The organism is Affinundibacterium macrobrachii (assembly GCF_014652415.1).
GTDB lineage: Bacteria > Pseudomonadota > Gammaproteobacteria > Burkholderiales > Burkholderiaceae_D > Undibacterium > Undibacterium macrobrachii.
In genome coordinates, this window is sequence record NZ_BMYT01000001.1 from 1,038,085 (window position 1) to 1,095,755 (window position 57,671).

At 44.0% G+C, this 57,671-nt stretch carries 54 protein-coding genes (1 of these 54 running past the window's edge); 31 read left to right on the forward strand and 23 right to left on the reverse strand.

Annotation, left to right across the window (positions count from 1 at the left end):
* Nucleotides 1-615: 615 nt before the first annotated feature.
* The 3 genes from xseA to IE103_RS04655 all read left to right on the forward strand — a co-directional run bounded on the left by xseA (nt 616) and on the right by IE103_RS04655 (nt 3,763).
* A complete protein-coding gene (gene xseA, locus IE103_RS04645; RefSeq protein ID WP_189344787.1) occupies nt 616-2,007 on the forward strand; it encodes an exodeoxyribonuclease VII large subunit in 1,392 nt (463 codons plus the stop codon).
* A 131-nt stretch (nt 2,008-2,138) separates the two neighbouring features.
* Nucleotides 2,139-2,717, forward strand: a complete 579-nt coding sequence (gene sodB / locus IE103_RS04650) for a superoxide dismutase [Fe] (protein WP_189344788.1) — start codon at nt 2,139-2,141, stop codon at nt 2,715-2,717.
* 122 nt (nt 2,718-2,839) lie between these two features.
* Complete coding sequence (locus IE103_RS04655; RefSeq protein ID WP_189344789.1) at nt 2,840-3,763, forward strand: M28 family peptidase; 924 nt, start codon at nt 2,840-2,842, stop codon at nt 3,761-3,763.
* Nucleotides 3,764-3,866: 103 nt separating this feature from the next.
* On the opposite strand, the gene IE103_RS04660 is transcribed toward IE103_RS04655, so the two are convergent.
* The 3 genes from IE103_RS04660 to IE103_RS04670 form a co-directional block, all read right to left on the reverse strand.
* Complete coding sequence (locus IE103_RS04660; protein ID WP_189344790.1) at nt 3,867-5,039, reverse strand: ABC transporter permease; 1,173 nt, start codon at nt 5,037-5,039, stop codon at nt 3,867-3,869.
* Nucleotides 5,036-5,998: an ABC transporter ATP-binding protein gene (locus IE103_RS04665; RefSeq protein ID WP_229827071.1), complete on the reverse strand. Its 963-nt coding sequence runs from the start codon at nt 5,996-5,998 to the stop codon at nt 5,036-5,038. The genes IE103_RS04660 and IE103_RS04665 overlap by 4 nt, the downstream gene beginning before the upstream one ends.
* Before the next feature lie 196 nt (nt 5,999-6,194).
* A complete protein-coding gene (locus IE103_RS04670) occupies nt 6,195-7,142 on the reverse strand; it encodes a DUF808 domain-containing protein (protein ID WP_189344791.1) in 948 nt (315 codons plus the stop codon).
* Nucleotides 7,143-7,503: 361 nt separating this feature from the next.
* On the opposite strand from IE103_RS04670, the gene IE103_RS04675 reads away from it, so the two are divergent.
* A complete protein-coding gene (locus IE103_RS04675) occupies nt 7,504-10,215 on the forward strand; it encodes a S9 family peptidase (protein WP_189344792.1) in 2,712 nt (903 codons plus the stop codon).
* Between the two features lie 96 nt (nt 10,216-10,311).
* On the opposite strand, the gene IE103_RS04680 is transcribed toward IE103_RS04675, so the two are convergent.
* On the reverse strand, nt 10,312-11,631 hold the full coding sequence (locus tag IE103_RS04680; protein ID WP_189344793.1) for a DUF2799 domain-containing protein: 1,320 nt from the start codon (nt 11,629-11,631) through the stop codon (nt 10,312-10,314).
* Between the two features lie 244 nt (nt 11,632-11,875).
* Here IE103_RS04680 and IE103_RS04685 point away from each other — a divergent pair, with 244 nt between their 5' ends.
* A complete protein-coding gene (locus tag IE103_RS04685; RefSeq protein WP_229827072.1) occupies nt 11,876-13,696 on the forward strand; it encodes an ABC transporter transmembrane domain-containing protein in 1,821 nt (606 codons plus the stop codon).
* A 159-nt stretch (nt 13,697-13,855) separates the two neighbouring features.
* Here the strand turns inward: IE103_RS04685 and IE103_RS04690 are convergent, their stop codons facing one another.
* The gene (locus IE103_RS04690) at nt 13,856-15,496 is read right to left on the reverse strand and encodes an amidohydrolase (protein ID WP_229827073.1); all 1,641 of its coding nucleotides are present in this window, start codon (nt 15,494-15,496) and stop codon (nt 13,856-13,858) included.
* A gap of 364 nt (nt 15,497-15,860) precedes the next feature.
* Between IE103_RS04690 and IE103_RS04695 the strand changes: the two genes are divergently transcribed.
* The gene (locus tag IE103_RS04695; RefSeq protein ID WP_189344795.1) at nt 15,861-17,441 is read left to right on the forward strand and encodes a transglycosylase SLT domain-containing protein; all 1,581 of its coding nucleotides are present in this window, start codon (nt 15,861-15,863) and stop codon (nt 17,439-17,441) included.
* A 115-nt stretch (nt 17,442-17,556) separates the two neighbouring features.
* Here IE103_RS04695 and IE103_RS04700 read toward each other — a convergent pair whose 3' ends face one another.
* The 5 genes from IE103_RS04700 to IE103_RS04720 form a co-directional block, all read right to left on the reverse strand.
* Complete coding sequence (locus IE103_RS04700) at nt 17,557-18,804, reverse strand: hypothetical protein (RefSeq protein WP_189344796.1); 1,248 nt, start codon at nt 18,802-18,804, stop codon at nt 17,557-17,559.
* 207 nt (nt 18,805-19,011) lie between these two features.
* Complete coding sequence (locus tag IE103_RS04705) at nt 19,012-19,443, reverse strand: ExbD/TolR family protein (protein WP_189344797.1); 432 nt, start codon at nt 19,441-19,443, stop codon at nt 19,012-19,014.
* 12 nt (nt 19,444-19,455) lie between these two features.
* Complete coding sequence (locus tag IE103_RS04710) at nt 19,456-19,887, reverse strand: ExbD/TolR family protein (RefSeq protein WP_189344798.1); 432 nt, start codon at nt 19,885-19,887, stop codon at nt 19,456-19,458.
* Between the two features lie 114 nt (nt 19,888-20,001).
* Nucleotides 20,002-20,889, reverse strand: coding sequence for a MotA/TolQ/ExbB proton channel family protein (locus tag IE103_RS04715; RefSeq protein WP_189344799.1), 888 nt, complete (start codon nt 20,887-20,889; stop codon nt 20,002-20,004).
* 92 nt (nt 20,890-20,981) lie between these two features.
* Entirely contained in the window at nt 20,982-21,650 is a 669-nt protein-coding gene (locus IE103_RS04720) for an energy transducer TonB (RefSeq protein ID WP_189344800.1), read from the reverse strand.
* 1,070 nt (nt 21,651-22,720) lie between these two features.
* Between IE103_RS04720 and fabI the strand changes: the two genes are divergently transcribed.
* The 5 genes from fabI (at nt 22,721) to IE103_RS04745 (ending at nt 28,503) form a co-directional block, all read left to right on the forward strand.
* Nucleotides 22,721-23,503: an enoyl-ACP reductase FabI gene (gene fabI / locus IE103_RS04725; protein ID WP_189344801.1), complete on the forward strand. Its 783-nt coding sequence runs from the start codon at nt 22,721-22,723 to the stop codon at nt 23,501-23,503.
* 723 nt (nt 23,504-24,226) lie between these two features.
* Nucleotides 24,227-25,654: a DEAD/DEAH box helicase gene (locus tag IE103_RS04730; protein ID WP_189344802.1), complete on the forward strand. Its 1,428-nt coding sequence runs from the start codon at nt 24,227-24,229 to the stop codon at nt 25,652-25,654.
* 225 nt (nt 25,655-25,879) lie between these two features.
* Complete coding sequence (selD, locus tag IE103_RS04735; RefSeq protein ID WP_189344803.1) at nt 25,880-26,941, forward strand: selenide, water dikinase SelD; 1,062 nt, start codon at nt 25,880-25,882, stop codon at nt 26,939-26,941.
* A gap of 60 nt (nt 26,942-27,001) precedes the next feature.
* Entirely contained in the window at nt 27,002-27,937 is a 936-nt protein-coding gene (gene tal, locus IE103_RS04740) for a transaldolase (RefSeq protein WP_189344804.1), read from the forward strand.
* Between the two features lie 131 nt (nt 27,938-28,068).
* On the forward strand, nt 28,069-28,503 hold the full coding sequence (locus tag IE103_RS04745) for a hypothetical protein (RefSeq protein ID WP_189344805.1): 435 nt from the start codon (nt 28,069-28,071) through the stop codon (nt 28,501-28,503).
* A 74-nt stretch (nt 28,504-28,577) separates the two neighbouring features.
* On the opposite strand, the gene IE103_RS04750 is transcribed toward IE103_RS04745, so the two are convergent.
* Both IE103_RS04750 and IE103_RS04755 read right to left on the reverse strand, forming a co-directional pair.
* The gene (locus IE103_RS04750) at nt 28,578-29,060 is read right to left on the reverse strand and encodes a WbuC family cupin fold metalloprotein (RefSeq protein ID WP_189344806.1); all 483 of its coding nucleotides are present in this window, start codon (nt 29,058-29,060) and stop codon (nt 28,578-28,580) included.
* Nucleotides 29,061-29,108: 48 nt separating this feature from the next.
* Nucleotides 29,109-29,474 carry a nucleotide pyrophosphohydrolase gene (locus IE103_RS04755; protein ID WP_189344807.1) on the reverse strand — a complete coding sequence of 122 codons (366 nt, stop codon included), beginning with the start codon at nt 29,472-29,474 and terminating at the stop codon, nt 29,109-29,111.
* A gap of 335 nt (nt 29,475-29,809) precedes the next feature.
* Here IE103_RS04755 and IE103_RS04760 point away from each other — a divergent pair, with 335 nt between their 5' ends.
* Entirely contained in the window at nt 29,810-30,631 is an 822-nt protein-coding gene (locus tag IE103_RS04760; protein WP_189344808.1) for a phasin family protein, read from the forward strand.
* 94 nt (nt 30,632-30,725) lie between these two features.
* On the opposite strand, the gene IE103_RS04765 is transcribed toward IE103_RS04760, so the two are convergent.
* From IE103_RS04765 to IE103_RS04785, 5 genes are all read right to left on the reverse strand, one after another.
* Entirely contained in the window at nt 30,726-32,981 is a 2,256-nt protein-coding gene (locus tag IE103_RS04765) for a molybdopterin cofactor-binding domain-containing protein (RefSeq protein WP_189344809.1), read from the reverse strand.
* Complete coding sequence (locus tag IE103_RS04770; protein ID WP_189344810.1) at nt 32,978-33,457, reverse strand: (2Fe-2S)-binding protein; 480 nt, start codon at nt 33,455-33,457, stop codon at nt 32,978-32,980. The genes IE103_RS04765 and IE103_RS04770 overlap by 4 nt, the downstream gene beginning before the upstream one ends.
* 116 nt (nt 33,458-33,573) lie before the next feature.
* Nucleotides 33,574-34,296: a hypothetical protein gene (locus IE103_RS04775; RefSeq protein WP_189344811.1), complete on the reverse strand. Its 723-nt coding sequence runs from the start codon at nt 34,294-34,296 to the stop codon at nt 33,574-33,576.
* Between the two features lie 98 nt (nt 34,297-34,394).
* The gene (locus IE103_RS04780; RefSeq protein WP_189344812.1) at nt 34,395-35,162 is read right to left on the reverse strand and encodes a class I SAM-dependent methyltransferase; all 768 of its coding nucleotides are present in this window, start codon (nt 35,160-35,162) and stop codon (nt 34,395-34,397) included.
* 257 nt (nt 35,163-35,419) lie between these two features.
* Nucleotides 35,420-36,322 carry an HDOD domain-containing protein gene (locus IE103_RS04785; protein WP_308426968.1) on the reverse strand — a complete coding sequence of 301 codons (903 nt, stop codon included), beginning with the start codon at nt 36,320-36,322 and terminating at the stop codon, nt 35,420-35,422.
* Between the two features lie 192 nt (nt 36,323-36,514).
* On the opposite strand from IE103_RS04785, the gene IE103_RS04790 reads away from it, so the two are divergent.
* The 11 genes from IE103_RS04790 (at nt 36,515) to IE103_RS04840 (ending at nt 45,325) form a co-directional block, all read left to right on the forward strand.
* Complete coding sequence (locus IE103_RS04790) at nt 36,515-36,886, forward strand: hypothetical protein (RefSeq protein ID WP_189344814.1); 372 nt, start codon at nt 36,515-36,517, stop codon at nt 36,884-36,886.
* Between the two features lie 63 nt (nt 36,887-36,949).
* Nucleotides 36,950-37,684: a flagellar brake protein gene (locus IE103_RS04795; protein ID WP_189344815.1), complete on the forward strand. Its 735-nt coding sequence runs from the start codon at nt 36,950-36,952 to the stop codon at nt 37,682-37,684.
* A 3-nt stretch (nt 37,685-37,687) separates the two neighbouring features.
* Nucleotides 37,688-38,311, forward strand: coding sequence for an alpha-ketoglutarate-dependent dioxygenase AlkB family protein (locus tag IE103_RS04800; RefSeq protein WP_189344816.1), 624 nt, complete (start codon nt 37,688-37,690; stop codon nt 38,309-38,311).
* A 208-nt stretch (nt 38,312-38,519) separates the two neighbouring features.
* On the forward strand, nt 38,520-38,876 hold the full coding sequence (locus IE103_RS04805) for a LiaI-LiaF-like domain-containing protein (protein ID WP_189344817.1): 357 nt from the start codon (nt 38,520-38,522) through the stop codon (nt 38,874-38,876).
* Between the two features lie 62 nt (nt 38,877-38,938).
* Nucleotides 38,939-39,646, forward strand: coding sequence for a LiaI-LiaF-like domain-containing protein (locus IE103_RS04810; RefSeq protein WP_189344818.1), 708 nt, complete (start codon nt 38,939-38,941; stop codon nt 39,644-39,646).
* Between the two features lie 228 nt (nt 39,647-39,874).
* Nucleotides 39,875-40,930, forward strand: a complete 1,056-nt coding sequence (locus tag IE103_RS04815) for a sensor histidine kinase (RefSeq protein WP_189344819.1) — start codon at nt 39,875-39,877, stop codon at nt 40,928-40,930.
* Nucleotides 40,931-40,970: 40 nt separating this feature from the next.
* Nucleotides 40,971-41,702, forward strand: a complete 732-nt coding sequence (locus IE103_RS04820; protein ID WP_189344820.1) for a LytR/AlgR family response regulator transcription factor — start codon at nt 40,971-40,973, stop codon at nt 41,700-41,702.
* A 79-nt stretch (nt 41,703-41,781) separates the two neighbouring features.
* Nucleotides 41,782-42,597 (forward strand): ParB N-terminal domain-containing protein, encoded by an 816-nt coding sequence (locus tag IE103_RS04825; RefSeq protein WP_189344821.1) that lies wholly within the window; start codon nt 41,782-41,784, stop codon nt 42,595-42,597.
* Nucleotides 42,598-42,767: 170 nt separating this feature from the next.
* Nucleotides 42,768-43,514 (forward strand): peptidylprolyl isomerase, encoded by a 747-nt coding sequence (locus IE103_RS04830; protein ID WP_189344822.1) that lies wholly within the window; start codon nt 42,768-42,770, stop codon nt 43,512-43,514.
* Between the two features lie 262 nt (nt 43,515-43,776).
* The gene (locus IE103_RS04835; RefSeq protein ID WP_189344823.1) at nt 43,777-44,286 is read left to right on the forward strand and encodes a DUF1993 domain-containing protein; all 510 of its coding nucleotides are present in this window, start codon (nt 43,777-43,779) and stop codon (nt 44,284-44,286) included.
* A gap of 220 nt (nt 44,287-44,506) precedes the next feature.
* Entirely contained in the window at nt 44,507-45,325 is an 819-nt protein-coding gene (locus tag IE103_RS04840) for a DUF2726 domain-containing protein (RefSeq protein WP_189344824.1), read from the forward strand.
* 113 nt (nt 45,326-45,438) lie between these two features.
* Here the strand turns inward: IE103_RS04840 and ribA are convergent, their stop codons facing one another.
* Entirely contained in the window at nt 45,439-46,071 is a 633-nt protein-coding gene (gene ribA, locus IE103_RS04845) for a GTP cyclohydrolase II (protein WP_229827074.1), read from the reverse strand.
* A gap of 398 nt (nt 46,072-46,469) precedes the next feature.
* Between ribA and IE103_RS04850 the strand changes: the two genes are divergently transcribed.
* Together IE103_RS04850 and IE103_RS04855 are read left to right on the forward strand one after the other, a co-directional pair.
* Nucleotides 46,470-46,805: a PadR family transcriptional regulator gene (locus IE103_RS04850; protein ID WP_189344825.1), complete on the forward strand. Its 336-nt coding sequence runs from the start codon at nt 46,470-46,472 to the stop codon at nt 46,803-46,805.
* A 1-nt stretch (nt 46,806) separates the two neighbouring features.
* A complete protein-coding gene (locus IE103_RS04855) occupies nt 46,807-47,754 on the forward strand; it encodes a hypothetical protein (RefSeq protein ID WP_189344826.1) in 948 nt (315 codons plus the stop codon).
* Between the two features lie 72 nt (nt 47,755-47,826).
* Here the strand turns inward: IE103_RS04855 and ilvD are convergent, their stop codons facing one another.
* Both ilvD and IE103_RS04865 read right to left on the reverse strand, forming a co-directional pair.
* The gene (ilvD, locus tag IE103_RS04860) at nt 47,827-49,710 is read right to left on the reverse strand and encodes a dihydroxy-acid dehydratase (RefSeq protein WP_189344827.1); all 1,884 of its coding nucleotides are present in this window, start codon (nt 49,708-49,710) and stop codon (nt 47,827-47,829) included.
* A gap of 311 nt (nt 49,711-50,021) precedes the next feature.
* Complete coding sequence (locus tag IE103_RS04865; protein ID WP_189344828.1) at nt 50,022-50,477, reverse strand: hypothetical protein; 456 nt, start codon at nt 50,475-50,477, stop codon at nt 50,022-50,024.
* A gap of 371 nt (nt 50,478-50,848) precedes the next feature.
* Between IE103_RS04865 and IE103_RS04870 the strand changes: the two genes are divergently transcribed.
* Genes IE103_RS04870 through IE103_RS04880 form a run of 3 tightly spaced genes read left to right on the forward strand, consistent with a single transcriptional unit; the run spans nt 50,849 to nt 53,127 of the window.
* Nucleotides 50,849-51,769, forward strand: a complete 921-nt coding sequence (locus IE103_RS04870) for a DMT family transporter (RefSeq protein ID WP_189344829.1) — start codon at nt 50,849-50,851, stop codon at nt 51,767-51,769.
* Between the two features lie 54 nt (nt 51,770-51,823).
* Complete coding sequence (locus IE103_RS04875; RefSeq protein WP_189344830.1) at nt 51,824-52,228, forward strand: OsmC family protein; 405 nt, start codon at nt 51,824-51,826, stop codon at nt 52,226-52,228.
* Entirely contained in the window at nt 52,228-53,127 is a 900-nt protein-coding gene (locus tag IE103_RS04880; protein ID WP_229827075.1) for a pirin family protein, read from the forward strand. The genes IE103_RS04875 and IE103_RS04880 overlap by 1 nt, the downstream gene beginning before the upstream one ends.
* A gap of 47 nt (nt 53,128-53,174) precedes the next feature.
* On the opposite strand, the gene rnhA is transcribed toward IE103_RS04880, so the two are convergent.
* Both rnhA and IE103_RS04890 read right to left on the reverse strand, forming a co-directional pair.
* Nucleotides 53,175-53,609, reverse strand: a complete 435-nt coding sequence (gene rnhA, locus IE103_RS04885; RefSeq protein ID WP_189344831.1) for a ribonuclease HI — start codon at nt 53,607-53,609, stop codon at nt 53,175-53,177.
* Nucleotides 53,602-54,378 carry a class I SAM-dependent methyltransferase gene (locus IE103_RS04890; RefSeq protein WP_229827076.1) on the reverse strand — a complete coding sequence of 259 codons (777 nt, stop codon included), beginning with the start codon at nt 54,376-54,378 and terminating at the stop codon, nt 53,602-53,604. Before IE103_RS04890 ends, rnhA begins: the two co-directional genes overlap by 8 nt.
* Nucleotides 54,379-54,411: 33 nt before the next feature.
* Here IE103_RS04890 and gloB point away from each other — a divergent pair, with 33 nt between their 5' ends.
* The 3 genes from gloB (at nt 54,412) to IE103_RS04905 (ending at nt 57,116) form a co-directional block, all read left to right on the forward strand.
* Entirely contained in the window at nt 54,412-55,212 is an 801-nt protein-coding gene (gene gloB, locus IE103_RS04895) for a hydroxyacylglutathione hydrolase (protein WP_189344832.1), read from the forward strand.
* Nucleotides 55,213-55,261: 49 nt separating this feature from the next.
* Nucleotides 55,262-56,416, forward strand: coding sequence for an elongation factor P maturation arginine rhamnosyltransferase EarP (gene earP / locus IE103_RS04900; RefSeq protein ID WP_189344833.1), 1,155 nt, complete (start codon nt 55,262-55,264; stop codon nt 56,414-56,416).
* Nucleotides 56,417-56,540: 124 nt separating this feature from the next.
* Entirely contained in the window at nt 56,541-57,116 is a 576-nt protein-coding gene (locus IE103_RS04905) for an elongation factor P (RefSeq protein ID WP_189344834.1), read from the forward strand.
* Nucleotides 57,117-57,288: 172 nt separating this feature from the next.
* On the opposite strand, the gene IE103_RS04910 is transcribed toward IE103_RS04905, so the two are convergent.
* On the reverse strand, nt 57,289-57,671 hold the 3' end of the coding sequence (locus tag IE103_RS04910; protein ID WP_189344835.1) for a CobD/CbiB family protein. The gene runs 571 nt beyond the window's last position; the window shows 383 of its 954 coding nt (coding positions 572-954); its start codon lies beyond the right edge, outside the window; its stop codon occupies nt 57,289-57,291.

The window sequence follows — 57,671 nt, forward strand, 5'->3', positions numbered from 1 at the left end:
CTGCTAAATAGTTGAACAAATAATTGTTCTTAACAAGCATCGAAGTTCTACACACAAACTGTGGAAAACTTTGTGAACAAGCACTTCACATCAAGCTAAATCGTTGATTTATATAATTTAAATATCTCTGCAAAAATTTTGAGCAAACAGTATTCAAAAGAAACTATCCGCAATTTAATGATATTTTTAGCTATTTATTTTGAATATTTAGCCCATTTTCAGTGGATAAAGCAGAAGTTCTACACACAAAATGTGGATATCTTTGTGAACAAGCCGGGCACATGATACTAAGTCACTGATTTTATGGAACTTTATTACCCTGCCGCAAAAAAAGGCAGTGAGACATTCTGTTGCCACATAGAATTCTTTGTAAAAGACAAGAATTTTCCTGTGGATAACTTTGTGCATAAGCACAAAAAATTTTCTTATGCGAATCAAAAGTTCTTGATGAATTCTAGAAATAAAACATTTGAAGCTTAAAGTTAAAGTAATTAATCATTTTAAATTCAAAGACTTACAAGCATCATCTAAAATTTTTTTGACAGTAAAGATCGCACATGACATGCTTGCGCCTTCTTTTTCAAATCTGTGGACAGCTTTCTCAGCATAAGGCTTATGGCATCAACATTTTCATCGCAAAACCCGCAAAAATCCGAGTCTGTTATTACAGTTTCGGCCTTAAACCAAGCAGTTGCGCAACTATTGGAGCGAAACTTCGCATTGACGTGGGTTTCCGGCGAAATTTCTAACTTTACCCGCGCTGCTTCAGGCCATTGGTATTTCACATTGAAGGACAGTGCTGCGCAAGTACGGGCGGTGATGTTTCGTGGCAGAGCACAATATGCCAATTTCATGCCACGTGAAGGCGATAAAGTAGAAGTCAGAGCCTTGGCTGGTCTATACGCGCCGCGCGGTGACTATCAAATTAACGTTGAAGCCATCAGGCGTGCTGGCGTTGGCAATTTGTACGAGGCATTTTTACAACTCAAAGCGAAGTTGGCTGCCGAAGGTTTATTCGACCAAGAACAAAAAAAGACAATCCCCAATTTTGTACGACGGATCGGTATCGTTACCAGCCCCAATGCTGCTGCATTACGCGATGTGTTGACCGCCCTGCAAAGACGAGTACCTCATATTGAAGTCGTTATTTATCCCTGTCCGGTGCAAGGTGAAGGTGCAGCTGCAAAGATTGCTCAAATGATTGCGCTAGCTGAAGCCGAGAATCGATGTGAGCTTTTAATCGTATGTCGGGGCGGAGGTAGCATTGAAGATTTATGGGCCTTCAACGAAGAGATTTTGGCACGCACAATCGCTCATTGCACACTGCCTGTCATTTGTGGCGTCGGTCATGAAACCGACTTTACCATTGCTGATTTTGTCGCCGATTTACGTGCCCCAACGCCAACTGCGGCGGCGGAAATGGCAGCACGACCACGTGCCGATTGGCTAGCGATCTTGGCGCAATGGCAATCCGACATGCAGCGACAAATGCGTCGTCAACTTGATTATCATGCGCAAAATCTAGACTGGTTGAGTCAACGCTTACAAAGCCCAAGTGCAACATTGGCATCAAAACGTCAACAAATTCAGCATTGTGCGCAAAGCTTGCGGTTTGCCGTGTTCAAGCCCATTCAAACGGCACAAAATCGATTATTACACTTGGAAAAAAGGTTGGCGCAGCAACGGCCGAATACACAAGCATTTCAGAACAGGCTTAGCTACCAACAAATGCAAATGCGCACCACGATGCGTCATCGACTGCAAAGGCAGCAGGCTCAATTAAGCAGCCTACAAGACAAACTAGAAATGCTCAATCCGCAGCGCACCTTGGAACGTGGTTATGTCATTTTGCAGCAAGCCGATGGTCAAGTCATTCGTAATGCGCAGCAAATTCAAGCTGGCGATTTCCTAAGTCTACGCACCGCAGCGGATAGCAGCGAACTTCAAATTGCTGCTATCAATACAAAAAAGAAACCCGCAACAAAAAAACCGAAATCAAAGGAGTAGCTGCAAGCAATCAGACAAAAGCTTACAATGCTGCTTTTGGAGCTTGCTGCTTCTAGAATAAAAAGCGGACCTTGCACTAATTTTTTACATTATTTTTTTGCATCATTTCGACTAATCAAAAAGGAACTGCCATGGAACATACTTTGCCAGCTTTACCATATGCCATCGACGCTTTGGCTCCACACATTTCTCAAGAAACTCTGGAATACCATTATGGTAAGCACCATCAAACTTATGTGACCAATTTGAACAATCTGATCAAAGGTACTGAGTTTGAAAATTCCACATTAGAAGAAATCGTAAAAAAGTCTTCTGGCGGCGTATTCAATAACGCAGCACAAATTTGGAACCATACTTTCTATTGGAATGGCTTAAAACCAAATGGTGGCGGCACTCCAAGTGGCGCATTAGCGGATGCAATCAACGCGAAATGGGGTTCATTTGATGCGTTTAAAGAAGCGTTCACAAAATCTTGCGTTGGTAACTTTGGTTCTAGCTGGACTTGGTTGGTCAAGAAAGCCGACGGCACTTTGGATATCGTCAACACATCCAATGCAGCAACGCCATTAACAACCACAGACAAGCCTTTGATTACTTGCGATTTGTGGGAACATGCTTACTACATCGATTACCGCAATGCACGTCCAAAATATTTGGAAGCATTCTGGGCATTAGCAAACTGGGATTTTGCGGCAGCAAATTTCGCCTAATTGTTTTAGATTGTAGATTGAATCAAGCCTGCGAGTTGAACAAACTCGCAGGCTTTTTCTATGGGTCAGGAACTTAAATACACTTTATCTGACTAAGTTATTTTTATACATTCATTCTAGTTATGCATACATTTACATCTGTTCGCGTTGCTCTAAGTCTGCTTGCCCTACTCGCTAGCAATGCCAGCATGGCACAATCAAAGCAATCTCAAGTCATGCAAGATGTGCAGTATCTCGCAAGTGAGAGGATGCAAGGGCGCGAAATCGGTAGCGCTGGCAATGCCTTGGCGCGCGAATACATACTTAAACGCATCTCAGAGCTAGGTTTAATACCTTGCGGCGAAACTTATGTACACGAATTCAAAGTGAGCGGTTTAAAGCAAGCGGCACAAGGACGCAATATTTTGGCGTGTCAGTACACGAAAGAAAATCCTGCTGCCAAATATCTGGTGGTATCCGCCCACTATGACCATATTGGCGTCAACAATAACAAGATCTACTTTGGTGCAGACGATAATGCCTCAGGCGTGGCGGGCGTACTAGCCGTTGCTGAAAGCTTGAAAGACAGCGCAACCCGACATCATATTGTCTATGCATTTTTTGATGGTGAAGAACGCGGCTTATTGGGAGCGCATGCCTTCGTCAAACAAGGGCCAATTCCGCGCCAAAACATTGCGGCCAATCTCAATTTCGACATGATCGCGCGTGGTGATAAGAAAGAATTATTTATTAGTGGCACTTACCACAATCCAAGTTTCAAACCATTATTAGAAAATCTGAATACCAGCAGCGACATCAAGGTACTGTTTGATCATGATCGCCCTGAACAAGGCAGCAATGACTGGACCTCACAATCTGATCATTACGCGTTTTTTAAAGCAGGTATTCCGCATCTCTACTTCGGTGTTGAAGATCATGCGGATTACCACAAACCAACCGACACTTTCGAGAAAATCAATCCACAATTTTTTCATGCATGCATCGCTTTTTTACAAAATGCAGTGAAACGAATTGATCAAGAATTTCTACGTAAAGACAAAGCTTAATTAATAAAATTTGCCACAAACAATTCAAAAAAAAATGGCTGCAGTTCAATCTGCAGCCATTTTTTTATCCAGCAATAAAGCAATAATTTTTTAATGTGTCATATTAATGGTGCTTCACCGGAAACAAGAAAGTCTCCAATAATTGCTTCCAACTCGGTTCTTTTCCGTACATGCGAATACCCAAAGTAAACACGCGCGTCGCCGCTGACTTAAACCACCACAAACAAGCAAGCAACAAACCAACTGATAAACCCCACTGCCACATTGGAACATCCGTATGTGCCATACGCAAAGGCATCGCCGCAAATGAAGTTAAAGGGAAGACACTCAACACTTGCATCATCATTCCCTCCGCATTGTCAATCCCACTGTAGGCCAAGCCAACTGGCAAGGCAGGCAAGAACATCATAATGCTGCGACTTGAGTGATTTGGATCATCAATCGTCGCAGCAAATGCAGCCATGAAACTGTTCACCAATAACAAGCCCAAAACCACAAACAAGAGCGTACTGAACAACTGAAACACGCTTACAGGAAGGCTGATATCTGGCTTACCTGCTATCACGGCAGCACCTTGAATAAAGGCGAAAAAAATCAAACCATAAGTGAGCATCGTCTTTAGACAAAACAAAGAGATACCAAGAATTTTTCCTTGTATCCACTGCGATGGCGTGATCAGAGTCAGTAATTGTTCAGTGACACGATTTTGTTTCTCACTAGTGATTCCTGTGAATAAATAACCAAAGCCAGAAAAAATTCCCATCATCAAAAGAAATAACACGGCACTACTTAAAATCGCACGTCCTTTCTCATCTTTATCATCCTTTTCTGGTTTCAACATCACTGTTTTTATTTCTGGTAACTGAGTAATTTGTTGTCGCTGTTCTGTACTTAACGGCAATTGTGCGATTTGTCGCTCTTGCTGCCAGCTCTGTAAATTCGATTTCAACTTCGCTTGCCAACTTGCTTTTTCTTTTAAGGTTAATTTGACTTGCGCATCTTCAATCTCAATCACCGCATGCCAAGTTTCTCCAACATTCTTTAACACTTCGTCACGCGTAGTCGGACTAACTTCACTGAATTGAAACCCTTCGAGTTTCGGCAAAGGACTGACACCGATCACCGCTACTTGATAATCTTTATCCAGTAGACCTTTGACATGCGGCCACACAAAAGAAAAGCCCATGCCGACTAACAATAAGGCGATAGAAATAATTTCTTGCTTCCATTTGAAATAGCGTTTGAATTCAAACACCGCAATATTCCAAGTATTCATATTGTAGTTTCCTCACTCGTCGTCGCTGATGCCACTTGTTGTCCATTATGATTTTGCACTGCGGTTAAATACAGATCATGCAAACTAGGTTGAATACGACCAAAATCATCTAACTCACCAAGCGCCATCACCTGCTGTAGTAACTGGTTCACACTCGCGCCTTCATGCAATTGCACCACGAATTGTGTCGCTGATTTGACTTCGACTTTCTTCACAGCTGGGCATACCGCAATCGCATCGCTGGCGACTGCCGATGCAAAACTCAGTTGATAAAATTTTTCTGGACTTAACTGTGCAATTACTTCACTCAAGCTACCCAAGGCAACTTGCTGACCTTTATTCAGCAATAGCATCGCGTCAGCTAGGCGCTCTACCAAAGCCATTTGATGTGCACTTAACAAAATCGTCGTTCCGCTTTGCTTGAGTTCATTTAGGATACTTAGAACATGCTCTTGATTAATCGGATCTAAACCAGAAAATGGTTCATCCAAAATCAGTAATTGTGGACGATGGATCAAGCAACTAATCAACTGTACCTTTTGCTGATTACCCTTGGATAATTTACTCAGATTATCTTTCACCTTATCCATCAAGTCGAAACGCGGTAACCAGGTCGCCAATTGTTCTTGAATCTGTTCTTTACTTAATCCGCGCAATTTGCCGATGTAGCTTAAATTTTCTGTTACCGTTTTATCGGGATATAAGCCACGATCTTCTGGTAGGTAACCGAAACTGGTTTCTGGGATTTTTGGGATTTGTTGGCCATTCGAAAAAATTCGAATCTCGCCCACGTCAGCCATCGTTAGACCAACCAGCATCCGGATTAAGGAAGATTTACCTGCGCCATTTGGACCGAGTAAAGCAAATATTTGTCCAGGCTCTACTTTAAAGCTCAAAGAATGCACGGCTTTGACTGTGCTATAAGTTTTCTCTACCTGATTCAGCTCGATACCTATCATTTTATCTCCTGTTAAAACGTCAAGTTAGGCGCCTTCATTCGAAAATTCACAATAAACGTACTGTATTTGATTTAACTACCAATACAAACGCACATGCGACAAACGACGAGAAACATTTAATGAAATACGATTATTCCGCAATAAAAAAGGCGGTAGGTGCCAACACCTTCCGCCTTCTAGGTTGGTTCTAAGCGTATTAGGTTTTCTTTTTAAATACGCGTTGAAAACCTGTGACACCCAACAACACAAATGCACCAGCAATCATACCAAACACGGCATCAATCAAACTCGGTACAATGGCTTGCAATACAGCGCCAACCCAAGCAATCGTGCCAGCACTTTGTGCAACTTGCATAGAGAACTCACTCACAGCATGCACACCATGTGACAGAATACCGCCACCAACCAAAAACATCGCTGCTGTACCAATCACGGTTAAGGCCTTCATCAAGCGTGGCGCGAAAGCGACCAAACCATTACCAAGTTGACGTTGAACGCGGCGCAACCAAGATGGATCTTGATTGCGTTGCAGGTAGAATCCCATATCATCCAATTTGACAATCAAAGCAACAAAGCCATATACACCGACAGTCATAATTAAACTAACGCCAACCAAAACAGCCACGCGAGTAGCAAACAAAGAAGCCGCAACGGTACCCAGAGTGATGATGATGATTTCACCGCTAAGAACAAAATCAGTGCGAATCGCGCCTTTGATCTTATCTTTTTCGAACTTCACCATATCAACTTCTTCGTGGCTGATTGCATCAATCAACTCACGATGATGGGCTTCGTCCTCCGCCTCATTGTGTAAAAATTTGTGTGCTAATTTTTCGACACCTTCAAAACATAAGTAGGCACCGCCAATCATTAGCAAGGGGGTGATTGACCAAGGGGCTAATGCGCTTAACAGCAAAGCGAGTGGAACCAGAATCACCTTATTCATCAATGATCCCTTTGCCACCGCCCACACCACCGGTAACTCGCGATCTGCGCGTACGCCACTGACCTGCTCTGCATTGAGCGCAAGGTCATCACCGAGTACGCCTGCGGTTTTCTTCGCTGCAACTTTGGTCATCAATGCGACGTCATCTAGAACGGTCGCGATATCGTCGAGTAAGGTTAAAAGGCTAGCACCTGGCATAAACGCTTTCTGTAATTAAGATAGTAAAAACCACGTTTGACCGTTGATAATTCAAACATCAAGGTCGTTCGCAAAATGAATTCAAAATTCTACTGTACGCAGCAATAATGTTCTAGCAATTCTGTTTGGTGAAATGCATTTAGAATAACCACAAAAAATTCTTGACCATTTCCACCACATGCCAATCAACTATTCAGGATTGAGCATTCTGTTCCACATCTATAGAGATATTGATTGGAACTTAGTCCCACGAATAAAGTCTATTCGTTCTAGAGTTGATGCATTTTGTCTGTGGCAAAATGCATCAACTAATCAATATCAAAACAACACAACAAAAGTTTCACACCCAAGAGAGGATTCTATGAAGAAAAAAGTGATCGCGCTCAGCCTAAGTCTCATTTATAGCAGCTTGATAAGTCTAAGCACGCCGATGATTGCCCACGCGGATACCAAAATTGCGGAAACAAAAATCACCAAAGTCAAAGCGTCTGAACTTAGTTTAGAACAACTGTATCGCAGCAAGTCTTACATGGGAAAAACAGCGAATCAATTGAAATTCAGTGATGACGCACGATTCCTAGCTTACGTCTGGAATCCCTATGGTGAAGAAGGTTCTGATTTGTATTTGCACGATGCGAGCACTGGCAAAACAACACGAATCACCTCTCCTTCCGTCATGAAAAATTATGATGCGCCTGAAGATTGGGATCGCTTTGAGAAAAAATTGCTGCAAAAAGAAAAAGAAATAAATGAGCGGCAAGCAAAAGCCGAAGCTCAAGCCGCTTATTTGCGCGGCGAGAAAGTCGATTTATTGCAATGGGAGCGCGCTGCCATCGAAGAAATAAAACGTGAGTTAGCAGACAAAAAGGCACGTGACGCAGCTAAGAAAGCAGAAAAAGACGCCGAAGCAGCGAAAGAAAAACTCGCAGTTGCCGCAATGAAAGCCAACAAAGCTAGCGATGCAAATTCAGATAAAAAAGAGTCGAACGAAGTTAAGCAAGACAATAAGCAGGAAAATAAGACAGTCAAACTCGACGAAGCAAAAAAAACCGAAGTCGATAAAGAACTGTGGGAATTGCGCGATGAATTAAAGAAAAAGCTAGCGAAAGAAAAACTCAAAAATACTGATCTATATCCAGGTGTAGAAAACTTAATCTGGGCCAACAAAGCGCAGGAACTCATTTTTCAATATCGCGGCGACCTATTCCGTTTGCAAGCACAGTCTGGCCAAATAGAGCGCCTCACCAAGACAGATAAAGTAGAACGCATCGTTGCCTATACCGCAGATGACAATGGTTACCTGTACATGGACGAACGACGCATCTATGAAGCGCACTTCAATCAGGGCAAACTGCGTCAGCTCAATCCTGAATTAATTCACGCCGATGACGCTGAAAAAAAATACAGTCTCAACAGCACAATTTTAAGCGAAGACAAACAGTGGATGGCGATCATAGCTAATGCTTCGATCGGGGAACCAGGTAGAACACCACCTAGCCGTCAAGTTGAAATTATGAATTACAACGATCGATTCGCAACTGCAAAAAAAGTGAATCGCGAAGTATCCGACGACAAGCGCAACGTACCAGCGAGCGCACTCTACATTCGTAAGGTCAGCGATGAGTCGATGCGTCAACCCAGCCCCGTATTCACAAACGATGGTGGTGATGTTTGGTTTGAAATGAGCCGTGTCGCATTTTCAAAAGACGGCAGTCAATACACCTTTTCAACTTGGGAAAGAGAAAAAGAATTATTACGTATCTATCACGGCAGCACCGCAGACAATACAAAACCGAAAGTCGTATTCGAACGCCGTGGCAACGTCGGTCATGAAGTAGTTGATGTCGTTTCTCCGCAATTTACGCCAGATGGTAAGCAGTTGATCGCCGTATTGGATGAGCTCGGCTTCCGTCAACCTTTTGTCATTGACACCAATAACGGTAGCGCCACACCCATTTTAAAAGGTAATTTTGAAGCACATCGAATCTTAAGTTTTACTGCGGATAGCAAAGAAATGTTTGTGCTGGCGAACCGCGACGATTTCGCAGCAATGAATGTGTTCAGAGTCAATTTAGCGACGGGTGAAATGACGGCACTTGGCGAGCAAGGTGATTTTCACCGTACCACAACTGTGGCAGAAAATGCGCAACGTCTAGCCAGCGTCGCTGGTCAATGGTCTAAACGTCCAGAGTTAAAGTTGTTTGATCTGACGAGCAACAAGGCAAGCATTAAAACCTTAACCGACAGTCATGATCCGCAGTGGAACGCCGTACATCTGCTGCAACCGGAACGCTTTAACTTTACCAATCGTCACGGTGACAAAATAGAAGCCTACGTATTCAAACCGCAAAATTGGAGTAGTAGCGACAACCGTCCAGCAATCGTCTACACCTATGGCGGACCACTCGGTGATCGTCACATCATTGAAACCGATAGCTTCCAACCGACGGCCTATTTATTTGGCATGTATATGGCAGCCAAACATGGTTATGTTACGGTCGCGGTTGATCCACGTGGGCACTCCAACTATGGTCGTCGATTTAGTGGTGCGAATTGGGAACAAGTTGGTAAACCGCAAACCGAAGATCTCGAAGATTTGGCGAAATACATGCAAAAGAAATTGGGCGTAGATGGCAAACGTATAGGCTTAAACGGCTGGAGTTTTGGTGGTTTTCAAACTCAATACACGATGTACACGAGCCCAGATGTTTTCGCTGCTGGCATCGCAGGCGCGGGTCCAACTGAGTGGGAAAACTACAATAGTTGGTACAGTGGTCGCACCATCGGTAAAGTTGATCGTAGCAAACCCAACTTGCGTCGCTACTCTTTATTGCCACTCACTGTCGGCTTGAAAAAACCATTGATGCTGGTACATGGCATGCTAGATCCGAATGTCTTGTATCAAGACACAGTCAATGTTTATCGTGCGCTACTGGAAAATGGTAAAGAGAGTCTAGTTGATTTGTTCCTCGATCCAGATGGTGAACACGGTATGGGCGGCGCCGTCAAACCGAAAGCATGGCATAAGAAGTATGAAAGCTTTTTCCTACAACATTTAGGTAAAGCCAAATAATGACTCAGATCGACATGCGTTGAATCAGCATTCAATGCTTTCATCACAAGAAAAGGGACGCAAAATTTGCGTCCCTTTTTTTCTTGAATACTCGGATCAAATGCTACGTTGTAATTGATCCAAACGTTCCTCATGGCGGAAACGCCAAGATTCTAAGTCATCTAAACTACGATTGAGATCTCGAATCGAACGTCGAATATCGTGACGTTCTTGGTCTCTCCGCTTCTCACGATTGCTTGCTTCTTTCACCGCATTTTGATCTTTACTATTCTTAATGATGTCTTGGTCTTTGCGAGAATCTTTATCAAGCTGACGAATTCGATAATCTGCATCATTACGTCGATCAAGTGCGTAACGAATATCGCGCTCTACGCGCTCTTTTTCACGCCAAGTGATTTCATATTTTTGTCCATTCCCATAAGCGTGCTTAACTCTGGCCTGTAGTGTCATATGACAAACACTTACTTCGAAATACTGTGATTGGCGACCAAAAGAAAACGCATTCTCAGGACTACAATAACGCATATTTTCAGCGTTCCATGCCTGCAGATAAAGATCCCTGCTCTGTTCAATCACAAACACTTTGTCTTTACGAGCGTTGGCAATGCGCTCGTCAATTCTTTGTGGTTTGCCGAAACCGTCATCCTTGCCAGCGTCACGCCAATACGCTTGCAAACGACTTTCCCACATCGCTTGGTATGCGTCCTCGACAAATCTAACATCCCGCCTTTTTGCATCAACACGACGCATATATCGATCCCAAGCATTAGTTGCATCTTCCCATGCGGTGCGCTTCCAATACTCAACAATTTCAGTATCCCAAGCAAGTTGGTATGCATCGCGGCGGATCAATACTTGCCGCTCTTCTGCCGCTTTTACATGCTGTTGCAGCATCTTATCGCTCACGCCTTGACGTGCATCTTCATAGCCTAAGCGCGTCCAATAAGCTTGATTGCCACGTGCCCATCCGCTCTGAAATGCCGTGGAGCTAAATGGAATATCACCCGCATTTGCTAGTCGTTGCGCTTCGATTGATGCTGGTAATCCCGCAACCCCGTCTTGATCACCAAGAGCGCTCCAATAATCGGCATTACCTTGGCGCCAACCACTATGATAAGCATCTGGGTTCAGTGGGGTTTTATTTTCTGTCACAGGCTCAGATTGAATTTGCGTTTGATAATACGTCGCGGGTCTAGGAAAGCGTCCATCCGCTTCCCCCAATTTTTGCCAAAATTGTGTGTTACCACTCACCCAGCCTGATTGATAAAAACTGGCTGACTCCGCCTTAATTTTGTCGCCATCAACGCCAGCACAAAACGAACGACGTTCTTCGAAATTTGCAGGCAATCCTTTCAAGCCGTCTTTATTGCCAATCAAGTTCCAGTCCCCTTGCTTACAATCCTTGATTTGTCGCATGGTCGATTGACAAGCACTTAAACTAAGACCAAGCAAGACGATAATGAAAATATTTTTCAGGTGCGAATTCAGGTGTGGAATTTGGGAAATGAACGACATGATGTGTAGAAATGTAATGAAAGTAAAACCAATAACGCCGCAACTGCATCTATGTTGACAACAATGTTAAGAATTGTAAAACGATCGTTTCACGCATTATTTGAAAAGCTGCCACAATATGCTGATATCTTCGAAAGCAATGATCATGTCAACTCCCTTACCTAGTACAAGTTCAGATTCAAGCAAAAAAAGCAGTATCGCCACACTACGTGGTCTACTTCCTTTTCTTCGCCCTTATCGCCAACAATTCATATTGGCAGCAATCGCGCTAGTAATTGCTGCAGGGGCGACACTCACAATTCCTTATGCCTTCCGTCAAATGATCGACTTGGGCTTTAGCAAAATAGGCGATGGTGGAACGCAAGGCATTGAACATGTCAACCTGACTTTTTTGGCGCTATTCGGTGTTGCCGTAATATTAGGGATTGCTACAGCAGCCCGGTTTTATATGGTGTCGTGGATAGGCGAACGGGTCACCGCCGATATTCGCAATGCTGTTTATGCCCATGTCGTCACACAAAGTCCAGAGTTTTTTGAGACTACGCAAACTGGCGAGGTCTTATCTCGTTTAACAACCGACACCACCTTGATTCAAGCGGTAGTAGGAACAAGTATCAGCTTAGCGCTGCGTAATCTTTTACTGTTTGTGGGTGGTTTGGTGATGCTATTCATCACCAGCCCAATGCTGTCATCGATCATCATCGTGATGTTGATCTTAGTGATTGCACCTATCATCTTATTTGGGCGGCGGGTTCGACAACTATCGCGAGACTCACAAGACCGTATAGCTGATGCCTCTGCCGTGGCTGGTGAAATTCTAAATGCGATGCCAACGGTGCAAGCCTATACACATGAGCACATTGAGGCGAAACGTTTTGCGGATTCAGTTGAACACGCGTTTGCCACAGCAATGCGACGCATTCGGGCTCGCTCCTTACTCACAATGATCGCCATCTTATTGATCTTTGGCGCGATCGTATTCGTTCTTTGGCTAGGTGCGCATTCGGTCATGCAAGGTGAAATGAGCGGCGGCAAATTAGGTCAATTTATTTTGTATGCATCCATAGTTGCGGGCGCCATTGGTGCCTTATCCGAAGTGATGGGAGAAGCACAACGCGCAGCAGGCGCAACAGAGCGACTACTTGAATTAATGTCGGTGCAATCACCGATTACCAATCCATCACTACCAATTGGATTGCCAAGTACAACACACTCACAAAACCATCATGGTGCTGCGGTCGATTTTGAACAAGTCACTTTTCATTATCCATCTCGACCTGAATCTGCAGCACTGGCTGACATTCATTTATCCATCAAAGCGGGGGAAACTATCGCTCTGGTTGGTGCATCAGGCGCAGGCAAAACCACGCTGTTTCAACTTCTATTACGTTTCTACGATCCACAACAAGGACGCATCTGCATCGATGGCGTCAATATTCAGGACTTAGATTTACATCAATTACGCGATGCGATTGGTATCGTGCCGCAAGATACCGTGATTTTCTCAGCAAATGCCTTGGAGAATATACGCTATGGTCGCGTCAATGCCAGTGACGAAGAAGTAATGCAAGCGGCCAAAATGGCTGCCGCCCACGAATTTATTGAACGCCTGCCAGAGGGCTATCATTCTTTTTTAGGTGAGCGTGGAGTCCGTTTATCTGGCGGTCAAAAACAGCGCATTGCAATCGCTCGCGCCATCTTAAAAAATCCTCGACTCATGCTATTGGATGAAGCGACCAGCGCGCTCGATGCAGAATCCGAACGCCTAGTTCAACAAGCCTTAGAAACCGCGATGCTAGGGCGAACCACCTTAATCATTGCACATCGCTTAGCGACCGTAAAACGTGCCGATAAGATCATCGTGTTAGAGCATGGTCAAATCGTCGAAACTGGAAATCATTCGGAGTTGATCGCACATGGTGGCGTCTATGCACACCTTGCTTCGCTACAATTTCACTTAAATTGAACCCAACTTTTCTGAGCACATAACTCTAAGCTAGAAGAAGCCACGAGCGCGCCATGGGTGATCAATCAATGTGCGACTATTGATCTATTCACCCACCGAAAAAAAACGCACTGCAAAAAAATTTCTACAGTGCGTTTTCAATCAAGAATTCAGCCGTACTTATTTTGCATAGACTTGCTTACCTGCCTGCCAAGTTTGTAGCACGATGGTCTTATAAATATCTTTACTTGGAATCGTAAAAATATCTTGGTCGATCACAATAAAATCAGCCCACTTCCCTTTTTCCAAACTACCGAGTGTTTTTTCTTGATGTCCAGCATAAGCCGCATCAAGCGTAAAGCAACGGAAAGCCTCTTGTACCGTCATCGCTTGCTCTGGGTACCAACCATTGACCGGCATTTGCTGATGATCTTGGCGTGTCACCGCAGCATAAATTCCCCAAAATGGATTCGGGCTTTCGATAGGAAAATCAGAGCCACAAGGAATTTTCGAACCTTGTTTCAAGAAAGTGCGCCATGCATACGCACCTTTGATTCTATCTTTACCTACGCGGTCTTCAGCCATGTTCATATCTGATGTGGCATGTGTAGGTTGCATCGATGGGATCAATTTTGCTTTTGCCACACGAGGGATATCGCTAAGCTCTAACACTTGAGCATGCTCAATGCGATGTCGCAAAGTCTCTGCTCCATACTGTTTAGGAAGTGTAGCCAAGGCCTCAATCACTTGGCGGTTACCTGCATCGCCGATCGCGTGCACATTCACTTGATAACCTTTCTCAGCTGCCTTACGCACCATGGCTTGCATTTGCTGATCCTGCACAAATAAAAGTCCTTTGGTATGTGGCGCATCGCTGTATGGCGCCAACAAAGCGGCACCACGACTACCTAATGCGCCATCCGAATATAACTTCACTGCACGCAATGCATAACGATCGTCTGCCAAACTTCTAACTGGACCAGCAGCAGAAACAGTATCAAAAAATTGATCGACGCCACCAATCATGCCGTACACACGGGTCGTAAGTTTTCCTTGTGCAGCGTACTCGCGAAATAGCTTATCCGACTGCGCATCAACGCCAGCATCATGCACCGTCGTTAACCCAACGCTACGCAATTGCTTTAAAGCGGCATCCAAGGCAATTCTTAACTCGGTATCATTTTGCGGAGGAATCACTTTTTCAAGAATATCCATTGCGGAATCAACTAAAATTCCAGAAGCATCTCCATTCGCATCCCGCTCAATTTTTCCGCCAGCTGGATCAGGCGTCGCTTTGGTAATACCAGCTAACGCAAGCGCCTTTGAGTTTGCCCAACCGGCGTGACCATCAACTCGACGCAACCACACTGGCCTATCCACCACAACTGAATCAAGTTCTTTGGCGGTTGGGAAACGATCAAGTTTCCAAATAGCTTGATTCCACTCACCGCCTAAAATCCATTGTTGCTGCGTTGCGCGTTTCGCATATTGAGCAATCGCGCTTAATGCTTCAGTTAAATTATTTGTGGCACGTAGACTCAATTGGCTTTCAGCGACACCTAAATTAAATACATGTCCATGCGCATCAATCAAACCAGGTAAAACAGTCTTGCCAGCCAGATCAACTAGCTTCGCCGAAGGCATTTTCTTTTGCAAACTCGACTGCGTACCAGTGGCCACCACCTTACCTGCATCATCCACCAACATCGCGTCAAACTTTTGCAATTGCTGCTTATGGTTGAATGTATAGCCATTTGCTTTTACGAATAAAGTATCAGCGCAAGCGTTCCAACTACAAGCACCAAGCACTAGCATAGTCATGAAATTCATTTTTAAATTATTTATTCTGTTCATTTTTGTCTTTCAAATGTTATTCATCGTTTTTGATACAGGATTGTCCGCGCTTGTATAGCAATACACTAGGCAATACACTAGGCAACACACTGAACAATACACAGAGCAATAAAACGGCGACAAGTTCAACATCGATAAAATAAGTTGTGCCAGCAATCAATATTTACCCACCAGAAACTACTTAATCGTCTGCCATCTAATCTATAGGGATATCAAGAACTTTCATCGATTTCTCAGCATTTTTCAGCTATTTTGCTTGACCTCCAATTCCCGCCTTGCGTACACTTCGCTGTTACTCATCTCACAGTCGATTGTATCGATTCTCGTCTCCATGAAACGATTTATTTACTGTCTCTACTGCTCCAGCTTTGCATTACTGTGCCAATTTCCAACATCATCTGCAGCGAGCACAGATGGCTTACTCAAACTCTCAAAAAAATTAACAGAACAAAAAGTTGAGTCGCCAATTGATGCAGACAACAGTATCGATGAAGAAAAATCGAATGGCAATGAAATCCTGAATTTTACCGAATCAGATTTATGGAACAGGATTCGGCATGGTTATGCGATTCCTAATTTAGACAATCACTTAGTTACCTACCAAACTAATTGGTACAGCTCACGCATCGATTATTTGCTACGAATTATCCAACGTGGCTCGCGCTATTTATATCATGTGGTTGATGCTTTAGATAAGCGTGGCATGCCCACTGATTTAGCGCTACTCCCGTTTATTGAATCTGCATTCAATCCGAATGCGATCTCGACCGCCAAGGCTTCTGGCATGTGGCAATTTATGCCAGCAACCGGACGTGACTTTAATTTGCGCCAGAACATTTTTAAAGATGACCGTCGCGGCGTGTTAGATTCGACCGAAGCTGCACTCGACTATCTACAACGTCTATACAATATGTTTGGCGATTGGCAGCTAGCCTTAGCAGCTTACAACTGGGGGGAGGGTTCAGTACAACGAGCAATCAAACGCCAACAGGCAATGGGCCTACCGATCGATTTCGATAGCCTATCGGCTTTAATGCCGAATGAGACAAAAAACTATGTACCCAAACTGCAGGCTGTAAAAAACATTATCGGACATCCAGAACAATTCAATATCGTTCTGCCTAGACTAGATAATGAACCGTATTTTACTAGCGTAAAAAACGAAAAAGACATCGATGTTCACTTAGCTGCAAAATTAGCCGAACTACCCTTAAGTGAATTCAAAGCCTTAAACCCGCAATTTAATCGACCGGTTATCACAGGCGGCGGCAACACCAGCATTCTTCTTCCTATTGAAAATGCCAGTGTGTATGAAAACAATTTTATGTCTTGGAAAGGCGCGTACTCTTCTTGGACCACGCTTAGCGTGAACAAATCTGAACGCGTAGAATCACTGGCAAACCGTTTCGGCTACAAACCCGATGTAGTAAGAGAGGTCAACGCAATTCCTGCAAAAATGGTTGTGAAAGCAGGCTCGACGATTCTAGTTCCAAAAACTGCGAAATCACCTGAAACCGATATTCCACAAGAGATTGCAGAAGATGCACAACTTCGGATCGAACGCGTAGTTCCCAATACACGCAAGCTAGTGATCAAAGTAGGGAAAAAAGATAGCTTAGCAAGTATTGCGAAACGACACAAACTAAGCATCACTGATATTAAGACGTGGAACGACCTCAATCGAGATCAAATCAAACCTGGACAAAAACTTGTATTACATTTAGCTAATCAGAGTTCCAAACAAAGTTCTAAACAACGCGCCAATAAACTCAACGCAAAGTCAGACACAAAACTAGCTAATAACAAAATCAAGGTTCAGAACAAGCGATCCAAAGTAAAAAAATCTGGTGTGACAACAAGCTCTAACAAGACCGTTCTTGCTGCAAGCAAAAAAGCAAAGAAGCAAAGCTAATTATGTCGCTTCTAGCTTCATTGGCATAAATTGCCGTGAATTGATATCAGTGAAGCTCTACTTGAAATAAAAAAGGCAGCTCAAAAGCTGCCTTTTTCACATCAAGCAAAATCAATTATTTTGATTGGCTCGCATAAATAACCCAGAAACGTGCCAACTCAGCAGTACCATCTTTGCCCTTAACATTTTTTAAAGTCTTGACACCTGCGGACTTTTTGCCTGCTAGCAATTGAGCAACACCCAAATGTAACTCCGCATCGTCAACATACTTCAAGTTGCCTTTTTTAATACCCTGTTCCATCAAGCTAATACCTTTATCGTACTCTCCTGCTGTCGCCAAAGAGAAACCTAAGTTCACCAAAGCAGTGCCATCAGCACTCTTCTCGGCTGCTGATTCTGCAGCAGCTAAACCTGCTTTAGCTTCCGCTACACGCTTTGCTGCCAAATCTTTCAAACGTCCATGACGCGCTGCTTCTGCGCCAGTGCCCAAAGCACCTGCTTTGTAGCCCTGATCAATAATTTTTTGCGCTTCACCAGCATTGCCGTCTTGAATCGCCATTTGTGCCATTTCCATGTAATCACTTGTTTTGGAAATCTGACCAACAGCCAATTTCAAACGATACAAATCCATCGACAAACGTGAAGAGAACTCTGGCTTACGTTCTACACTATTGAGCAAATTAACCCAGTACTCTTTTTTGCCGTAGTGCATAACCAATTTTTCTAAAGTGGCCAAGTATGCAGCTTTGTCAGATTTTTGCACGGCGTACGCGTATGCTTCTAAAGTCGATTGGCTTGGAACACGACCCGCTTTTTCAGCAGCTTGAATCTCAGCACGCGTATCTTTCAATGCACCTGCATTATCACCACTCATGGATTTGGATTGAATCAAATATTGGCGCGCGGAGCTATCTGTACCACCTTCGCTAAAATAGCGCTCATACATCTTAGCTGCTTTGGCAAAGCTATTCGCTTTGAAATAAGCGTTCGCTAAGACTTGAATCAATTGCAGTTGTTCTTTTGCTGGCAACTTATTCGCAGCCACAATGACCTCTGCTGACCGAATTACGGCATCATTATCACCTGCTGCAGAAGCAACTGATAAGCGCATACGCTCAATCGTAAAATTCTCGTTGACAGTTTTATTTCCGACGCGATCAGCTTCTTGCAACTTACCTAAAGCATCGCGATATTTTCTTGCTTTGTACAATTCATTCGCTTGCTGAACAATTTTACCGACTTCTGCGCGCATCGCTTCTTGAGCATAAGCAGTATTGCCAGCAATACCAGTTAATTCAGGAACAGTCGCACAGCCTATAGCGGCGATCAAAATAGCTAGTTGTGATAAGCGTAGGTGCTTCATATTTGATCTCTCAATCAATAAAATTAATAAATTTCAAACCTAGTTAAACGCTTCATACGACAAGTGAATCACAATGAAGGCTTATTCAACTCTGAATGATCAAAACTCAGAATAAGCATAACTCAGAATACAAAAAAAGGCAGGGAAATCCCTGCCCTCTTTCATGTAACAATCGTGTGAACTGAAAAAACCAATTCAATACAACAGTTAATTTTTCAAGAACTGCTCGTTACCAATCATACCCAATTTCGTGATGCCACGAGTTTGAGCTGCCGCCATCACTGCCGCGACGGACTTGTATGATACTAAACGATTTGGTTGCAAATGAACTTCTGGTTGAGGATTCATCGCAGCAGCTTCAGACAATTTTGCTTCTAATTGCGTACGATTCACAACTTCACCATTCCAAGTCATTGTTCCATCGAAATCCACGTCAATCTTCATTACCACCGGAGGTACCGGGGGGGGTGCAGTTGGCGTGTTATTTGGCATATTCAAATTCACCGCGTGATTTGCAATTGGAAGCGTCGTAATAAACATAATGATCAACACCAACATAACGTCAATCATTGGTGTCATATTCATTTCCATCATCGGTTCTGGATCACCACCAGAACCAGAGCTAATATTCATGCCCATGTGATTCTCCTGTTAGCCTTTTGGTGGTGGTTCGAGAACGAAACCAACTTTTGAAATACCCGCACGTTGCACTGTCAAAATCGTTTTACCGATTGACTCGTAGCGCGCATTTTGATCGCCACGAATATGTACTTCAGGCTGCGGAACTTTCACAGATTCTTTTGACATCAATTCAAACAGAGCTTCATCAGAGGCTACTGGAGTACGAACACCACCCCAGTAAATGTCACCATCTTTACTCACTGTAATAATGACGTTTTTTGCATCAGGATGATAATCTTCGTTCTTTTCAGCCGGCAATTGAACTTTTGTCAAGTCTAAAACTACTGGTGAGGTAATGATAAAGATAATCAACAATACCAGCATAATATCCACGAGTGGTGTGGTATTAATGGTGCTGTTGACTTGGTCTTCACCGCCGCCACCGCCGATTTGCATTCCCATAATATTTTCTCTTTAGTGAATTCAGTTCGCTGACTTCGAATAAATTCAGAATTGAATTTATTCGAAGCGAAAGAATTATCGTAATAAAAACTACTTACTTCTTTATTACTCAGATTATTTATTTGAGTTAGCTTTGCTCATTGCACCAGACAAAACTACAGAGTGCAAGTCAGCGCCGAATGCATTGATGTCTTCCATCGCTGCTTTGTTACGACGCAACAAGTAGTTGTAACCCAATACCGCTGGAACCGCAACACCCAAACCAATCGCAGTCATGATCAAAGCTGAACCAACTGGGCCCGCAACTTTATCGATAGAAGAGTTACCTGTAGAACCGATCGCTACCAAAGCGTGGTAAATACCCATAACTGTACCGAACAAACCGATAAATGGTGCCGTAGAACCTACAGTAGCCAAGAATGTCAAACCTTCACCCAAACGGCTTTGTACTTTTTCAACAGAACGTTGGATAGACATAGTTACCCAAGAATTCAAATCGATTTGTTCTAACAAAGCACCTTCGTGGTGTTCGCTAGCGCTGATACCAGATTCAGCGATAAAGCGGTATGGGCTACCTTCTTTCAAAGTAGACAAACCAGCAGCAACGTTTGCTGCTTTCCAGAACTTACGAGCTTCTTTAGCTTGTGTGTTCAATTTCGCCAAATCGATAATTTTTGTGATCAAAATGTACCAAGTGAACATGGACATGATCAACATGATTGCCAATGTAGCCTGATCAACTAAAGTACCTTCTTTGATCAAATGGGACAAGCTATATTGATCAACAACTTCTGGTTTTGGCTCTGCAGCTGGAACAGATGCATCTGCTGCTGGCGCTTCAGCCGCTGCTGGAGCTGCTTCTGCGGAAGCCGCAGTTGCTTCAGTTGCTGATGCAGCAGAAGCAGTAGTTTCTTGTGCAAATGCTGGTGCGGTTGTCATTGTTGCTGTCAATGCGAACAAAATTGCCGCCAGGAATGTGCTTACTTTAGCGCGGGTTTTCATGTAGATACTTCCTTTAAAAAAAATTTAATACTTACGTTGGTTGTGAGTAAAACGATACTTTTTTATGACTCTTGTTACATGTTGGCTCTGTTTTAATCAAGCTTCCAAACGTATTCAACTTGAGTCGTGGTAGCCTGCGGCTTGCCGTCCACTGTTCCAGGTTTATTTTTGCACGACCCAGACAACAATTGGGCACGCACTGCATTATCTAGCCCCCTGAATCCACTAGATTTTGCGATTACTACATCAGTGACAAGACCATCTGCACCAATAGTAACTGTCAAACGTGTAACACCTGTTTCTTCATTGCGCAATGATGCACGAGGATATTCAGGTGTACAACCAGCTTGTTGGAAGTCAACACGACCAGGAATAATCACTGGACCTGCTGGTGCTTTTGGCGCTTCCGCTACAGGAGCAGGCGCTTTAGTCAATACGTTACTGTCAGGCTTTACGTTCGATACCGTAGAAATCGCATTTGGCGATGGTGCCTGCTGTGCAACCTGAACCTCTGGAGGAGGAATAAATGGTGGCGGTGGCGTCGTCAATTTTGGCGGCGGTGGCGGTGGCGTATCTGGCGGTGGTGGTGGCGGTGGCGGTGTTTCTTTCACCACAGCTTCCATTGGCTTCTGAATAAACGCAGCTACCTTACTACCTAAGCCGTTCATCAATGCCCAGCCTAATATAATGTGAAAAACAATTACCAAACCCAAACCAAAAAATTTCTTTCCCGGTTCCTGTTGGCGTCCTGAAAAATCCATACCTACTCCTCCAATACCACAACAATTTCAATTAGGTTCAAACGCGCGAAACTTTAGTTTTAAATTAATTTAACCGAGAATCTTGAAATTCAAGAATTAACATCAATCTACACAACAATCAGCAATTCGCTTATCAATTAACAACATTGACTCACCGTTTGCGCCCCCATACTTATTTACCTGTGTTAATTAAGCACTTATTAACACATATAAGCAAGTATTACTATTTACTTACAAATCGTTTAGTCACCTTCAGACGACTGCACTAGCCTAGCAATCATCAAATTCAAATCGTATCTCTCGATACACTGAAAATTGAAGCGGTTGCTTTGTTTCATTTATCGACGAGAAGTTCCCTCGATAACATTCAACAAAACATTGTTTTTTTAAAATCTTTGCGAAAAACAGCGCTTATTTTGACACAACTAAAGCAATCAATGGAAGTTGCTTCTATGCTGCTTTGCAACATTAAATTAACTTCAAATCAATCTCTTCTGTCTATGACAACATCTATTTAAACACAATCAGAAATCATATTCACTAAAAAGTGAATTCATTCTTATTTACAAAAATCCGCCAATATATTTACCATCTTTTCTTGCGGCAACGATTCTAAAGGGAAATTACCTAAAAGTGTCAAGTAAAACTAAAAAGCAATTAAAACTAAAGCAGTTCTACAACAAATTGCGTTGATGCAAAAAAATGCTTGACCTATTACGAGATTACCCTATTAGCTACTTTAACGTCTGTCGATGCGTAAGGCATCAATATTAGTTATTCGACCAATCAAGTTAATATTTGCGGTATCAGTCCCGAACAACTACAATTCCGTCCTGTTTATATTTTTTGCGCCTGGATTGAGTCAATTTTTTTCTCCGTTAGAGTCGTCGATTTGTAGCATCCTACCTCTCAACTGAATTTGTTCGTCTATTTGACACAGAACAGCTCGTAGAACCAGATTCGTCTTCACCCACGCAAGAATTTCGTCTAAAACCTTAGCGCAAGCATACGTAGTTTCCTGTCATTCACTATGAAAAAACTACTATCTTACGGTAACACCTGGAGTTGATATGGCATTTTTGCAAGGCAAAAAAATCCTCATTACTGGTTTATTATCAAACCGCTCAATTGCTTATGGCATTGCCCAAGCTTGTCACCGCGAAGGTGCGGAACTTGCCTTTACCTATGTTGGTGAGAGATTTAAAGATCGCATCACCGAATTTGCAAAAGAGTTTAATAGCGAATTGGTGTTCGACTGCGACGTAAGTAGCGATGAACAAATTGCCGCGGTGTTTGCCGATCTGAACAAATCATGGGAAAAATTAGATGGCGTGGTACATGCAATTGGATTCGCGCCTCGTGAAGCGATTGCTGGAGATTTTTTAGATGGTTTCTCACGCGAAGCCTTCCGCATTGCTCATGACATCTCTGCTTATAGCTTCCCTGCTTTAGCGAAAGCGGCATTACCAATGATGAACGAAAATTCATCCTTGCTGACGCTTTCTTACTTAGGTGCGATCCGTGCAATTCCCTACTACAACACGATGGGTTTAGCAAAAGCTTCTCTCGAAGCAAGCGTGCGTTACTTGGCTGAAAACTTAGGCAAAAAAGGCATACGCGTAAATGGTATCTCTGCTGGACCGATCAAAACTTTGGCAGCAAGTGGCATTAAAGACTTCAGCACACTACTCGGGTTTGTCGCTGAACACGCACCATTGCGTCGTAATGTCACGATCGAAGAAGTCGGCAACACTGCCGCGTTCTTATTATCTCCACTAGCGAGTGGTATTACAGGCGAGATTACTTATGTCGATGGCGGTTTCTCGCACGTAATGGGTTTAACACCTGATTAATTTCGATTTTTGTTGGGCTAAAATTAGCCCAATATTTGTTGATGTTTGATTAGCTGAAAGTTTGGTGGCGATACAATTGCCTCACCTACTTTCAGCTTTTTATTTATGTGCTCGTGTTTTCGAAACAAAATGCTTTTTACTCATCACCTAATACTCCACACTTAACAAAAGCGCGCTTCCTCTTTCTAATAGATCCTCCTTTATTGCAAACATACAAGGCAACTAAAAATCTGTATTAGAAACACACTTATCACAGCCAACAAAATAATCCGTTTGATCCTATAAAAATCACGTTGTACTTCTAACGACTCCCAAAATACTGCTGCGCTATCACCAGACGGTGAGCCATGAATATACTATCTGCGCCACTAAGCTATTTAAACTAAATCAAGTTTTAGATGCGTTAATTCTGATTATGCTGTATAGTCTCGTTTTTTTGCAGTGCAATATTAATTTTGCGTTGCGACTAAAGTAACAGGTAGCATCGTAGCCCTTGCGTATCGTGATTGAGTGATACTGCAATGTAAAGCCCTCCCGCCCTGTATGTCTGGTTTCACACATAGACATCGTCCCGGCGCAAAGCTTTTGTGCCGAAATTTCATCGCATTCCCTATTTGTACCGTTTTCGGTATCGGTTTTCTTTGTTCATTTCGATTGGTTGACGCTGCTTTTTTGCGCGCTTGGCAAATGCCATGCGCAGATTAATAACGGAAGAAGAACACAATGACTTTTGAAACACTAGGCCTCCACACGTCCATCCTGCGCGCTATTGCTGATACTGGCTACACTACGCCAACAGCAGTACAACAACAAGCAGTACCTGCTGCAATCGCAGGTCGTGACTTATTGGTATCCTCACAAACTGGCTCGGGCAAAACTGCCGCCTTCATGCTGCCAGCATTACACAAATTTGCAGCAGCATCAGAGAATCTAAATGTTGTTAACGGCAAAACCCCAAACCAAGAACGTCAATCCGCACGTTCGCGTGGTGAGCGCCCACGTTTTCAAGCAGCAAAACCAAAAATGTTGGTACTGACACCAACACGCGAATTAGCTTTACAAGTAACCACCGCGACAGATAAATACAGCGCATATTCTCGTCGCGTAAAAGCGGTGTCAATTTTGGGTGGTATGCCATATCCAAAGCAGATGCAATTATTGTCCCGCAATCCGGAAATCTTAGTTGCTACTCCAGGTCGCTTAATTGACCACATGGAATCGGGCAAAATTGACTTCTCAGAATTAGAAATCTTGGTATTGGATGAAGCTGATCGTATGCTCGATATGGGCTTTATCGAAGACATCGAAAAAATTGTCGCAGCGACACCTGAAAGTCGTCAAACAATGTTGTTCTCTGCGACATTAGATGGCGTGGTTGGTAGTATGGCTCGTCGTATCACTAAAGATCCTTTGGTTATTCAAATTGCTGGCTCTGCTACTAAACACGAAAACATTCAACAAAAGGTTCACTTCGTTGATGACTTATCACACAAAAACCGTTTGTTAGATCATTTATTGCGTGATCAATCTTTGGATCAGGCCGTCGTATTTACCGCTACGAAACGCGATGCGGATACGATTGCAGATCGTTTGAATATCGCAGGCTTCGCAGCAGCAGCTTTGCATGGCGATATGCATCAAGGTGCACGTAACCGTACTTTAGATTCTCTGCGTCGCGGTCAGGTACGCGTATTGGTAGCAACGGATGTTGCTGCACGTGGCATCGACGTACCGGGCATCACTCACGTATTTAATTACGATTTACCAAAGTTCCCAGAAGATTATGTTCACCGTATCGGTCGTACTGGTCGTGCTGGACGTAAGGGTCTCGCAGTTTCCTTGGTAAACCATGCGGAAAGCATCAACGTAAAACGTATCGAGCGTTTTACTAAGCAATTAATTCCTGTTGATGTGATCGAAGGTTTTGAGCCTAAGAAAAGCGCAATGGCAGCACGCTCACCAGCGCGCAAGCCAAGTGGCTGGAAACCAGGCGACAAGCGCTCCACTGGCAATAACTTCGGTAATAGTAAGCCAGGTCAACGCAGCTTCTCCAAGCCAAATGCAGCCCCACGCAGTGAAGGCGGCGGATTTGGTGGCGGTGCTAAATCACGATTTGGCGACGCTAGCCGTCGTTCATTTAGCGACCGTTAATCGAGCCTAAGCAATAAAGCAAAAAGTACACAGCAAAAGAATAAGGCGATCCACAGTTGGATCGCCTTTTTTATTTACAAAATCAACTGCATCAACCACTATAAAAATCAAAAAAATCCTATCTTGGACTTTCACTAAATCGACATGCGATTTTCTCGCGCGATAGCGACACAGTATTCTATAATCGTTTATCCATAATCTCATTTCACGAAAAGTTCCAGAAACATGACAGATCCCAAGGAGTCCAATAACACGCCTTTTCGACTAACATCGTTTTCGCATGGAGGCGGATGTGGATGCAAGATTGCTCCAGGTGTTTTGGCTGAAATTCTTAAGAAATCAACAGGTTTCCCTGTACCACAAGCGCTCATGGTAGGTATAGAAACTTCTGATGACGCTGCGGTCTACCGTCTGAATGAAGAACAAGCATTAATCGCGACGACCGATTTTTTTATGCCGATTGTTGACGATCCTTATGACTTTGGTCGTATCGCAGCGACAAATGCAATCTCTGACGTCTATGCAATGGGCGGTACACCTATCATGGCGTTAGCTCTAGTAGGAATGCCAATTAATCAAATCCCGCTAGATGTAATCGGCCAAATCATTGAAGGTGGCGAAAGCATTTGTCGCGAGGCCGGCATTCCAATCGCGGGCGGCCATAGTATTGACTCAGTAGAACCGATTTATGGTTTAGTGGTGATGGGGCTCATCCATCCATCAAAAGTCAAACGTAATTCCGACGCGCAAATTGGTGACCAATTAATTCTGAGCAAGCCTTTAGGTGTAGGCATACTCTCAGCAGCCTTAAAAAAACAGCGATTAGACGCTGCAGGATATGCCAGCATGATTGCCAACACAACAAAGCTCAATAAGCCAGGTCAATTATTGGCACAACTGGAAGGCGTGCATGCGATGACCGATGTGACTGGATTTGGGCTACTCGGACACCTGCTAGAAATATGCAGAGGAGCACGAATCTCTGCCACAATCAACGCATCCAACATTCCTGTATTGCCACAAGTCCAAACACTCGCAGCTGCGGGTTGCGTCACTGGTGCTTCTGCTAGAAATTTCGCCGCGTACGGACATGATGTCATACTCAACTCAACCGACAGCGTCACCCATGCTTTACTCACTGACCCGCAAACATCAGGTGGGTTACTGATCGCTTGTGCCAAGGAATCGGTCGACGAAGTTTTGGCGCTATTACATAGCAATCATTTTGCTGAAGCCACCGTGATTGGCGAAATGATTGAAGGGCCAGCGCAAATCCACGTTCAATAAACCGGTAGCATAGCTTTCAATCGCCAATTAAACTCATTTCAAACTTTTTATATACTCATCATGAATCAACTCGAACAACTCAAAAAATTCACTACCGTAGTCGCAGATACCGGTGACTTCCAGTCGATGCAAGCTTATACACCGCGTGATGCGACAACTAACCCTTCCTTGATTTTAAAAGCTGTTCAAAAGCCAGAATATCAGCCTCTATTGGCAGATGCTGTTGCACGTAACACAGGCAAATCGACGGACGAAATCATCGATCAATTATTAATTAGCTTTGGTTTAAAGATTCTAGAAATCGTCCCTGGTCGCGTATCGACAGAAACCGATGCACGTCTATCATTTGATACTGAAGCGACTGTTGCCAAAGGACGTCAATTGATCGCGCTGTACGAGGCTGCTGGCATTCCACGCGAACGTGTATTGATCAAAATTGCCTCCACTTGGGAAGGCATACGCGCAGCAGAAATTCTTGAAAAAGAAGGCATACGTTGCAATATGACTTTATTGTTCTGCTTAGCGCAAGCAGCGGCCTGTGCAGAGGCAGGAGCACAATTAATTTCACCTTTCGTTGGACGTATTTATGATTGGTTCAAAAAGCAAACTGGCCAAGAAATTTATGGCGCTGATGATCCTGGCGTTTTGTCCGTTAAACGTATCTACAATTACTACCGCAAGTTCGGCTACAAAACAGAAATTATGGGCGCAAGTTTTAGAAATACGTCGCAGATTTTAGAATTAGCTGGTTGCGATCTACTCACTATTAGCCCCGATTTATTACAAAAACTGAGCGACTCCGAATCAAGCGTTTCATTAAAGTTAAATCCAGAAACAGCATCTGCATCCGACCTTGAAAAAATTGAACTCGACGAAAAAACCTTCCGCTTCATGTTGAATGAAGATGCAATGGCAAGCGAGAAGCTATCAGAGGGCATACGCCTGTTCTGCGCCGATACAGTTAAACTCGAAGCATTAATAGCTAGTATGCGTTAATCATTCGTTGCTTTGCTTTGCTAGCTTGCTGAATTTTGCTAAACACGTGGCTCTGTTTAGTAAAATTCAGCCGATTACCTGCGAAACTCACTTTCCAGTTCATCACACTCTTGAAATAAAGTCGATTGTCTATGGAAAAAATTCACGGCGAGTGGGAAATCAGCGTTATTCGACAAGTCATTATACGCAGTAGCGCGGGGGTGTTTAATGCGGAAGGTACACTCGCAGCGTTCAAAGAGTATCGTGATAAGGCCCCAATATCTGCGCCTTGGGCGGGATTGACCAATGCAGTCAATTGGGAAATGTCGAATGCGACTAGCTTGCAACGTATCGCTAAGATGCGCGAGTGGGCTTTCTCGAATAATTGCAAAGCCTTAGCGATCGTCATGCCTAGCAAGTTAAAGAAGCAGATCTATCGTACACAAACCGACGACTTCGAAGATGAGCGAATTGCGTATTTCTCGGATCTCGAACAAGCTTGTGCATGGCTTACAGCACAAGGATTTGAGATTTCGCCTGAGGAATATCCACATCACGATTTTATCGCCAGGACCCAACTACTTTAAGCGCAGACCGCAAGCTTATGCGTCCTCATATACGCCCCTGCTCCACCGTATCGCTTAATTTAATTTAATTTGAGTCAGTTTGATTCAAAGTGTTTTAGCATCTTATTCAAAAAATTCTGCGCCTCAGAATCTCCTTCCTTTGGTGCCCACGAGGCACGTTCAGAATCTGTAATAGCAGTGTACGGACCAGCCTTCGCTTCAAAGAAAACCGACCCAGTAGTGAGTGCAACCATGCTGTGAAATACACCTGTAGGAATATGAATTCCAAAATTTTCAGTTGCTGCTGCCAACACCACACTCTGCTGTACATTGCCATCGGCATCAAACAACAACACACCAATACGCCCCGCGACTACCACGAGTGTTTCATCTTTTTCTGGAGATAAATGGCAATGCGGCTGCACATAGGTGCCCGGCTCTAGTGCATTGAGCAGTCGATGGCAACTAGATTCATTGCTCGCATGGAAATTGAAGTTTTTACGTAGTCGTGTATTTTGCTTTGCTTGCTCGGATAAGTCTCGCAAAGACTGTTGATTTAAGATGTGTACTTGGTTCATGGTGAAGCTCGATCGCTAAGGTGTATTTGGTTGGTTTATCGCGGAGGCCTACTTCAAATTGGTATATTTTTGAGCGCTTCCACGCGCCAATGGCACGGGATACTTTTGCGCATTCAATTGTATTTTTTCATGTGCAGCAGCAAGCAAATCAATGTCCAGCCTATCGGCCAACATAACAAGATAATTCAGGACATCTGCCATCTCATGTTGGATCGCAGTGCGCGTTTGCGCATCGAGTTCTTCTGGTTCACCCGACTTCAACCATTGAAATGGTTCTAACAATTCTGCCGCCTCTACGATCAGAGCACTCGCTAGATTTTTAGGTGTATGAAACTGTTGCCACTCACGCTCGGCAACAAAATTGCGTAATTGATCACGTAGCTGATTTAAATTTTGATTCTTTTCCAACATCATTTTGATCCTTTATCCTGCATTTACTTGCAAGTTTGCGCACATTTTACGTTGCTTTCGATTCGATCATCATGCAACTTGCGCACCGTCAAATATTCGATGATTGAACTTAGTCCGCTAAGCAAATCTCGCCAGATAATGCAGGCAGAGCGATCTAAATGACTAAAGCCCAGATCCTTCGCACTTGTTTGTGGCATTCGATATGCAAGTAACACTCGCTATTTAGCGGATGAGCTACTACAATCAATCAAATGCTGCAATGCGGCATAAATTAAACGGATTCGATTTTATCTCGTCAATGAAACAACTTTCTTTGCTCAATCTATCACAAAGGAGAAATGATGATTTTCGTATCAAATAAGCTGACCAGTAAGCAAGTTCCCGATTTGGATCAGCAATTAGCCGCATACAACAATCTAACGCAATCCTTGAGCGAAGAATTTGATCGCGCCAGCGAATTACAAGCGCAGATGTTACATACTAACTGGGAAAGTTGGCATGAATTCTTATCCGACATGGGAGAATTAAAAGATCCTCAAGAATTATTTCTTCGAGTATCTGCGCAAGCCCATGCCGTGTCAGGACAAAGTCAAATGTACTTGCATGAGCTTGTTAATTTGGGGCAAAGAATTCAAGAGAAATTTCTTGCACTCGGTCAAACAGTTACGCCGTTTTCCTTAGATAGCGTCATCACCGTTTCTCCACCAGCTACCTCATCCATGTCCGCAAAATCAGAGACAAGCGACGCAACGCAAAGAGATAGAGTCGAAATTAAAGATATCAATCCCATCGAGAAAACTGCGTCTAGTTATCCGCGCGTCAAAAAAGCAAAGGCGACAAGCAATGAGAAGGCGAGCACGAAAGCAAGCACAATCGACGTGGACACCATCGTCGTGACAGATAATACAAGTGTCGACAGCAGTACCGCTCCCCAAAAAACATCCACACCAAGAGTCAGAAATATGAAAGCATCAAGCAAGGCTGCAAGCACTGCGATTGAACAAAACAATAGCCCTACAACGCCAGTGAAAAAGTCAGCAGTCGTCGGACTGCCATCCAAACCAGCACCAAAAACAGGTTTTGCCGGCGCTGCAGGGCAACCCGAATTTAAACCTAAAAGTAGTAAAGCCACGGGTGCGAAAAAACGTGTGCGTCAATAAAAAATTTTGATCTCGCCATAAAAAAATCCGACCTAGCTCAAACTAGGTCGGATTTTTTACTTTGTAATTTGGCCTTAATTTAAGCCACTAGGATCTACGACCAACGCAAATCATTCCGAGACAAAGGCAATTGTCGAACGCGTTTACCAGTCGCCGCAAAAATCGCGTTGCATACTGCTGGTGCCAAAGGTGGGAATGCAGGTTCTCCTAATCCTGTGACTGGGAAATTGCTCTTCAAGAAATGCACATCAATCTTAGTAGGAGAATCTGGCATGCGTAATAAACCATACTCACCAAAATTACCCTGCACAATACGACCACGCTGAATATCCAGTTCAGGGAACATCAAGGTGCTGATACCGTCGATGACAGAGCCTTGCACTTGATTTTCAGCGCCACTCATATTCACAATTTGTGACCCGATATCCGTAACAACGACGACGCGATCTACCTTTAATTGCCCCTCTTTCGATACCGTCACCTCAGCGACCTCAGCGATATAACCACGATGGCTAAAGTGGAATGCAATCCCCTGCCCCTGACCACGCGGGAACTTACGTTTTCCCCATCCAGATTTCTCCGCCACCATCTTTAGAACATTGCGCATACGGGTCACATTGTATGGCTGCCCACGTTCACCCGTGCCTTGCATCACATCTTTATCACCCAGTATTTCGAGACGGAATTCCAATGGATCACGATTGGCGGCATGTGCTAATTCATCGATAAAGCTATGGAATACCCAAGCAAACACATTGCTGCCTGGCGCGCGCCAAGGTCCCATCGGCACACCAGTTTCCATCGGCGTTTGCTCCAACAAGCAATTCTCCACCCATCGACCAGGAAACTCATCGCCAGATAAACTTGCGCCGCTACCGGGTTGCAAAATACTCTTACCATCGCGCGTGACACGATTCGCAAATGTAAGGAAATGATTGTGCCAAGCAGTCAGCTTACCTTTCGCATCAACCCCACCACGCAAGAAATGGAAGCCGCCAGCGCGATAATGATCATGTCGCATATCATCTTCACGTGACCAAGTTAGCTTGACTGGCGCTTTCACTTTCATCGCAATCGCCGCAGCTTCAATCACGTAATCGGCGCTCAAACGACGACCGAAACCACCACCACTACGTGTCATGTGTAAAGTGATTTTTTCTTTTGGAATCTTCAAAATATTGGTGACAATTGCCTGACCCGCTGCTGGATTTTGAGTCGGCACCCACATTTCCAAACTGCCGTCTTCTGGTTTATACCATGCGGTACAGTTCTGTGGTTCGATACTCGCGTGTGAGATAAACGGATAACTGTAGCTCGCTTCAACAGTTTTGGCTGCATTCGCCAAAGCGGCATTAACATCACCATCTTTTCGCAAGTTGATCGCGCCAGTTTGCTTTGATGCAGCCATCGCTTTTGCGCTGAAGTCATCCCAACTTTCATTGACAACCTTACCCTCGTCCCATACCACTTTTAACTGCTTACGCGCGCTAAAACTAGCCCAAGTTGATTCTGCAATAATCGCAACACCAGGCATCAAGCCATTTAAATTATCAGTACCTTCAATGATGAAAGCATCGCGCACACCGGGCAAGGCCTTAATCGCTTCTAAATTTGCACTGACGACTTTACCGCCAAAGGCTGGGCATTTTTCGTACACGGCATACAACATACCTGGCAATTTCACATCAATCCCAAACAAGGGCTTGCCAGTGACAATGTCAGCATTATCCACACCACCGATGCGGCTACCAATTAAACTGTACTTTGCAGGATCTTTCAATTTAACTGTTTTCACATCTGGCACAGGCAGACTAGCTGCTTTACTCACCAAACTAGCATAACTTGCTTGGCGCTTACTTGCCTGATGAAATACTTTGCTCTTTTCTGCATAACATTCTGTTGCGGCGACTTTCCAATTTTGTGCAGCAGCTTCAATTAACATGGTGCGCGCTAATGCGCCCAGCTTTAAAAACTCATCGTAATTCAAGGGTGTGGATAAAGAGCCGCCTGCAAATTGGCTACCATAGGCAGGGTTCAAATCACCCTGTACAATCTTCACGTCTTTCCAGTTCACTTCTAGTTCTTCGGCAATCACCATAGGCAGCGAAGTTTTAATCCCTTGCCCAATCTCTGGCTGTTTTGAAATTAAAGTGACACTACCGTCGGTATCAATTTTGATCAACGCGCTTGGTGTAAAGGCAGCACCCGCAGTTGATTTGCTAACCGATTGCTGTGCATTGGCATCTGTACTCCAAAAACTTGCTAGCACTAAAGCACCAGCACCTGCACTCGTTTGCTGTAAAAAATCACGACGAGAAGAATTGGCTAAGTCTAAATCTACTGTTTTCATTTTTTGCCTTTCTGTGTACGAGCAATTTCAGCAGCACGGTGTATGCCTGCGCGGATACGTAAGTAGGTCGCACAACGGCATAAATTACCGCCCATCGCAGCATCGATGTCAGCATCACTAGGATTTGGATTATCTTTCAATAATGCTGCAGCACTCATAATCTGTCCCGCTTGACAGTAGCCACATTGCGGGACGTCTAGCTCTTGCCAAGCTTGCTGCAAAGGATGCGCGGCTTTCGGATCAATGCCTTCTATCGTTGTCACTTTTTGACGACCAACACTGGACACCGGCGTCATACAGGAGCGCGTCGGCACGCCATTAATCTGCACCATACAAGCACCGCACTGGCCGACACCACAACCGTACTTGGTACCACTTAAATCCAATGAATCTCGCAGTGCCCAAAGTAAAGGCGTATCTGGCACTACATCAAGCGACTTGGTCGCGCCATTCACATTCAAAGTATATTTCGTCATAAAAGCTCCTCGTTTTCAAACACGAAAACATGCGTGCTTGTTTAGTCTGTATTACGTTAGTGTTGTATCAGTGTTGCGTCGGTGCTGCGATAGTCAGCAACATAGGCAAATACTCATTACGCACAAGTGGCGGCAATTTCTTTATCTAACTCTCTTTTTTGTTGATTCAACATTTGCATCGTTTGAGCATCTGCACCAGTACGCAAATTCGCCTTAATAATTTCCATTTGATTTTTTAAGTTTGGACAAGGCAGTCGTTTTTTTGCTGCCATGACCGTTGCATCTGGCGAGATTTGCTCGCTATTCACTTCTTTCACTTCCTTCACAACTTTATCGTTTGCTGGAGATGTCTGTGCGGCTCTCTGCGCTTGTTTTTGTTGTAGCTGGCGTAAGGCTTGGATATCAGCTTCAGTTGCCTCAGTTAGTGCGAATTGTTTATTTCTATCTTTCTCTTCCATACAATTCTTCTCTATGCTCGCTCGAATATCATTGATATTTCCACGCACGGCATAGACATCGGCAATCAGTCGTCTATTTTCTACATCTGAGGATTTCGCGAGCAAATCACTTTGCTGTGCGCCCGCGTCACGCATCCAAATGATTTTCTTCGCCTCTTCACTACGTCGCTTGCATGCTGGATCAACACGAACTGCAGAATTGAGCTCGTTTGTATCTGTTTTTTTTGCACTGCCAATCACAACACCCGCTTGCCCCGTACATGGTTTATCTTGATAACTACTGCCACATCGATACGTGGTCTGCGCAGACGTGTCGACAGCCACCAATACGCAAGCAATCACAAACAAGTAACGTAAAGGCAAGAGCAAATTAATGGTCATAGGAAGTTAAATTAAACGTATTAGGTAGTCATGCAACACAATAAAAAAGCCCAAATAACACATCGGTCATCGGGCTTTTCTATGGATTGACGAAGCGATTATGGCTTCACAAACTTGAGCGTCATACGATCACTCTCACCAATCGCTAGGTATTTTTCTTTATCCGTCTCTTTATTCGTGAGGACCGGTGGTAATGCCCATACGCCGCCAGGATGATTTGCCGTATCTTTCGGATTGGCATTGATCTCCGACTTTGCAGCCAATTTAAATCCTACACTTTCTGCCAGCTTAATCACAAAAGCTTCGTGCACATAACCGCTACTCGCCTTCGCATCTTGCGTGGCGCTGGCAGGCAAACGATGTTCAACCACGCCAAACACACCACCTGGTTTTAACGCATCGAATGCACTTTGAAACACCTCTTTCGCAGCCGTATCACCCGCGCTAATCCAATTGTGCACATTACGGAAGGTCAGCACAACGTCAACGCTATTTTTTGGTGCGTAGTCTATTTTCTTTCCCGGCGCAAATTCACCGTAAGCGACTTTATCGTACACCGCTGGCGTTCCATCGAGACGTGTCTTCAATCGTGGACTCGCGCCCGCCAAGATCAATTTGCCATCTTTACGCACATAAGGTGCCAAAATTTCCGTGTACCATCCGGCACCGGGAGCAAGCTCTACCACGGTCGATTTTGCCGCCACACCAAAAAATTGCAGAGTTTCGTATGGATGACGCGCTGCATCACGTGTGACGTTCGCCGGAGTCCGTTGTTCACCTGCGATCGCTGTTTTCAATGCATCATTCGCATACGCAGCCTGTGCGCTGATTGCGGTCAAAGCGAGAGCCATTAATAATTTTTTCATCGTTTCTCCAATTTATTATCGTTAAAACTGCTAATTTTTGCTTGGTTATTTTTGCTTGGTTATGGTCGCCATAATCGAGACCACTTCGATAATCACGAACCTTGTAATTGCACACCTCGACAAATCTTACTACCAATCGAAATGCCATGCAGAATCAAGAATGCGAACTGATTGCGGCATTTAGAACTAAACTCCTTAGATAAGTTCACTAATTAGTTCACTCATGACCCGATATTTTTTGACAATATCTCACGTGTTTAAGCAATCACCCGCAAGATCTGCGCCATTTCTTGCCGTGTTTCGGTCATCAAACGGCTTGCTGATTCTTCATTCAAGTCGAGATTTTTTAAAGCACCTGGTACGTTAGTCCAATCAATATCTTGCAAAGATTGCTTCACAAAGCCAGCATCTAAGAAATCGGCTGCCGCCACTACATCAGTTAAGGTTGGCCGCGTATGCAGCGGTAGATCTGTGCGTTTTCTATCCATCACAGCTTCTCGAATATCGTCAGAAACTTCCCAACTCTCAAGAATTGCAGCACCAATATCGGCGTGCCATTGATCGATTAATTCCCACAAGGCCTGATCGGACGTGAACAAACCTTGATATTGATGTGCGCGACTTAGGATGTAAAACTTTCCTATGTCATGTAATAGTCCAGCGACCATCGCCTTATCCGCGCTAAGTTTCGTTCGGTTTCTGGCGATCACATACGATAAAGCCGCAACGCGCATACTACGAGTCCACAGCCCTTCCATTTGTTCTGACTTCGAGGTGTTGTCCTGTTGGTCTTTTAATTGCTTCATGCCGACCGAAATCGCTACATTTCTAACGACACTGAATCCCAACAAAGTAACCGCGACACGTAGCTCTTCGATTTTCTTCGAACTTCGATTAAACATCGCCGAATTAGACAGCATCAGCACTTGTGCCGATAACACCGGCTCGGTGCTAATAATTCTAGCGACCTGTTCGGTGGGCATATCTGGGTCATCGAGTGCTTGACGAATTTTCATCGTTGCTTTCAATGACGTAGGAAAAACTAAGTTGCGCGATGAAAGCTCGGCACTTAATCCCTTGATAAACTCAAATTCAGATTCTCGTTGATTCATTGCTAAAAATAGATAAGTTCGTTGACGAAGATAATCATAACTTGCCATAGTAAAACAAATGCAGGATGCGGTCTCGATTTATCGAGAGAAGTGAAGCTTTTTGTGGAAAAATTAGAAATCGCCTCGTGCTAGCCACATGTGAGAGTCAATTCTTGCTAAAAACCACAGTTTCCGTTGGGACAGAAGTCACTTTCTGGTAATCTAACTAACAATACTTAAATACGGAAGAGAGCGTCCCGCATGTTTACCGAAGACGATTTTTTTGCCATCAGCAAGTTTCTGAAATTAGGGGTAAAAATTACTGTCAAAAATCCTATGGGCCAGCGTCCGCTATTTGCTTGTAATTTTCCCAATCCTAAGGGTGGCGTCGTCAATATTGAGGTTAGCAGTCTGTATGATGTAGAAAGAAAATTACGCGCGCTACTGGCCAGTGATATCCCCGTAAAAACGAAACTCACTCCGTTCACCTATTTGGGTACCAATTTCGAAGGTGTTTTATATTGCGTCAAAGGAACCAATGATTTTGTCGTGCAAGAGACACGCAATTTATTTGGTATGGAATCGAAAGCAGTCATACGCAGCGCAGAACACTTTATTCAATTATTACAATAAGAAATTGCCTCTACATCGCATTCGCAAATTAGTGGCAATCGAATTACATAGCAAAGGAAGTTCATGGCGGTTTCACTCAGCAATGAACAAATCGAGGAACGATATTTTTTACTTGGACAAGTAGAAATCCTCAGTGTTTTAAACGACCTCGCGCATCGACGTGAATCGGTCTCTGTTTATTTTAATGGCGGACAGAATTTTATATTGAGTCTAATTCTATCCGCTCGCCCAGAAGGCTTGGTGTTTGATCTTGGTGGTGATCCCAAAGCAAATGCGCTATTAGAAAAAGCACCGCAATGTGTGTTCATGGCGTTTCCGGATGGCATACGTGTGCAGTTTACTGGCGTCAACCCACAACGCTTTAGTTGGGGCGAGCAAGACGCATTTTGGGTTCCGATTCCAAGTCGTATTATTCGCCTGCAACGCAGAGAGAGTTATCGAAACCAGCTACCAATTGCCAATCCATTTCGCGCCAAATTGAGTGATGTTGATGGTGATTTAATCGCCAACTGGCCAATTCATGATCTCAGCGTCGGTGGTTTCGGTGTAATGATCGACGGTGAACCCAAATTCAAGGTTGGCGATACCATACACCGCGTCTGGATCACATTGTCACCAAAATCGAATCTGCATTGCCCAGTAGTAGTGCGGCACATTACACCGATTGATCAACACAAAGGAATTCGCTATCAAATCGGTTTTAGTTTTGTCGATCTGCCGCGAACGATGGATATTGCGGTACAACGCACGATTATCAATATCGAATATGAACGGCATCGCTTGCTCGGAAAGAAATAAACTATGCAGTCTTCTTTGTTCGATGTTGCGCAAACGGGTGAGCGAATTTTACTGAAAGATGCACAGCTAGATTACCACCCTAACTTCTATACACAGATCGCAGCAGATCAATTGTTTGATCAACTCGTGCAGGGAATAGCTTGGCGTCAAGATGCAATTACCATCGCTGGGATTCAACGACTACAACCACGATTAAGCGCTTGGTATGGCGACGCCAACGCCGAATATACCTACTCTGGTTTGCGTTTAACACCTATCATCTGGAACCAAGAACTACTGACCATCAAACAAGCGATTGAAGCGCATAGCGGCTATCGCTTCAACAGCGTGTTACTCAATTATTACCGCGACCAACATGACAGCATGGGCTGGCATAGTGACGATGAACCTGAACTGGGAAGGCAACCGGTGATCGCCTCGTTAAGCTTAGGTGGGATTCGAGAATTTATACTGAAACATAAATTCGACAAACAATTACGCTATAAAATTCCGCTAACGCACGGCAGTCTGTTGATTATTTCGGGTAACACACAAAGTCATTGGCAACATGCGATTGCCAAAGAAAAGCATCCCTGTGCAGCGCGTATCAACTTAACTTTTCGGCAGATTATTCCCAAATCACTCTGATTACAGTCTCACACACCGATTCGCCACTGCAAACCATACATTTAGCTGCTGTTCACCGTCTTTTTCGTTATTCACCGACCGATTGCTGTCATTCACCGAATACCGCATGACTTCTCAAAAGCACTGTTTTATCTTATCGATGTGGCGCAAACATGAGCGCGTTCAAACAATCAAATTCAAGATCATTGCAACATCGAAAGGAAATATCATGTCAGAGCAAACTATCAGCAAAACGCACAAAAGCAAAGACAGCTTCAGTTTCGGCATCATTTTGATTTTACTAGGCGGATTCTTCTTATTTGACCGCTTAGATTACATTGATGCACGTGATTACTTCAAATACTGGCCAGCATTAATCGCAATCTCTGGAATCATATGTGCAGTGCGCGCAGAACGTGTCTCAGAAGTGCTTGATGGCCTGATGCAAATTGGTATCGCAGCTTGGTTGTACGCAGTAACGCAAAAATTATACGGATTAACTTTCAGCAATAGCTGGCCATTATTTATCATCGCCGCTGGCTTGAGTATGGTCATTAAATATTTTGCGGATAAACCAAAGTCATAAACACACATCAAGAACTTACATCTCATACTCGAATTAGCCATTTAAAAAAACAGGATACCAACATGAAAAACGTCAATCCACAACAGCGCCTTGTTTTAGGTGCATTCATCATCGCGTTCGGCGCGCTGGCTCTACTAGATAACTTACACATCTTTAACACACGTGATTTAATCCAATTTTGGCCAGCGGTCTTTATTGTCATCGGTGCCATCAAACTATCACAGGCGAATACGCGTTCTGGTTACATTATTGGTGGCGGCTTCATCACCGCAGGCGTCATCATCACACTCAATCGCATTGGCATTATCAACTTCCGCATGCGTGATTGGTGGCCAGTATTGATGATTGCTGGTGGCCTCTTGATCATCTTTAAAGATAAGGCAAATCAAGTTTTCAAAGGATTTGGGGAAGAAGCATTCAAAAACAACGCGACGAACTCCAGTGATAACCATCTTGACGTCGTTGCGGTAATGAGTGGGCACCAAGGTAATATTGCTTCTAGTGATTTTCGTGGTGGCGCGGTGACTGCAATTATGGGCGGCGCTGAACTTGATTTGCGTAATGCCGTTATTCAAACCGAAGCAGTACTGAATGTCACCGCGTTTTGGGGCGGTATCACACTGAAAATCCCAAGTGATTGGACTGTCGTCAATAACGGTTTTGCGTTTTTAGGTGGCATTGATGATTCCAGTATTCCATCAATGAATGCAAACAAACGTTTGATCATCACTGGCACCGCAGTGATGGGTGGCGTTGAAATAAAAAATTAAGCCTAGTGTAATACGACATCGCATACGCAAATCAATCAGCAATGCTCATACAGATGCGAACGCGAATAGGCGAATAGACGAGTGCTAATCAAAATAGCTAATGCTTAGCAACAATGATTAGCACTCCAATCCATTCGCATCTAATTTTATATACAAGGCATTTCCAGATTTTCTAAAAATAGCGCTTAGACTACACCCTAATTTCTTACTCACGAAGTTAAGCTAACGATGAATCCTATCTTATCTAATCTGCGTAACATCACATTAACCTACGCAATTTGGCTGATGATAGGCTGTTTGCTGGCCGCCTTACTGGTTTTAACGAATCTGAGCGCATGGGCCAACGCCTTACTATTTGCGGTGCCGACCACCTTACTATTTGGCGGTCTCGCAGCATCAGCCTATTATGTCGCCCGCGCACTTCCAATGAAGAAACGCAACTTCTTTATCGTATCGGGGGTGTTCGGCGGTGCGGCTTTAATTTATGGTGTGATCTGGGCGGTGCTATGTTTTTTTTGGAACAAAGTCACTTTACAGTTTGACGAAATGTGGGCTGGGATCGAACTTAATCAGCATTTAGCTAGCCTGTTATTCATTTGTGGCACCCTACTCTACCTATTATCCATATTAGTCTACGACGTCTTACTTGCACTTGAAAATATCCGCCAGGCTGAGCGACGTGAAGCAGCTTCTGAAGTCTTAGCGCGTGATGCGGAACTTCAAGTGTTGCGCACGCAAATCAATCCTCACTTTTTATTTAACAGTCTTAATTCCATCAGTGCACTAACGGCAATAGACCCAGCAGGCGCACGCAATATGACGATCGAACTAGCGCAGTTCTTCCGCCAAACTTTGGCACTTTCAGAAAAACAAAAAATTCCACTGACAGACGAAATTGCGCTGTGCAATCACTTTCTCGCGATTGAAAAAATTCGCTTTGGTAAAAAACTGCAAGTACAAATGCAGATTGATCCTGATTCGGTCGAATGCTTACTGCCACCAATGTTGTTACAACCTTTATTAGAAAACGCGATCAAACATGGTATTCGTGATCTTGTTGATGGAGGCACAATCACGATCAGCAGTAGAGTCCGCGCACCTTGGCTTTTTGTAGCGATTGATAATCCCATCGATGCACAGCCAACCGAGGCACAAGGTACAGGCACGGGTCTAAAAAACTTGCAAGCGCGGCTACGCAGTTTATACGCTGATAAAGCACGAGTTGAATGGCAAGTAATCGATCAAGTTTTTAGAATTGAAATTGCCCTCCCTTTAGAAAAATAAAACAATACGACTATTTCTTCTTACCGACAAAGACGACTTTATGAACACCAAATTACGCGCCCTCATCATCGACGACGAAGAACTCGCTCGTCGCCTGACCACAGAATATCTGCGCAGCCACAGTGATATCGAGATCATTGGTGAATGTGAAAATGGAATTGAAGCAGTTGATGCGATCACGACGCTGCAACCTGATTTAATTTTTTTAGATATCCAAATGCCCAAGCTGAATGGCTTTGAAGTGTTAGCCGCAAGCGAACGCCAAGACGGGGTAATTTTTACCACTGCTTATGATCAATATGCACTCAAGGCATTTGATCAACATGCAATCGACTATCTACTCAAACCTTACTCACAACAACGATTTGACGAAGCGCTGACGAAGGCACGTAAATTGTTAGGTCAAAACAATCCCGCTGTGCAGGCATTGGTATCACAAACCAATGCCATCGCCGAGCGTCTGACCGTCAGAGATCGTGGGCAAACCTTTGTGATTCCGGTGGATCAAATTGACTATATTGAAGCGCAAGACGATTACGTACAAATTCACTACGCTGGGAAATCGCTGCTTAAAACGCAAAGCCTTTCCGAATTAGAGAAACAACTCAATCCAGAATTTTTCGTGCGCATCCATCGCTCGACCATCATCCGCCTTCAATCACTCAAATGTCTTGAACGTGCGACAAAAGATAGCTATCAAGCTGTTTTACATAATGGCGCTGTGTTACCTATCAGTCGCTCTGGTTATGACCGCATCAAAGGAATGCTGTAAAGTATTGGTCTTTAAAAAAAACCATACAACTTGGTCATGGCACAGCCCATACACTGTTTCTAGTGACCAATTCAGCATTATGAATATCATCATCAATCAAGCCTTACGTGATTACATCGACCCACTCACTACACAAGAATATTTAGCCTTAGAACGCAGCCTACTAAAAGAGGGATGCCGTGACGCTTTGGTGCTGTGGGGCGAAACGCTAATCGACGGACATAATCGATATGCGATCTGTCAAAAGCACAATATTCCTTTTCAGACTAAACAAAATGACCATTTTCAAAGTATCGAAGATGTCATGCTTTGGATGATAGATAATCATCTTGCACGTCGTAGCGTTTCCAGCTTCCAACGCGGGGTTTTAGCATTACGCAAAAAAGAAATTATTACCACGCGCCGTAAAGAGAAATCGAGTAAAGAAAAAGCCGCAGAAGCAGAACTAGCAGCTAAAGAACCGGATCCAGTTTCGGTTGAAACAAGAGAAGAAATTGCCAAGGTTGCTGGGCTCAGCAAACCCGCGGTCGCGCAAATTGAAAAAATTCGTAAAGCAGCGACACCAGAACTGATAGAAGCAGTTCGTGCTGGTACGGTATCAATCAACACTGCAGCAACCATCGCCTCATTGCCATCTGAACAGCAAGTAGCCGCCGTTGCTGGAGGCAAAAAAGAGTTACAACAAGCCGCTCGTCAGTTAAGGCAACCGCGAACGCCCAAAGTGAGTACGGAACCAGAAACAGCCAAGGCAACTAACCCAGAAATATCGGCAGAACATGCAGTAAATGCACCAATTTCTGAATTAGAACGCTTGCGCGCAGAAAATCAGGCACTCAAAGCGCAAATTGTTGAACTCAATGCAAAATTAGCCGCGGCACAAACGCATTCCACCTAAGAATTCCAGCGCAAACGCTCAAAATATCGATAAAATCACAGAAAACAGGCTTGAAAATGCCTGTTTTGCCCACAATTAGCCTCAGTCTTTAACATTTACTTTCGCTTTGGTTTTGATTCCATTGCTGCAATCAAGCTAAGCATTTATTTACATTTTTATTTAGGAACATTATGACTATTCGCGTCAACGGCACCGAAATTAACGAAACAGCGATCAATGCTGAAATGAACCGTGCCCGCTCCGCAGGCCATCCAGAAGGCGAGCAATTACGCGATAGCGCAATTCAAGAGCTGATCTTACGCAATTTGATGATCGCTGAAGCGGCAAAATTAGATATCAACGCAGGCAATGAAGAAGAAATTATCGGTACTTTATTGCAGCAAGAAGTCACCTTCGACGAAGTAGATGAAGCAACATGCCGTACGTTTTACGAAGAAAATAGCGCAAGCTTCAAACAAGGTGAAATGGCAGCAGCAAGTCACATTTTGTTCACACCAGGCGATGGCCTCGCTGCCAGCTTAGTTAAAGCGAAAGCCGAAGGTATTTTGGCTGATTTGCAAAAAAACCCTAGCGCATTTGCAGCAATGGCAAGAGAACACTCTGCTTGCCCATCTGGCAAAGAAGGTGGTGCTTTGGGCCAATTTGGTCGCGGTCAAATGGTACCTGAATTTGAACAAGCGGTTTTCAATACAGAACCAGGCAATATCACGCCAGAATTAGTTGAGACCCAATTCGGCTATCACATCATTCAAGTGACTGAACGCAAAGGTGGCGACATTGTGAGTTTTGACGAAGTAAAAGAGCGTCTGCAAGCGTACCTGACGGATATGGAAGGACGTAAAGCAACGCACGCTTACCTCGCCAAATTAGTCAGCGAGGCAACAATTGAAGGCTACGAGTTACCAGCATTTGCTTAATAAATTCGTCGCGATATACGTTGATTGTTCAGTTGAATAAAGATGGCACGCTTGCATAGTCGAAGTGGGAACGTATTTCCAAACCTACTTTGCAACTAATTTCACTGATTTCAGTGACGATCTTGATTAGCGATTTTAATTCACGATCTCGGCACGCAATCAACACCAGATAAAACGCACAAAGCACATCTCCTGTATGCTTTGTGCGTTTTTTATATTCACCTGCTATTTCACCTCTGCTATTTCACCTTAAAGGCATACTATGAGCATCACGATGTATTCAACTTCTATCCCCGTCTTCCAGCAAATGCTTGGCAGCTTGCAAGTGATTTTGCAAAAAGCACAGGCGCACGCCGCTGAAAAAAAGATCGAAGATCAAGTCTTTTTACAGGCACGTCTCGCACCGGATATGTTTAATTTGATTCGTCAGGTACAGATTGCTACTGATTTTGCAAAAGGTATTTCAGCTAGATTGGCTGGCGTTGATGTGCCGGATTTCCAAGATACTGAAAATAGTTTTGAAGAATTGCAAGCGCGTCTGCATAAAACCATCGATTTCATGCGCGAGCTGACACCGAGTCAATTTGAAGGAGCAGAAGAACGTGAAATCGTCTTGCGTCCAGGCACACCAAAAGAAAAGAAATTATCAGGTGAAGCCTACTTACTTTCGTATGGTTTGCCGCAATTTTTCTTCCATGTCACCACCACTTACGCCATTTTGCGCCACCACGGCATTGAATTAGGTAAGCGCGATTACATGGGCACTTACTAAGAAGTTTTCTTCAGGCAATAGAGCCGCTTAAAATTGAGCGGCTCAATCGAAACAAATCGATATAAATCGAAATAATCGCTGCCGCTTATCAGAAATTCGCGACCATTCACCTTATTTTGTCAGACATTAGCTTGCTTTATCTCATATTGAAAGTATATTTTCATATGTGATAAGTGTGTCGTATACCAAGTTAATTTTTATCAACAAATTAGGTGAAACGATGTTTTCTCATTTTCTCGATAAAGATTCAAAAGCGCTCCCGCAATGCGAGGCACGCAAATTCTTTGACGCAGACGAAGAAATTTTCTTCAAACGCATACAAAAAGCTTTACCTAACTGCCTCATTTTCCCGCATGTACAACTCGCGTCGATTTTGGATGCCCATGTCAGCAACGAGAAAAAACGCCAGCTAATGCGCCAAAAACTGCAAGAGCGGCATCTTGATTTTGGTATCTTTAATCAAGCATTGGAGCTACTGTGCGTGGTGGAACTTGAACGCGATCCAGTAGAGGATGTAGAAGAAGAATATCCAACTAGAAAATTACTCAAAAGCGCGGGAATTAAATGCATACGCTGGAGTCGTGCAGCTTTACCTACCGCGGAACAAATTCTACGAACCTTAGCCCCCTACTCAAATCTAGAAGCACCAAAACTTGAAACGAGTATGCAGACAATCGGAAAATTATTTTTAGATGAAGATTTGAAAGACCCTGCAAAACTCCAAAGCAAGGCATTTACGTATATTGAACACGGGAATCCCAATGCGCTCTCGTTAGCTGCGATTAATCGAATTACACCAGACAGCTTTATTAAAAATGAATACCCGCATATCTGGCAAAAAATCTGCCTATTTGCAGGTGACCCCGGTTATTTAAAAAATTACTTAGAGTCTTTGTTCATTCAAAACCGTCCCATCAAACGACGCGGACTTCCCAAGCATGTTGCCAACGAGGTGATTGCGATTCAAAGTGAAAATGCGCGCTATGTCATTCCAAAAACACCTGATCCTGTCTGGGATCCAACGTTTTTACACCGCTAGTTTCGAATGTCTTCATGTTGCCTTGATCATGCGCCGAACCAATCACGAGCGCCATCAAAAAACGCAGCAACAGAGGCAACTTAATCAGAGTTAAGTGCTACCACGCTCGCTTCTTATAACTCAGGAATAAGCATGTGACCAAGCTTGGTCGCTTTGGTGTCGAGGTAACGTTCGTTATAGGGATTTCGCGGAACAATCAAAGGCACTTGCTCTTGTACTTTCACTTGCAAGCCTTCTAGCGCCGAAATTTTACGCGGATTGTTTGTCATCAATTTCACGCTAGAAATACCCAAATGCTTCAGCATTGGATCACATAAAGAATAATTACGTAAATCTGCGGCAAAGCCTAGCTTCTGGTTCGCTTCAACTGTATCGGCGCCTTGGTCTTGTAGATGATACGCTTGGACTTTCGCCAATAATCCAATACCGCGACCTTCTTGACGTAAGTATAAAATCGCGCCACGGCCTTCAGCCGCGATTTTTTGCATCGCCAGCTCCAACTGTGGGCCGCAATCACAACGCTTGCTAAACAAGGCATCACCAGTTAAACACTCGGAATGTATACGCGCTAAAACAGGTTCACCATTGGCGACATCACCTAAGGTCAAGGCAATGTGCTCTTTGCCTGTTGTTGGCTCTCTAAACGCGTGCATCGTGAAATTCGCCCAAGTGGTCGGCAATGCGCACGAATCAACATACTCTAATGCCTGTTCTTGCAAATTCTCAGGCAATTCTTTACTTAACATAGTGTTCTCTCGGTCCATCTCTGCCATGTGCAGAGACCACAATCTTGCAAGCCTTATATTCCTGTCGCCTAGCTATGCTGACATGATATTTACAAGGCATAAAAAAGTAAGAGTATAAACGAGTCGCCGTATCTGAGTCGCTGCTGAACCAATTTAAGCTTTGAGCTGGCTCACTAATTTGCTGACATTTTCCGACAACAACCGACTATACCAATGTGTAAATGATCAATAGATCTCTTGATTTATCATCAAGTCAAGTTACGCAGGCGCTAGACCGTGCAAGATCAAGCAAAACCGCCCATTACATATTTATGGGCGGACTTCACAAAAATACAAGAAAAACACACTTTCTTAAAAACCGATTGACTTACTGTGCAACACACAGTACAGTGCGCCACATGGCTACTACAGATAATTTCGGAAAATTAGAACTCGAACTGCGACGCGGTGTGGTGGTGCTTGCCACGCTCTCGCAATTGCGCAAACCGCGCTACGGGTATGAACTGCGTCAAGCCTTGTCCGAACAAGGCATGGCAATTGAGGAAGGCACTTTGTATCCTCTGCTGCGCAGATTAGAAACACAGGGCTTACTACAAAGTGAGTGGAAAATTGAAGATGGGCCACCACGGCGCTATTACTCACTTAATGCAGATGGTAAGAAGTTATTGAAGCAACTGACGGAGTCATGGCAAAGCATGAACGAAGTCATGGGACGGCTATTACAGGAGGACTAAAATGAATACCAATGATGTCATTACATCGTATGTCAATGAGGTCGAATTGCAATTACCACGCAAGCAGCGTAACGACGTGGCGTTTGAACTGCGCGCTTTGTTGCTAGAGGAATGTCAAGCCAAAGCGGAAGAAATGGAGCGTCCACTTGATGCTGAGATCGTGATTGAATTTTTACAAGGATTTGGGCATCCCAATGAAGTCGCAGCACGCTATCAGCCAGTAGTGACCATCATCGATCCGTCAGATGGGAGCAAGTTTTTACGCTTAAGCATCATCGGCTTGCTCCTCATCTGGGGATTAGGCTTGATTGCGAACTTCAGTCAACCTATCAACTCAAGCACAGACTTTATTCGTGCACTCAGTTCATGGTGGGGAAAAACCGTCATTCCCTCATTTTGGTGGCCAGGAGTTTTAGTCGTTAGCTTTGGCATGGCGTCGTGGGCGCACCAACGACGTCCAACTCAATCTAAATGGAAACCACGCGCACCCGATCAAATAACTGGCGGTCGTGCCGCAATGGCTTTGGGATTAATTGCCATGTTGTGCGGTATTTATTTACTCATCAATCCTACTTGGATTTTAGATGTTGTCTGGAGCGGCAAAGCAGCACCCGCTGCATACACAGCATTAACTTATACCGATACGTTTTTACAGCGACAAGCGCCGTATTTATTTACTCTTGTATTGTTGAACATTCCCTTTTTCTTCGCCGTCATCATTCAGGGTCACTGGACGAATACACTACGACGTATTGAAACTGGTTTGAGTCTACTCACTTGTGCGGTAATGACTTGGGCTATAGTCGATGGTGCCATCATGATGTCCCCAGCCAGTGATTCAACCGCAAAGTTTTTCATGGGCGTGATCGTGGCGTTTTCCTTATTGACGATCCTTGTGCAATTTTTACGACAAGTAAAACCTAGTCCAAGCCAAGGTTTGCAAGCTTAGTTCAAACACTCCTTCTCATTGATGCGCGAGAAGGAGTGTTTTGTTCGAAAAAATGAATCCGTGCGCTATTGTTTAACGGCGTAATTGCGTAATATCGCGCACGGCACCGCGATCAGCCGAAGTGGCCAATGCAGCATACGCTTGCAAAGCCTGTGAAACATAACGATCACGATTCACTGGCTGCCATGCTAAAGCACCTTTGGCGTCCATTGCGGCACGACGTGCGGCTAAAGTCTCGTCGCTAACGTCCAGACGTATGCTGCGATTCGGAATATCGATGAGAATTTGATCGCCCTCTTCCACCAAACCAATCGCACCACCTTCGGCTGCTTCTGGCGAGGCATGACCAATCACCAAGCCAGATGAACCACCAGAGAATCGACCATCGGTGAACAAGGCACAAGCTTTGCCTAAACCTTTGGATTTAATATACGAAGTTGGGTACAACATCTCTTGCATACCAGGGCCACCTTTTGGACCTTCGTAGCGAATGATCACCACATCACCTTCATGCACGGTATCACCCAAAATCGCTGCGACCGCATCATCTTGGCTTTCAAACACACGCGCCTTACCGCTGAAAGTCAAAATACTTTCATCCACACCTGCGGTCTTCACGATACAACCTTTTTCTGCCAAGTTACCGTACAAAACGGCAAGACCGCCATCTTTTGAATAGGCATGTGCATAATCACGAATACAGCCATTTTCACGATCCGTATCCAAACTATCAAAGCGTTTGTCTTGCGAGAAAGCAGTTTGAGTAGGTACGCCACCAGGTGCTGCCATAAATAGTTTTTTAACCGCTGCGTCTTCGCTAACCGCAATATCATTGTGTGCGATTGCTTCCGCAAAGGTCGATGCATGAATCGTTGGGCGTGTCGTATCAAACAAATTCGCACGAGCCAATTCGCCCAAAATAGCGATAATACCGCCAGCACGATGCACATCTTCGATATGGTATTTATCGGTCATTGGCGCGACTTTGCACAGGCATGGAACCTTACGTGAGATGCGATCAATATCCGCCATTTTAAAATCAACGCCAGCCTCATTTGCCGCCGCGAGTAAATGCAGAACCGTATTGGTCGAGCCACCCATCGACACATCGAGCGCCATCGCGTTTTCAAAAGTCGCTTTGTTTGCAATTGAACGCGGCAAGATGGAATAATCATCCTGTTCATAATGACGCTTGGCCAACTCGACAATCAAGCGGCCAGCACGTAAAAATAAATCTTTCCGATCCGCATGCGTTGCCAAAATGGTGCCATTACCCGGTAAAGCTAAACCCAATGCTTCCATCAAACAGTTCATCGAATTTGCAGTAAACATCCCCGAGCAAGAACCGCAAGTGGGGCAAGCTGAACGTTCGATGCGACCAATTTCTTCATCGCTGACTTTGCTATCACCGGCCTTAATCATGGCATCGACCAAATCGATTTTCATAATCTTTTGCTCGCCAATTTGACCTGTCTGTTTAGGATGCAAGGTCTCCAAAACTTTACCCGCTTCCATCGGACCACCGGAGACAAACACCACAGGAATATTCAAACGCATGGCCGCCATCAACATACCCGGCGTGATTTTGTCGCAATTCGAAATACACACCATCGCATCGGCACAATGCGCATTCACCATGTATTCCACTGAATCGGCAATCAATTCACGCGACGGTAATGAATACAACATGCCACCATGCCCCATCGCAATACCATCATCGACGGCAATCGTATTAAATTCTTTTGCAACGCCACCTGCGGCTTCAATTTCGCGTGCAACCATTTGCCCTAGATCTTTCAAATGCACATGACCAGGCACAAACTGCGTGAAGGAATTAACTACCGCAATAATCGGTTTCTCAAAATCCCCATCTTTCATCCCCGTCGCACGCCATAGAGCGCGAGCGCCTGCCATGTTGCGACCATGGGTGGTAGTTCTGGAGCGGTATGCTGGCATAGTATTTCCTTCTATCTTCAAATAAGAAAAATCAATAGAGCAAGTGCATCTCAGCCTTATCTTGAGCGCTGATATGACGATCTTTTATCAAGAGTGCCTTAGCCCTTTTAATATGTCAAATATTTTAAAATATTCAAATTCAGTCGAATTTTATATTAATAGAAACGAGAAAATATAGCGCCAATTAGCACCACAACGCCAAGGCATGCAAAAAATGAGAGGCACACGAATTAGTACTGGGTAAACAAGCGGCTTAGTAGATTCATGCAGAACAGCATCACACAGAATTGATAACGTGTATGAGGTCGAAATTATTCTTCTTCAAACCCTAAATAGGCACGGGTACGTTGAATAAAATCGTAATGAGGGAAATCTTCAGGGAAAAAATCAAATCCCTTTAGACGCAACCAAGCTGTTGCATCCTCAAGATTGTCGAAGTAAGCAACTTGGTCTTCTGAGAAATTTCCGGTTTGACGTCGGTGTATCGTTTTGCGTAAAAAACTCGGAATGATGACTGCTAAACATTGGCACTGATGATCAAATGCGTAGCGCCGCATCTCCGCAAATATCTCCAAGCATGCAGCACAAGACATATCCCAATTTTCAGAGTTACTGAGTGCAGCCCATGGCTTGTCGATCACCGCTGTTGCTATCGCCTCTTTAAAATAAGCACGGGTTCCTGGCTCATTAAAAACACCCGCCATCGTTGTAACGAGTACGTCCTTGACCAAGGAGATTTGCCATTCGCCATGAATTTTTTGATGCATGATCAAGGACTTTCTTAAACTATTTCTTTATGTGAGAAGCATTTAGCTGATGTCAATTCAGTTCGACAGCGATATTGCAGACTGACGAAAGCAATCACAAACGCACCGACATTCCACGCAAGTAACTCGATATGGATATCAATCGACGACCACTGAATTTAACAAATTTTGACAATTGTCCATTGATTTCGTTCCGATAGGCAACAAATTTACAGAGTTTTTGAAAGCCTTCTATTTGATTCAATAAGGTTTCAATGGTTTTTTGACATTCAAAAAGGAAGCTTTGCCGCCCCTCTCTACTTTTTAGTCTCATAATGGGCAGCTCAACAAATCAACTTGATGAAACCGGATCAATAGAGAAGCACAGAAATATGCGCAAAAACTTGAACTTGAGTACCATCGCATTACTCAGTATTCCGCCTATGCTCTGGGCAGGAAACGCCATCGTTGGCAAACTTATCTACCAAGCAATTCCCCCGATTACACTAAATTTCTTACGATGGCTACTCGCATTTTTTATTTTGCTTCCATTTGCCTTTAGTATTTTCAAATCTGGTAGTGGGCTTTGGCGCAATGCGAAGTTTTATTTAGCGCTCGGCTTGTTAGGCATCGGTCTCTACAACGCCTTGCAATATCTGGCATTACAAAGTTCGACACCGATCAATGTCACCTTAGTGGCCTCTGGAATGCCAATATGGATGCTGCTAGTTGGCACGCTATTTTTTGGCGCCACGATCAATCGACAACAAATTCTAGGCGCTTTACTTTCCATTCTCGGTGTGCTGCTCGTGCTCTGTCGAGGAAGCCTGCAACAATTGTTAGCGCTTCAATTAGTACCCGGTGACATATTCATGATCACAGCGACTATCGCTTGGTCTTTTTATAGCTGGCTTTTAAACGATAAGTCGCAGCACGTCGAACTACGCCAGCATTGGGCACATTTTTTATTGGCACAAATTAGCTACGGTCTAGTTTGGTCTGCTTTATTTACCGGAGCTGAGTTGGCTTGGATTGATTATCACATTAACTGGAGCTGGAATTTAATCGCTGCAATTTGCTTCGTCGCAATAGGCCCCGCCATCATCGCGTTTCGTTGTTGGGACGCGGGTGTGCAACGTGCGGGGCCCAATGTGGCTAGTTTCTTCGTCAATTTAACGCCCTTATTTACTGCGTTATTGTCGTCTGTGATTTTGGGCGAGTTACCACATTGGTATCACTTAGTAGCATTTGGCTTTATCGTTGCTGGCATCTTAATCTCGTCACGCCAACAAAATAAAAGCTCGCTACAATAGAAACGCCAATACAACTAGCTTGTATTAGTCCACATCCCTCTAGAAAGAAGCTTTATGTCCATTCAACTCAATTCCAAAGCAAACGCTAAACTTGCGCAAGAAGTACACATCAAAACCCATACATTGACGACCGACATCGCAGTTGTCGAAGGTGGTGAAGATCTCGGCCCGAGTCCGCATGATTTATATGATGCGGCGCTAGCCTCTTGCAAAGCACTAACCTTAATGTGGTACGCAAAAAAGAAAAATATCAATATCACGCACATAGACACTCGCATCGAACGTGATGACTCACAAGAACGACAAGGTATTTATAAACTAGCGGCGACTTTGTTGGTGCAAGGTGAATTTAGCGACGAAGAATTCGCACAAATTAGTGCGGTTGCTGAAAAATGCCCGGTACACAAACTAATGGCGAGTGTGACCACTGAAATCACGACGAAAGTGGAGCGTGCATAATGGATACCAACAAAATGGAAGCCAACAAACTGCTTCGATCACATAACAAAGATTTAGGTGGCGGCTTTGTAGTGCGTCGCTTATTACCAAGTGCGACAAGACAAGCAGTCGGACCATTTATTTTCTTTGATCATTTTGGGCCTGTCACAATCACGCCAAACGACAATCATGATGTGCGCCCGCATCCGCATATCGGACTCGCCACACTCACCTATTTGTTCGAGGGGGTGATCATGCACCGAGATAATCTGGGCTATACGCAAAGAATAGAACCGGGTGCGATTAACTTTATGATTGCAGGTAAAGGCATCGTACACTCAGAGCGCAAGCCAGAAGAACAAAAAAATGATACCTACACCAATCATGGTCTACAACTATGGTTAGCGATCCCCGAAGATCAAGAAAAAACTTCTGCCTCATTTAGTCATACACCAGCTACAGCGATACCAATTGTCCACAATCATGAGGCAACCATACGCGTATTAGTCGGCAGTGCATTTGGTCTCAGCTCGCCAGTACAAACTTTGTCACCCACGCTCTATCTTGATATTCAATTACCAGCAAACAGCCAATGGCAACTTCCCATGCTAGCGGATGAGCAGGCGATCTACCTCATAGAAAATCAAATCAGTGTTGCAGGCAACGCATTAGAAATGCACACGATGCTGGTGTTGGATCAAGAACAAACAATCACCACAGGTGCACATCCAGCCCGCTTCGTCATCATCGGTGGAAAAGCACTCGGGCACCGATTTATGTGGTGGAATTTTGTCGCGAGTAAAAAAGAAGACATCGATAACGCAGCAATAGCCTGGGAAGCCGGCGATAGTGCACTAGGGATGGGACAAGTACCGGGCGAGACTGAAAGGATTCCTTTACCAAAACGCCTCTCTAAGTAAATCAGTGATTACAAATAAGCGCTGCCGATGCGAGGCGAACTTCTGAATTACAGCACAGAATCCACACCCATATTCGCTAACTGATCAGCACGCTCATTTCCCGCATCACCTGTGTGACCACGCACCCATATCCATTCAATTTTATGGACTTGGCGTGCTTGGTCTAACTGCTGCCAGAGATCGACGTTTTTTACTGGTGCTTTTGCGGCAGTTTTCCACCCTTTCGCTTTCCAGCCGTCGATCCATTCGGTAATACCTTTTAAGACATATTGACTATCCGTATACAAGGCAATCTCGCATGGTCGCTTTAATGCCTGTAAGGCCTGAATCACCGCCATTAATTCCATACGATTATTGGTGGTTTCACGCTCACCACCGAACAATTCTTTTTCGCGAGTTCCAGCAATAAGAATCGCTCCCCAACCACCTACACCCGGATTACCTTTGCAAGCACCATCTGTATAAATCTTAATTTTATCCATGTTCTTTTATTTTATTTGCGACTGGCACCGCACTAGTTTGCCGCACACGTTTTTGTTTTAATGCTGGGCCGACTAAATGCATACCTCGTACACGTTTAACCGCCTCAATCATATAAACCGCACCTAATCTTGGCCACCAACGTTGACCTAAACTTTCCATCATCCCTGAGTTTTGCAACCATTGTTCATTATTCACTGGAAGTGCATAGCAGCCAAAGCGGGTTTGACCTACTTCCATGCTCAACAACTTGAGCCAATCTCGCAGACGATGCGGGCTAATAAACTCACCCGCTTCAGGTAAAAAATGTCGTTTGATCAAGCGCCCAAAGAATTGTCGCCCGCCCCACAAACTAACACGATTCATTCCTGTAATAATCACGCGTCCTTCGGGTATGAGAATTCTATCCACCTCGCGTAAAATTTGGTGCGGTTCTTTGGCGAATTCCAGCACATGCGGCAAGACAATCAAGTCGATACTTTGAGAATCAAATGGTAGTTCTGCAAAATCGTGAACCAAGACCACTGCTTGACGCGCCTTAGTGTTTTGGTTGGGAAATGAACTAGCAGTTTGCCATTGATGTGGCATACGACTAGCTGCCAACGCTGGCAATTGCGGCAAACCAATTTGCAATGCATGGAATCCAAAGATATCCGCAGTTAATAGATCAAACTGGGCTTGCTCCCACGCGCAGATATAATCACCGGCTGGCTGCATCAACCAATCACCTAAGTCTATAATGGCGGACTGCGTAGAATTGGATACGTTCACTTCACTCACTTAAAAAATCAGGAAAATCCGAATATGAATAATCAGATAGATGACCAAGCGCTTAGTATATTGACTGTACCCGCTTTTGACGACAATTATCTGTGGCTAATTCATAATCAGCGCGAGGCAATTGTCGTCGATCCAGGCGATGCGACACCTATTCTTGCTGCGCTAGAAAAACACCAATTGCAATTGCGAGCCATTTTACTAACACATCACCACGCGGATCATATCGGTGGCGTAAATCAGTTAGTAGAACAGTTTCAAATTCCTGTTTACGGCCCTGCGCATGATGGAATTGATGCGGTAACAATTCCGCTTGATGACAATGATGAAATTCATATTGATGCGCTTAACTTACGTTTAAAAGTGATCGCTGTTCCAGGACATACATTTGGACACATCGCTTATTATTCCGCGCAACTACAGAGTCTATTTTGCGGCGATACTTTGTTCGCTGGTGGTTGCGGTAGATTATTTGAAGGAACGCCAGCTCAAATGCTGGATTCGCTCGATACACTTGCACGTTTGCCAGATGCCACTGCGGTTTACTGCGCGCACGAATACACCCTCTCCAATCTGAAGTTTGCACTTACTGTTGAGCCAAATAATCAAGATCTACAACAACGTATGGTGGAAGAACAAGAGAAACGCAACACTGGCGTGCCTACGGTTCCAAGCAATATCGGGCTGGAAAAACGTACAAATCCATTTCTGAGAAGCAGAATTTCCGCGGTAATAGACACACTTAAAACAAATGGCAAAATCACCGATACGCAAGATGAAGTTGCATGTTTTGCTGCGCTACGCGAGTGGAAAAATATTTATCGTTAAGTAAGACGCATCTCTTCAATCGTCGAACTTGCATACACAATCTGAACCCATGAATCTGGCACTTTTTTGTAAAGTCGTTGATAACTTTGGCGACATCGGCATATGCTGGCGGCTCGCACGCCAGCTCTGCAATGAGCACGCGATTAAGGTAACACTTTGGGTAGATGATCTACCAAGCTTCAAAAAAATCTGCCCCGAAGTTTGTATAGAAAGCGAGCAGCAAACCGTACAACATATTCAGATACAACATTGGCAGCGACAAGATCAGCAATTTGAAGTCGCCGACATCGCTGATATCGTGATTGAGTTTTTTGGTTGCGATATTCCGCCCAAGTACATAGCTACCATGGCGAAATGTCAGCCCCAACCAATTTGGATTAACTTAGAAGGCTTGACTGCAGAAGATTGGGTTGAGGGTTGTCACACCTTACCTTCTTCGCATCCGCAATATCCATTGACGAAATATTTTTTCTTCCCAGGTTTTAATAAAAAAACTGGCGGACTCATACTGGAAAAAGATTTACTTGAACAAGTACAACAGTTCAACTTAGCAAGACAAGAAAAAAACGCGTTTCTGCACAATTTAGGACTTGGTGACGACGAAATACACGCCTTCAAAATTTCCATGTTCTGCTATCCGCACGCGCCCTTAATGGATTTACTGAAAACATGGGAGCATTCAAACGAAAAGATTAGCTGCTTCATTCCTACGGGGGTAGCGCAAGAAACGATTGCTGGCTTCTTGCAATGTGAACCGCTGTCAGGATCAAAGTATCAAAAAGGGAATTTGTCTCTGCATATCATTCCCTTTATGCCACAAGCCGAGTACGACAAATTATTGTGGAGCTGTGATCTCAATTTCGTTCGAGGTGAGGACTCATTTGTTCGAGCGCAATGGGCAGGCAAGACCTTTATCTGGCATATTTATCCGCAGGATGAAAATCTACATCACAAAAAACTAAAAGCATTTTTAAATGTACATGATGCAGAAAGCCAAGCAAGCAAACTTTTCTCACTCGCTTGGAATGGCGTTTCTCAAGCACAAAACTGGCCTGAACTGTGGTCAAACTTTAGAGCAGATCTCAACAGCATCCAACAGCTAAGCCTTGATTGGCAGCAGCAGATGCGAAATCTAGGCGATATGAGCTCAAATTTATTGAGCTTCATCAAAGCAAAACAGGAATTGGACAAAAAAATAGGTTAAAATACGCGGTTAATTTTTAATGTATTTTCCGATTCAATCTAAGCTGAGCTTGCAGGGCAATATTTTCAATATTCCAGTAGGCAACAGATGATTTTTAAGCAACCTACTTTTTACATAAATTACTATGAAACCTGCAAAAGAAATTCGCGTTGGCAATATCATTATGGTCGACAGCAAACCAATGATCGTATTGCGTTCCGACGTTAACGGCTCTAGCCGTACTGGCTTCACTTACAAGTGGAAAATGAAAAACTTGTTGACTAACAGCCCATTGGAAAATGTATTCCGTGGCGATGACAAGTTTGATGTTGTTGTTCTCGACAAAAAACCAGTAACTTATTCTTACTTCGCAGATCCATTGTTCGTATTCATGGATGCTGAATACAATCAATATGAGATCGAAGAAGAAAACTTGGGCGATGCATTGCATTACCTCAAAGACGGCATGGAATGCGAAGCGGTTTTCTATGATGGCAAAGCGATTTCTGTAGAATTGCCAACAACGATCGCTCGTCAAGTCATCTACTCTGAACCAGCTGTAAAAGGCAACACTTCCGGTAACGTATTGAAAGAAGCGAAAATCGAAAATGCGATTGAAGCACATTGCCATATCGTACAAGTACCATTATTCGTTAGCCAAGACGACATTATCGAAATCGATACTCGCACAAACGAATACAAGCGCGTAGTACGTAATTAAGTTCGTGTTATAGATTCACAAAAAAACGCTGTTCAATTGAACAGCGTTTTTTTACGTCTTAATTCCGCATTATTATTTTGCTCTGCACTCTACAGACACAGGACGACTTAAAATCGCACAATAAAAAACCCGCCAATTAAAGGCGGGCTTCTATTTTTACTTAAAGCAGTCACTACAACCAAACAGCAAAAGATAGCAGCAGCAACAATAACATCCACAATAAAAGTGCTCGCCAAACCAAGCCTACCGCACTTTGCAGTGAGCGTGGATTTGCTTCCATGCCCGGCTGACTTTCCAACTCCAAACTATCAACGTCAACCGCACTAGCGTCTGCGTTCAACACCACCAAAGCCTTGGTTTCTGGCTCACCCAAACGGACACCAATTGCACCGCCACCCGCCGACAGAATAATCCCAAGCAGTTCATCACTCCAACGGCTCGCATAATTACGCCATGAATAAATCGCATCCTCAAAATTCCCAACTACAGCAAAAGCAACCGCAGTCAATCTGGCCGGCACCCAATCAATCCAATAGAACACTTTTTTCGCAAACT

Coding starts and splice junctions, on each gene's coding strand:
- IE103_RS04730 (WP_189344802.1), top strand. CDS start 24,227: ATGACTTTTGAAACACTAGGCCTCCACACGTCCATCCTGCGCGCTATT.
- tal (WP_189344804.1), top strand. CDS start 27,002: ATGAATCAACTCGAACAACTCAAAAAATTCACTACCGTAGTCGCAGAT.
- IE103_RS04770 (WP_189344810.1), bottom strand. CDS start 33,457: ATGACGAAATATACTTTGAATGTGAATGGCGCGACCAAGTCGCTTGAT.
- IE103_RS04785 (WP_308426968.1), bottom strand. CDS start 36,322: ATGGCAAGTTATGATTATCTTCGTCAACGAACTTATCTATTTTTAGCA.
- IE103_RS04675 (WP_189344792.1), top strand. CDS start 7,504: ATGAAGAAAAAAGTGATCGCGCTCAGCCTAAGTCTCATTTATAGCAGC.
- xseA (WP_189344787.1), top strand. CDS start 616: ATGGCATCAACATTTTCATCGCAAAACCCGCAAAAATCCGAGTCTGTT.
- IE103_RS04815 (WP_189344819.1), top strand. CDS start 39,875: ATGAATCCTATCTTATCTAATCTGCGTAACATCACATTAACCTACGCA.
- IE103_RS04800 (WP_189344816.1), top strand. CDS start 37,688: ATGCAGTCTTCTTTGTTCGATGTTGCGCAAACGGGTGAGCGAATTTTA.
- IE103_RS04810 (WP_189344818.1), top strand. CDS start 38,939: ATGAAAAACGTCAATCCACAACAGCGCCTTGTTTTAGGTGCATTCATC.
- IE103_RS04655 (WP_189344789.1), top strand. CDS start 2,840: ATGCATACATTTACATCTGTTCGCGTTGCTCTAAGTCTGCTTGCCCTA.
- IE103_RS04780 (WP_189344812.1), bottom strand. CDS start 35,162: ATGAAAAAATTATTAATGGCTCTCGCTTTGACCGCAATCAGCGCACAG.
- IE103_RS04690 (WP_229827073.1), bottom strand. CDS start 15,496: ATGACTATGCTAGTGCTTGGTGCTTGTAGTTGGAACGCTTGCGCTGAT.
- IE103_RS04750 (WP_189344806.1), bottom strand. CDS start 29,060: ATGAACCAAGTACACATCTTAAATCAACAGTCTTTGCGAGACTTATCC.
- gloB (WP_189344832.1), top strand. CDS start 54,412: ATGAATAATCAGATAGATGACCAAGCGCTTAGTATATTGACTGTACCC.
- IE103_RS04825 (WP_189344821.1), top strand. CDS start 41,782: ATGAATATCATCATCAATCAAGCCTTACGTGATTACATCGACCCACTC.
- IE103_RS04855 (WP_189344826.1), top strand. CDS start 46,807: ATGAATACCAATGATGTCATTACATCGTATGTCAATGAGGTCGAATTG.
- IE103_RS04680 (WP_189344793.1), bottom strand. CDS start 11,631: ATGCGACAAATCAAGGATTGTAAGCAAGGGGACTGGAACTTGATTGGC.
- IE103_RS04670 (WP_189344791.1), bottom strand. CDS start 7,142: ATGCCAGGTGCTAGCCTTTTAACCTTACTCGACGATATCGCGACCGTT.
- IE103_RS04745 (WP_189344805.1), top strand. CDS start 28,069: ATGGAAAAAATTCACGGCGAGTGGGAAATCAGCGTTATTCGACAAGTC.
- IE103_RS04835 (WP_189344823.1), top strand. CDS start 43,777: ATGAGCATCACGATGTATTCAACTTCTATCCCCGTCTTCCAGCAAATG.
- IE103_RS04870 (WP_189344829.1), top strand. CDS start 50,849: ATGCGCAAAAACTTGAACTTGAGTACCATCGCATTACTCAGTATTCCG.
- IE103_RS04755 (WP_189344807.1), bottom strand. CDS start 29,474: ATGATGTTGGAAAAGAATCAAAATTTAAATCAGCTACGTGATCAATTA.
- IE103_RS04830 (WP_189344822.1), top strand. CDS start 42,768: ATGACTATTCGCGTCAACGGCACCGAAATTAACGAAACAGCGATCAAT.
- IE103_RS04715 (WP_189344799.1), bottom strand. CDS start 20,889: ATGAAAACCCGCGCTAAAGTAAGCACATTCCTGGCGGCAATTTTGTTC.
- earP (WP_189344833.1), top strand. CDS start 55,262: ATGAATCTGGCACTTTTTTGTAAAGTCGTTGATAACTTTGGCGACATC.
- IE103_RS04795 (WP_189344815.1), top strand. CDS start 36,950: ATGGCGGTTTCACTCAGCAATGAACAAATCGAGGAACGATATTTTTTA.
- IE103_RS04850 (WP_189344825.1), top strand. CDS start 46,470: ATGGCTACTACAGATAATTTCGGAAAATTAGAACTCGAACTGCGACGC.
- ilvD (WP_189344827.1), bottom strand. CDS start 49,710: ATGCCAGCATACCGCTCCAGAACTACCACCCATGGTCGCAACATGGCA.
- IE103_RS04905 (WP_189344834.1), top strand. CDS start 56,541: ATGAAACCTGCAAAAGAAATTCGCGTTGGCAATATCATTATGGTCGAC.
- IE103_RS04760 (WP_189344808.1), top strand. CDS start 29,810: ATGATGATTTTCGTATCAAATAAGCTGACCAGTAAGCAAGTTCCCGAT.
- ribA (WP_229827074.1), bottom strand. CDS start 46,071: ATGTTAAGTAAAGAATTGCCTGAGAATTTGCAAGAACAGGCATTAGAG.
- fabI (WP_189344801.1), top strand. CDS start 22,721: ATGGCATTTTTGCAAGGCAAAAAAATCCTCATTACTGGTTTATTATCA.
- IE103_RS04880 (WP_229827075.1), top strand. CDS start 52,228: ATGGATACCAACAAAATGGAAGCCAACAAACTGCTTCGATCACATAAC.
- IE103_RS04765 (WP_189344809.1), bottom strand. CDS start 32,981: ATGAAAACAGTAGATTTAGACTTAGCCAATTCTTCTCGTCGTGATTTT.
- IE103_RS04840 (WP_189344824.1), top strand. CDS start 44,507: ATGTTTTCTCATTTTCTCGATAAAGATTCAAAAGCGCTCCCGCAATGC.
- selD (WP_189344803.1), top strand. CDS start 25,880: ATGACAGATCCCAAGGAGTCCAATAACACGCCTTTTCGACTAACATCG.
- sodB (WP_189344788.1), top strand. CDS start 2,139: ATGGAACATACTTTGCCAGCTTTACCATATGCCATCGACGCTTTGGCT.
- IE103_RS04660 (WP_189344790.1), bottom strand. CDS start 5,039: ATGAATACTTGGAATATTGCGGTGTTTGAATTCAAACGCTATTTCAAA.
- IE103_RS04685 (WP_229827072.1), top strand. CDS start 11,876: ATGTCAACTCCCTTACCTAGTACAAGTTCAGATTCAAGCAAAAAAAGC.
- IE103_RS04710 (WP_189344798.1), bottom strand. CDS start 19,887: ATGGGAATGCAAATCGGCGGTGGCGGCGGTGAAGACCAAGTCAACAGC.
- IE103_RS04720 (WP_189344800.1), bottom strand. CDS start 21,650: ATGGATTTTTCAGGACGCCAACAGGAACCGGGAAAGAAATTTTTTGGT.
- IE103_RS04820 (WP_189344820.1), top strand. CDS start 40,971: ATGAACACCAAATTACGCGCCCTCATCATCGACGACGAAGAACTCGCT.
- IE103_RS04700 (WP_189344796.1), bottom strand. CDS start 18,804: ATGAAGCACCTACGCTTATCACAACTAGCTATTTTGATCGCCGCTATA.
- IE103_RS04665 (WP_229827071.1), bottom strand. CDS start 5,998: ATGATAGGTATCGAGCTGAATCAGGTAGAGAAAACTTATAGCACAGTC.
- IE103_RS04790 (WP_189344814.1), top strand. CDS start 36,515: ATGTTTACCGAAGACGATTTTTTTGCCATCAGCAAGTTTCTGAAATTA.
- IE103_RS04705 (WP_189344797.1), bottom strand. CDS start 19,443: ATGGGCATGAATATTAGCTCTGGTTCTGGTGGTGATCCAGAACCGATG.
- IE103_RS04805 (WP_189344817.1), top strand. CDS start 38,520: ATGTCAGAGCAAACTATCAGCAAAACGCACAAAAGCAAAGACAGCTTC.
- IE103_RS04695 (WP_189344795.1), top strand. CDS start 15,861: ATGAAACGATTTATTTACTGTCTCTACTGCTCCAGCTTTGCATTACTG.
- rnhA (WP_189344831.1), bottom strand. CDS start 53,609: ATGGATAAAATTAAGATTTATACAGATGGTGCTTGCAAAGGTAATCCG.
- IE103_RS04865 (WP_189344828.1), bottom strand. CDS start 50,477: ATGCATCAAAAAATTCATGGCGAATGGCAAATCTCCTTGGTCAAGGAC.
- IE103_RS04875 (WP_189344830.1), top strand. CDS start 51,824: ATGTCCATTCAACTCAATTCCAAAGCAAACGCTAAACTTGCGCAAGAA.
- IE103_RS04775 (WP_189344811.1), bottom strand. CDS start 34,296: ATGACCATTAATTTGCTCTTGCCTTTACGTTACTTGTTTGTGATTGCT.